Raw genomic sequence first — 44,284 nt, 5'->3', positions numbered from 1 at the left:
GTAGATCCCGGTGGCCACCACGATCTGCAAATCGGTCTGCGCGGCCACCCGCTGGATTCGTGGAATGTAGCGGCCGAGCCCGATGACCGTGGGGTCGACGATGGTGTCCACCCCGAGGGCCTTGAGCTCGTTGAGCTTGGCGACGGCGTCGGCTTCCCGAACGGCCTCGTCCCCCCAGCCCTGCGGGTAGTTGGCGATGATCTCTTGCGACAGCACGAAGACGTGTTCGTGCATGAACACCACGCCCAGGTCGTCGGCCGGAATCGGCCCCCGTACGGTCTCGACGCGTGACGGCGTTGTCACGTCAGATGCAGCCATGTCTGGCACCCTAACGAGGAATGCTTGTGTCCTCGGCGGTTTCGGTGTCACTGTGCACGGATGCGGCCAGCGCCCCCAGCGCGATCAGGGCCGGCAACTGTACCCACGGCGAGTGGCCGATGTAGCCGTCGACCGATCGCCACGGGTAGCGCGACAGCAGCGCGCCCGCCGCGATCAGCCCGCAGGCGCTGGCGCCCAGCGTCACCCGGTCGCGCAGCAGGACGCGATTGCGCAGCAGGTAGCCGAGCACGATGGCCGCCCCGAACACCAGCAGACCGCCCAGCCCGGCGATCAGCCCGCCGGCGGCCAGCACGCCCGCGGCCGGCAGCACCCGCAGCGCCCACGGCCGCACGGGGTCCCTGCGCGCGACCGGGCGCCGGGGTGGCACCAGCGCCAACAGCGCGAGAAGCGGCAGCAGTGACAGGCCGACGGCAAGGCCGATCCGGTAGCCGCGGTTGGACGGGAAGCTCACCGTGACCGTGCCCTGCTCGCCGGCGGGCACCACCCACCCCTGCTGCCAGCCGTTGACCACCACCGGGGTCAGGGTGACCCCGTCGGGCAGGTGGGCGACCCAGCCGGGATTGACGCTTTCGGGAACGACCAGCACCCGGGCGGTGGGGGACCTGGCCAGGGTGAACTCCCGGCGGTCCGGCCCCCACGTGGTGACCTCGGCGGGAGTTGTTGGTGCGGTGGGTATTTGGCCGGCCTGCGGCCCGGACAGCTGGGCGCCGTCGACGACGAAGGCCGACCCGGGGCTGATCAGCAGCTCCTGCCGGCCGGCCGGCAGGTCGATCGGCGTCGGGTCGCACGCGCGAGCGGGGATCGGCTCACCGTCCAGCAACGCCCCGACCGTGCTGGTCACCGAGGTCTGGACGAAGCGGCCCGAGACGGCGACGATGGGCCCTTGGCCGCAGGGGATCTCGATCGTGCGTTTGCGGTTGCGGGCGGCGTCGGCCGCGGCGACGGGTTTGCCGTCGGGGCCCAGCACCGCGACCTCGGCCAGGCCGGGCGGCTTGAGCTGGTCGAAACCCAATGCGGTGCGGTCGATTACGTCATTCCAGTTCAGCAGGCTGATCCGCACCGTGTCGGTGACCCGGGGCCGCAGTGACACCCGCTGGGTCCCCGCGGCGTCCAGCCGGCGGGTCTGCGGGCCGTCGCCGAGGTCGATGGCGACCATAGTGGGGTGGGTGGGCAGCGGCGAGGCACTCGGGGTCAGCGCCAGCCCGGTGACCTCGGTCGGCTTCGGCAGCGTCACGGTCAGGGTGGGGGCGGTGCGGTGCTGGACCACATTCTGCTGCGCAGTCCACGAGGTGCGGGGATCACCGTCGGTCGCCGCGTAGGCCGACCCTTCGACGTCGATGAGGTCGGCGTCGCCCCGGGACCTGGTGGTGCCCGGCTGGGCGATCAGGTCCGCCAGATGCGGCCCCTGCCGGGCCCGCACCCACACTGTGGGGCTGACCGCGATCGGGGCGGGCACGGTCAGCGTCCGGCTCAGGGTGACCGGTTCGTCGGGGGCTTGGGCCATCGACGCCGCGCAGTGCACGCCGTCGGGCGAGTCCGCGCAACCCTGCCTGCCGAGCAGCTCGGAGCCCAGGTCCCACGCCGCGACCGTCGATCCGGCGGGCGGCCCCGGCACGACCAGGGTGTGCCGCAGATCGACGGGGTGGGCGAACCCCGACGCGTCGTACTGGGTGACCGACAGGTCGGTGATGCCGAACTGCACGCCGGAGGAACCGTCGTCGGTGCCGATCGCGGTGATCCGCACCCACGGCGACTCGCCATAGGGCAGGGCCACGGCCAGCGGCTTGCCCGGCTCGTCGAACCGCACCGTGGTGGTGCCGTTCGGGGTGGACACCTGGATACGGCGGACCTGCGCGCCGACGGCGGTCGCGCTCGGCGTGATCGTCAGCGTGGCGTTGGTGACGGGGTGGTCGAAGTCGATCTGCAGCCACTGCCCGACCGCGGCCTGCAGCGAGTTGGACACCCACGCGGTGGCCGGATCGCCGTCGACGGCGGCGGCGGGCCCGCTGGCCGGGGCCACGTTGGGCAGTGCGGTGGCGTCCGACGACGAACTCGACGCCGACAGCCGCCCGCCGGTCCACGCGCCGTGGACGAGTTTGGCTCCGGGAACCGGGTAGTCGGGCACCCGGTTGAACGTGTTGCGTTGATCGCCCTGCGCCCTGGCCGCCGACGAATGGTCGTCGACGCGGCCGTAGTCGGTTTCCCGGTCCACCGGGGTGTCGGTGACGGTGACCAGCGGGACCGGCAGCCCGGCGCGCTGGGCGTCGGCGGTCAGCAGCATCGGCCCCAACGGAGCCTGGCCGAGCAGGCGGCGCCGTTCGTCGATGCGCAGCAACACCTCGGGGCCACCGTCGACCCGGGCCATCCGGCTCGCGTCAGTCAGATAGGGGGCAGCCGGATTGCCTTGGCCGCCAACGCGATAGATCTCGACCGCGGGATAGCGCGGGCGCAAACCGCTGTCACTGATGAAGCCCTCGAGCGTGCCCGGCCCGACCGGGTCGCCGAACTCGGCCACCTTCTGCAGACCCGGCGACCCGTCGATGGCCCGGTGCACCAGCAGGGGCCGGGCCGACCGCGACTTGTCCGGGTCCAGGTCGTTGCGTACCACCACGTAGGAGATGCCCTGGCGGGCGAGGGTGTCGGCCAGTCCCGCCGACGGCCGGCCCGCGGCGAACAAGCGCTGCACCGAGTCCAGCGCGCGGATCGTCACCGGTGGGGTCAGGGGGATGGAATCGCGGACCCCCCAGGGGCTTTCGCCGAGAACCTGAAGTGGCTCGTCGTGACTGTTACCCCACACCTGGGTGGCGAACGGCGCGCCCGGAACCACCAGCACCCGTCCCGGGGTGGGGTCACCGGTGTTGTGCTCGGTCAGCCAGTCCGCGGCCTGGTGCCAGTAGTCCGGGATGGCGTCGAACGCACCGGGTGGGGTCAGCCGCCCGGTCCAGGCCATCGAGGTGGCCACCGTGAGGGCCGCGAGCACCACGATGCCGACGGCCACCCGCTTGTCGTCCTCGGGGTGGGCGAACGCCCGGATCCACACCGGTCGTGGTGCACTGCCGGGCAGCGGAATCCGGCCGAGCAGGTGCGCCAGCCCCAGCACCAGCGGGATGCGGATCACCGGCTCCAGCTTGTGCACATTGCGCAGCGGTGCGCCCGCCGCGTCCAGGAACGCCTGCACCTGGTGCGCCACCGGCGAGCCCAGCCCGCCGGAGTAGCCGACGCCGAGCAGGACCACGCCGATCAGCAGCATGGTGATCAGCCGACCCCGCGCCGGCATCGAGCGCAGTGCCAACCCGGCCAACCCGCCGGCGGCCACCAGCGTGGTGGCCAGGATCATGGCCGGCTGCGTCACCAGCTCGGCGGCCGCGGTGGCGTTCGGCGCCACGAACGGGGTCCAGCTGTCGGTGCCGCGCAGCACCTCGGTGAGCGACGTCCACTGGGTGGTGACTCCGGAGGACTCGATGAAATCCAGGAACGGCGGGCTGATCCGGCCCAGCGCCAGCAGCGCCACCACCCACCACAAGACCGCCAGGGCCGAGGCCAGCGCCCACCAGCCGCTGAAACGCCACCACACCTTGTTCGGCCGGTGGCACAGCCACCAGATCAGCGCGGGCAGGCAGCCGGTGATCGTGGCCACCGCGTTGACCGCGCCCATCAGCGCCAGCGCGATCCCGGCCCGGCCGGCCAGCATCCGCAGGGACCGGCCGTCGCCTGAGCTGCCGCGCAGCGCCAGGGTCACCGGCAGCAGCACCCATGGCGCGAGCATCATCGGCAGGGTTTCCGAGGAGATCGACCCCAGGGTCGTCAGCGCCCGGGGCGACAACGCGAAGGCCACCGCGGCGACGATGCGCGACGGCCTCGTCCCGATGCCTAGCGCCTCGGCGACCCGCAGCAACCCCCAAAATCCGGCGGTCAGCAGCAGCGCCCACCACAACCGCTGGGTGACCCAGCCCGGTACGCCGAGGGTGTCGCCGAGCAGGAAGAACGCCCCGTGCGGGAACAGGTAGCCGTAGGCCTGGTTCTGCGCCTGGCCGAAGGGCAGCTCGCTGTTCCACAGGTTGGCCGCTCGGGCCAGGAAGCGCAGCGGGTTGGCGGTCAGGTCGAGTTTGGTGTCCGGCGAGATCATCCCGGGCGACTGCGCGAAGCACAGCACCAGCGCGACCGCGAACGCTGCGCCGAGCCAGCGCCGCGACACCGGCGCGGTGGACAGGGGCGCCTCCGTGACCGCGGAGGCGGGTGGCGTGCTCAGGCTAGCCGCGGTTGCCGTACTCGACGCGGTTGAGCACCGACGACGCGGGATCACCGGGCGACAGCGGGGGTTTGGTGTCCTGCTGGATCATCAGCGTCACGCCGAATATCGCGGCAGCCCCGAGCAACAGACCGACCACGATGCTGGCGGCGGCAGGAACCACGAACCGGGTCATGGTCGGTTCTCCTTGCTCGGATGCTGGGGCTGGGGCCAGGGTGGAACACCCGCTGCGTGCGCGGTGAATACCCGCTGGCCAACCTAGCACGCGGCGAACCTTGGTTGGCCCTCGGCGACGGCCATGACAGCATGTGCGGATGCCTACCCGCCTGCTCTCGATGCGTGGAATCGCGGCCCTGTCGGCACTACCGTTGCTGCTCGTCGGCTGCTCAGCGCCCGCCGCGCGCACCGGTGCTTCGTCGTCGTCGCCGGTCAGCACGTCATCGTCGGCCAGCCCGATGGCCGGGCCCGCGCCTGCACCCGCGGCGCCGGCACAGCCCGCCTGCGGCGACGGGCCTGCGCTGCTGAGCGCGATGTCGACCCGCGACAAGCTGGCCCAGGTGTTGATGGTGGGCGTCAAGAGCGCCGCCGACGCGCGCGCTGTGGTGGACAGCTACCACGTCGGTGGCATCTTCATCGGCAGCTGGACCGACCTCTCGATGCTGACCGACGGCTCACTGCCCGACATCGCCAACGCCGGGCCGCTGCCGCTGGCGGTCAGTGTCGACGAAGAGGGCGGCCGGGTGGAGCGGTTGTCCTCGCTGATCGGCTCGGCCCCCTCGGCCCGGGTGCTGGCCGCGACCAATACCCCCGACGAGGTGTACCAGCTGGCACTCGACCGTGGCCGCAAGATCCGCGGCCTCGGGATCACCATCGACTTCGCGCCCGTCGTCGACGTCACCGACGATGCCGACGACACCGTGATCGGTGACCGGTCGTTCTCCAACGATCCGGCCAAGGTCACCGAGTACGCCGGCGCCTACGCACGCGGTCTGCGCGATGCCGGGCTGCTGCCGGTGCTCAAGCACTTCCCAGGTCACGGCCACGGGTCGGGCGACTCGCACACCGCCGGGGCGGTCACCACCCCGCCGCTGGCCGACCTGCAGAACGACGACCTGATTCCCTATCGCACGCTGGCCGGGCAAGCCCCGGTCGGGGTGATGATCGGCCACCTCGAGGTGCCCGGGCTGACCGGCTCGACGCCGGCCAGCCTCAGCGCCGCCGCGGTGGACCTGCTGCGCAGCGGCGGGTACGGCGGCCCGGCCTTCGACGGCCCGGTGTTCAGTGACGACCTGTCCAGCATGGCGGCCATCGCCGACCGCTACGGCGTCGCCGAGGCGGTGCTGCGCAGCCTGCAGGCCGGCACCGACGTGGCGCTGTGGGTGACCACCGACGAGGTCCCCGCGGTGCTGGACCGGCTGGAGAAAGCCGTCAACGCCGGTGAGTTGTCGCTGCCGGCTGTCGAGACTTCGGTGCTGCGGATGGCGCGTCTGAAAGGCCAAAGTCCGCGCTGCGGCGGTTAGCCTGAACTATTCGGTGGCACGAGCGACAGCGACCGGGGGATCGACGGCGGCGAAAGGCGACGATATGGCGGGTGGCACCAAGCGGCTGCCCCGTGCCGTGCGGGAGCAGCAGATGCTCGACGCCGCTGTGCAGATGTTCTCGCTCAACGGCTACCACGAAACTTCGATGGACGTCATCGCGGCCGAGGCGCAGATTTCCAAACCGATGCTGTATCTGTACTACGGGTCCAAGGAAGAACTGTTCGGGGCGTGCCTGGCGCGCGAACTCAGCCGGTTCATCGAGGCCGTGCGCGACGATATCGACCTCAAGCAGAGCCCGCACGATCTGCTGCGCAGCGTGATCCTGTCGGTGCTGCGCTACATCGATGCCAACCGGGCGTCGTGGATCGTGCTCTACACCCAGGCGACCAGTTCGCAGGCCTTCGCCCATACCGTTCGCGAGGGCCGCGAGAAGATCATCGACATGGTCGCCCGGCTGTTGGAGGCCGGGACGCGACATCCCGAGCCCGGCACCGACTTTCACATGATGGCCGTCGCGCTGGTGGGCGCTGGCGAGGCGGTGGCGGCCCGGGTCAGTGCGGGTGACGCCGATGTCGACGAGGCTGCCGACATGCTGATCAACCTGTTCTGGCGGGGCCTCAAAGGCGCCCCGGCCGACAAGGAAGCCTCGCCCGCAACTCCCTGATGTGTCGCGATTTCGGCGCGCAAACCGCCGCTGGGCGAACGAAAGCGCGCCGAAATCGCTACAGTCCGCGGATCGTCCCGGTCAGGTGCGGGTAGCCCTTGGCCATGTTGCGCAGCGAGATGTCCCAGCCGTCGGCGACCCGGTCGACGTAGAGGCCGGCGCTGGCAGGCAGCACGACCGGTTTCCCGAACTTCACCGAATAGCGCACGGCATCGGGCACTTGCGCCTCGATGTTGGCCAGCACCGCCGCCGCGCTGAACATGCCGTGGGCGATGACGGTCGGGAAGCCGAACAGCTTGGCGCCGATCGCGCTGGTGTGGATCGGGTTGTGGTCGCCGCCGATCGACGCGTAGCGCCGGATCGTTCCGGGGCTGATGCGCAGAATCGCGTTGGGTGGCGGCAGTTTCGGCCGTTTCGGCGGCTCCGGCTTGGGCCCACCGGACAGGCTGGTGCGCTGCTGGTGCAGGAACGTGGTGACCTGGTGCCAGGCCCGCTCGTTGCCCACGTGCACGTCGGCGACGACGTCGACCAGCAGCCCCTTGCGGTGCTCGCGCAGATTCTCGGCGTGCACCGTGACCCCGACGGTGTCGGTGACCGCGATCGGACGGTAGCGGGTGATCTGGTTGTCGACATGCACCGCGCCCATTGCGGCGAACGGGAAGTCGAAGCTCGTGATCAGTGCCATCACCGTCGGGAACGTCAGCACGAACGGATAGGTCAGCGGCACGGTGTCGCCGAAGCGCAGGCCGGTGACCGCCGCGTAGGCGGCGACGTTCGACGGGTCGATCGCCAGTTCGTCGACGGTCAGCGTGCGGGTGGGCAGCTGATCGCCGCGCGGAATGAAGGGCAACGACCCGGCCGCCGCGCGCAGCAGGTTGCGGAGCCCACTGGGCTGTTGACTCACGACAGTCACGGCTAGGCTCCCAACATCGCCTGGCCGCACACCCGGATCACGTTGCCGGTCACGGCATTCGAGGCGGGGCTGGCGAAGTAGGCGATGGTCTCGGCGACGTCGACCGGCTTGCCGCCCTGATACAGGGAGTTGAGCCGGCGGCCGATCTCCCGGGTGGCCAGCGGGATCGCCGCGGTCATCGCGGTCTCGATGAAGCCGGGCGCGACCGCGTTGATGGTGATGTCCTTGTCGGCCAGGACCGGCGCCAGCGCCTGGGTCAGACCGATCATCCCGGCCTTGGTGGTCGCGTAGTTGGTCTGCCCGCGGTTGCCTGCGATGCCGGCCATCGAGGACAGCCCGATGATCCGCCCGCCCGCACCGATGGCGCCGTTGGCCACCAGGCCTTCGGTCAGGCGTTGCGGCGCAAGCAGATTCACTGCGACGACGGCATCCCAGCGGGCGTCGTCCATGTTGGCCAGCAGCTTGTCCCGGGTGATCCCGGCGTTGTTGACCAGGATGTCGGCGTGGCCGTCGTAGTGCTCGCGCAGGTGCGCGGTGATCGTGTCGACCGCGTCGGCGGCGGTGACGTCCAGGGGCAGGGCGGTGCCGCCCACCTTGGCCGCCGTCTCTCCGAGTGCGTCTCGGGCGGAATCAACGTCGATCGCCACCACCTTGGCGCCGTCTCGGGCGAACACTTCGGCGATGGTGGCGCCGATGCCGCGGGCCGCTCCGGTCACGATGCCGACCTTGCCGGCCAGCGGCTTGTCCCAGTCGGCGGGCGGGGTGGAATCCGCCGCGCCGACGACGAAGACCTGCGCATCGACGTAGGCCGACTTGCCGGACAGGATGAACCGGATCGTCGACTCCAGGCCGGTGGCCGCGGGTTTGGCCGCCGGTGACAGGTAGACCAGGGCGACGGTGGCACCGCGGCGCAGCTCCTTGCCCAGCGAGCGGGTGAATCCCTCGAGGGCGCGCTGGGCGATGCGCTCGTCGGTGCTCGCCGCCTCGTCCGGAGTCGTGCCGATCACGACGACGCGCGCCGACGGACCGAGGTTGCGCAGCAGCGGGGTGAAGAACTCGTAGAGGCCGCGCAGCTGCTGCGGATCGGTGATGCCGGTGGCGTCGAACACCAGGCCGCCGAATGAGTCGGCCCAGCGTCCGCCGAGGTTGTCGGCCACCAGGTCGTAATCCTGCGCCAGCGCCGCCCGGAGGGGCTCGACCACGCGGCCGGCTCCGCCGATCAGCAAGGAGCCGGCCAGCGGGGGCTCGCCGGCCTTGTAGCGCCGCAGTGTCTCCGGCTGCGGGACACCGAGCTGCTTGGCCAACAGCGCGCCCGGCGCGGAGTTGACGATCTGAGAGAAAAGGTCGGAAGCCACGGATGTGCCTTTCGAGTCGATGCGGGGGACCGGGAACGAACTTACTCCAGAGTAAGGAAGGTGCGTAGTATGGGTTGGGTATACCCCCATCAAACCGAACTCACAGCGGAGATTGACGTGGCCTCTACCAGTGCAAACAGTCGCCGGGTCGCCGTGATCGGCGGCAACCGCATTCCGTTCGCGCGATCGGACGGCGCCTATGCCGAGGCGTCCAATCAGGACATGTTCACCGCCGCGCTCGCCGGTCTGGTGGACCGGTTCGGCCTGGCCGGCGAGCGGCTCGGCGCGGTGATCGGAGGCGCGGTGCTCAAGCACAGCCGCGACTTCAACCTGATGCGCGAGAGCGTGCTCGGCAGCCAGCTGTCGCCCTACACCCCGGCCATCGACTTGCAACAGGCCTGCGGCACCGGGCTGCAGGCGGCGATCGCGGCCGCCGACGGGATCGCCGCGGGCCGCTACGAGGTCGCGGCCGCCGGCGGGGTGGACACCACCTCTGACGCGCCGATCGGCCTCGGCGACGAGCTGCGCCGGACCCTGCTGGGTCTGCGGCGGGCCAAGTCGAACGTCGGCCGCCTGAAGCTGGTCGGCAAGCTACCTGCCTCGCTGGGCATCGAGATCCCGACCAACGGCGAACCTCGCACCGGGCTGTCGATGGGCGAGCATGCTGCGATCACCGCCAAGAAAATGGGCATCAAGCGCGTCGACCAGGACGAACTGGCTGCCGCCAGTCACCGCAACATGGCCGCGGCTTACGATCGCGGCTTCTTCGACGACCTGGTCACCCCCTTCCTCGGGCTGTACCGGGACAACAACCTGCGCGCGGACTCCAGCGCCGAGAAGCTCGCCACCCTCAAACCGGTGTTCGGCGTGCGCAACGGCGACGCGACGATGACCGCGGGCAACTCGACCCCGCTGACCGACGGCGCCTCGGTGGCGTTGCTGGCCAGTGAAGAGTGGGCAAGGTCACACTCGCTGGAGCCACTGGCCTACTTCGTCGACTCGGAGACCGCGGCGGTCGACTACGTCAACGGCGCCGACGGCCTGCTGATGGCGCCGACTTATGCGGTGCCGCGGCTGCTGGCCCGCAACGGCCTGACCTTGCAGGACTTCGACTTCTACGAGATTCACGAGGCGTTCGCGTCGGTGGTGCTGGCTCATCTGCAGGCCTGGGAGTCCGAGGAGTACTGCAAGGAACGGCTCGGCCTGGACGCCGCGCTGGGCGCGATCGACCGCAGCAAGCTCAACGTCAACGGCTCCTCGCTGGCCGCTGGGCACCCCTTCGCGGCCACCGGCGGGCGAATCGTGGCGCAGCTGGCCAAGCAGCTCGCCGAGCAGAAAAAGGCCACCGGCCAGCCCGTTCGTGGCCTCATCTCGATCTGCGCGGCCGGCGGCCAGGGCGTCACCGCGATCCTCGAGGCGTGATCGTGGGCGTCGGCGAAAATTTTCTGAAAAAAGTTGTCCGGGGTTTGTAACGAACCCGTGCGGGCAACCTATGTACTGGATAGCTCCGTGTTGCCGTCTGACCCCCCGACCCGACGGCAACACGGGGCATCCTCTTTGTTTGTGTCGAATTGACGCGAACGAAGGAACCGCCGCTGGAGAAGAGGGGATTCCAGCGGCGGTTTTTCTGAGGATCTTTTCTGGGATCTTCTCTGGGGCCTATGTCCCCGAATCCACCAGCCCGGATTGCACCAGCGCGGCGTCGACGAACTGCTGAACCGGCCGGGCCTGGAAAAACCCGGTGTGACCGCCGCGGTACCAGCCGATGTTCGGCCGCCCCCAGTGTTCCCAGAGCCCCAGCACCTGCTCACGCGGGTGCACGATGCGGTCGGCGACGCCGGCGTAGATGAAGCGGCCTTCCGGGGCCACCTTGGGCTGCAGGGACAGCGGGGAGATCATCGCGCCGATCGGCTCGGCCAGCTCGAGGGTGCGGTGCCGGGGATCGTCGGCGCCCAGGCCGGCGTGGCGGCCCAGGATCGACACCAGATTGGCCGGCGGGACGCCCAGGATCGCGCAAGTGAGATCGTCGTCGAGGCTGGCCACCAGCGCTGCGATGTAACCGCCCAGAGAGATGCTGTTGAGCCCGATCCGGGCGTCGGGCTGCTGGCTGCGGATCCAGGCGAGCACCCGGCGGATGTCCCAGACCGCCTGCGCGGTGGCGTGCACGTCGTCCATCACGTCCTCCCCGGGGAAGACGGCGCCCTTGGGCAGTCCCTTCGCACGCGGGCCGTGCATCGGAAGAACCGGCAGCACCACGTTGAGGCCGAAGTTCTGGTGCAGATGCCAGGCCCGGAACAGCGTGAGGTCCAGGTTGGCGCGGCCCATCTCGGTGCCGTGCACGCACACCAGCCATGGGCGCGGCTCGCGGTGGCGCAGCATCAACGCGTATTCGCGGTGGTTGCCGGTGTAGCTGAGCCAACGATCGCGCCCGGGCTCCCCGCGGTGTGGCTGGTAGCCGCTGTCGAACGAGATGCGCTCGTGGGTGCGGCCGCCGCTCTTGTGGGACCGGACCGACACGTCGGTCGGGGTGGGCGGGGCGGTGAAGAAGCCCTCCGGCCGGGCCAGCCAGCCGCGTTTGCCGTACAGGTCGATGGCCTCGACGACTTCGGCGTTGATGCGCTCGTAGACCGCCGCGTCGCTCAAGGGGCGACGCAACCGCAGTCCGACCAGGACGATCTCGTCGCGCAGGGCGTGGGTGGCCAGCGAGAGCGTGGGGCGGGCGACGGGCAACTCGCCGCCGCGACCGTCGAGGTAGGTCCCCCACGAGCGGGCGTAATAGCCCCCGGCCTTGGTGAACGGCCCGACAATATTCGCCAGAGGGCCCGCATTGCCCGACTTTTTGCCGGTCGGCGCGGGACCCCCGGGAATCGGGTCGTTGCTGTCAAGCATCGCCATTCCTAGAATGTAGCCGACGCCCAGCTAACTGCCAGAGCCCAAAGTCCCGACCTGGGTCCCCGCTGAACGGGAACGGCCCCGGGACCAGACGATCCCAGGGCCGTTCGCGGCGAATCTCTAGAAAGCGGCTTCGTCGAGCTCCATGATGTCGTTGTCGATCGACTCGATCACCAGTCGCGTGCTGGTCAGCAGCGGCAGGAAACTCTTGGCGAAGAATGACGCCACGGCGATCTTGCCCTCGTAGAAGGAGCGGTCGGCGCCGGTGGCACCTGCGTCGAGAGCGGCGATGGCGACCGCGGCCTGGCGCTGCAGCAACCAGCCGATCACCAGGTCGCCGACGCTCATCAGGAAGCGAACCGACGCCAGCCCCACCTTGTAGATGCTGGCGGAATCCTCCTGCGCGGCCATCAGGTAGCCGGTCATGGCGGCGGCCATACCCTGGACATCCTCGAGTGCCTTGGCCAGCAGCTCGCGCTCCGACTTCAGCCGGCCGTTGCCCGACTCGTTGGAGATGAACGCCTCGATCTGGCCGGAGACGTGCGCCAGCGCAACACCCTTGTCGCGCACGATCTTCCGGAAGAAGAAGTCCTGCGCCTGGATGGCGGTGGTGCCCTCGTAGAGCGAGTCGATCTTGGCGTCGCGGATGTACTGCTCGACGGGGTAGTCCTGCAGGAAGCCGGAGCCACCAAAGGTCTGCAGGCTCTCGGTCAGCTTCGCGTAGGCCTGCTCGGAGCCGACCCCCTTGACGATCGGCAGCAGCAGGTCGTTGACCTTCACCGACAGTTCGCCGTCGACATCGTGCAGTGCCTTGGCGACCTCGGCATCCTGGTAGGTCGCGGTGAACATGTACAGCGCCCGCAGCCCTTCGGCGTAGGCCTTCTGGGTCATCAGCGAACGCCGGACGTCCGGATGGTGGGTGATGGTGACGCGCGGAGCGGTCTTGTCGGTCATCTGGGTCAGATCGGCGCCCTGCACCCGCTCCTTGGCGTACTCCAGGGCGTTCAGGTAACCAGTCGACAGCGTGGCGATTGCTTTGGTGCCCACCAGCATTCGGGCCATCTCGATGACGTCGAACATCTGCGCGATGCCGTCGTGGACCTCGCCGACGAGCCAGCCCTTGGCCGGCACGCCGTGCTGACCGAAGGTCAGCTCGCAGGTGGTGGAGACCTTCAGGCCCATCTTGTGCTCGACGTTGGTGACGAAGGCACCGTTGCGCTCGCCGAGCTCGCCGGTCTCGGGGTCGAAGTGGAACTTCGGTACGAAGAACAGCGACAGGCCCTTGGTGCCGGGCCCTGCGCCCTCGGGACGGGCGAGCACCAGGTGGAAGATGTTCTCGAACATGTCGTCGGAGTCGGCGGAGGTGATGAACCGCTTCACACCGTCGATGTGCCAGGAGCCGTCGTCCTGCTTGACGGCCTTGGTCCGGCCGGCGCCGACATCGGAGCCGGCGTCCGGCTCGGTGAGCACCATGGTGGAGCCCCAGCCGCGCTCGGCGGCGAGGACAGCCCACTTCTTCTGCTCGTCAGTGGCCAGCTTGTAGAAGATGCTGGAGAAGCCTGCGCCACCGGCGTACATCCAGACCGCCGGGTTGGCGCCGAGCACGTGCTCGGCCAGCGCCCAGACCAGGGCACGGGGAACCGGCGTGCCGCCGAGCTCCTCCTCGATGCCGACCTTGTCCCAGCCCGCTTCGGTCACGGCGTGCACGGACTTCTTGAACGCCTCCGGCAACTTCACGGAGTGGGTCTCGGGATCGAAAACCGGCGGGTTGCGGTCGCCCTCGACGAACGATGCGGCGATCGGACCTTCGGCCAGCCTGCTCATCTCCTGGAGCATCTCGCGCGCCGTGTCGGCGTCGACATCGCTGTAGCTGCCCTGGCCGAGCGCCTTCTCGAGACCGAAGACCTCGAACAGGTTGAATACCTGGTCGCGCACGTTTGACTTGTAGTGGCTCATGACGGCTCCTCCTCAGCGAGAATGTCACCTGAATTTGGGCTTTGTGGTTGAGTACTTCGGGCTAAGTTACCCACCAGTAACACGGCTTACTATACCCACGGGTAATCGGAAATCAACCGACTGTGGGCAACTTGAGTCAACTAACCAACCCACCGGTCGGTTTGGGGCTTTACCGCGGCCGTCAATTCAGTTTCCGGCGGCGCCGCCAGGGCTCTGAGCTGTGCGAATGCGCAGAGGCGTGACTGATGGGCGCAGCGCCGCAGCAGTGCGATCTTCGTCACACCGCTGCGACGTCGCCGCTTTTCAGTCGTCCGACGGGGGTTCGGGCGCGGGCTGCGCCGCGTTCGCGGTGCCGTCCGGTCCGGGCTCGGGAGCAGGCTCCTCGGAGTCGGGCAGTTGCGAGACCAGATGCTCGGCGAGCTCCCCGATCGTCGGATGGTCGAACACCGCTGTCGGGCTGATGTCGAACTTGCCGCCGAACTGCCCGAACAGCCGGTTGCGCAGCTCGACCGCCATCAGGGAGTCCGTGCCGAGATCCAGGAAACGGCTGGATGCGGCGGGGGGTTGCGCCAGGCGCAGGAAGCCCTGCACCTCTTTCTGCAGGAACTCGGTGATGAAACCGGCGCGCGCGGCGACCGGGAGTTCCTGCAGTTGCCGTAGCAGCTCGCTGTCACCGACCACCGTGCCGTCGCCGCTGGGCAGTACCTGATCCAGCAGTGGCGGACGGATACCACCGAGCACCTTCGCGGTTCGCTGCCAGTTGGCCTTGAGCACAGTGGCCTGCGCCGCGCCGTGCCGGATGGCCTCGCCGAGCGCGGCCAGCGCCGCGGACGGCTCCAGCGGCATCATGCCCTGGGCGCTGAGATTCGCGACGGCGGCCTGGGAGCTGGCCATACCGCCCTGACCCCAGGGACCGAAGTTGACGGCGGTCGCGGGCAGCCCCTGGGCCCGTCGGTGTGCGACGAGCCCGTCGAGAAACGCGTTGGCTGCTGCGTAGTTGCTCTGTGCCGGCGAGCCCAGCACCGCCGACGCCGACGAGTACAGGATGAAGAACTCGAGGTCATCATCCTTGGTCAGCCGGTGCAGGTGGTGCGCACCATAGGCCTTGGGCCGCAACGTGGTTCGGAACCGGTCGAGGTCCTGTTGCGGCAGCAGCGCATCGTCGAGCACACCGGCCAGATGTGCCACACCCGCCAGCGGCGGCAGCTCGGCCCGGATCTTGTCCAACAGCTCGACGACCTCGGACTCGACGCCGACGTCGGCGGCGAACACGTGGATCCGGCAGTGGAAGCGCTCGGCGATGGCGTCGATGGCCTGCTGCGCCTCCGCATCCGGCGCCCGACGGCTGGTCAGCACGATGTTGCCGGCGCCGAGCTGTGCCAGATATGACGCGGTATGCAGGCCCAGCGCGCCCAGGCCACCGGTGACCAGATAGCTCCGATCACCGCGCGGTTGAAGCGGTTTGGGCATCTGCACCACGATCTTGCCGATGTGGCGCGCCTGCTGCATCCGCCGGAACGCGGTCCTGGCGTCGGTCAGCGGGTAGATCTCGGCGGGTACCGGCGTCCACTCACCCTTGGCCAGCCCGTCGGACACCTCGACCATCAGCCGCTGGATGTGATCGGGATCGGTCATCATCGTGACGTCGAGCGCGACGATCTCGTAGTCGATGTCGGGACGGAGTTCCGCCATCTGCTCGGCCGTCCAGATATCGCGCTTGGCGATCTCGGCGAACCTACCGTTCTTGGCGGTGGCCCGCACCGTCGCCTCGACGAAGCCCTCACTGGTCAAGGAGTTGAGCACCACGTCAACACCTTCGCCGCCGGTGTCCGCGAGGATCTGGTCGGCGAATTCGGTTGTCCGCGAGTCGTAGACGTATTCCACACCCATGTCCCGCAGGGTGCCGCGCTTGTACTTGCTGGCGGTGGCGAACACGGTCGCGCCGTGCGCGCGGGCCATCTGTACCGCGGCCAGTCCCACGCCACCGCTGGCGGCGTGGATCAGCACCTTGTCGCCGGGCTTGAGCTTCGCCCAGTCGAATGCGAGCCGGACGGTGAGCGCCGCAGCGGGAATGGTCGCTGCGTCCACCGCGCCGATCCCGTCCGGCACCGTCGCCAGCAGCGGCTCGGGCACGTTCAGGCGGCTGGCGAAGGCCCCCTGCATCGAACCGAAGACGCGCTGACCGACCTCGAATCGGGTTACTTCCGAGCCGACTTCGGTGACCACACCGCACAGGTCGCCACCGATCGGACCGGGATCGCCGGGGTACAGGCCGAGCACATTGAGCACATCCCGGAAGTTGAGGCCGGCTGCCTCGATCCGGACCTGCACCTCGTTGGCCTTCGGCGGTGTCACCTCGATCTCGTTCAGACGCAGGTTGTCGATCGCGCCGCGTTCGGTGGGCGCCAAGGCGTAGTCGTCGCTGCGCGGCATCGGCAGCTGGCCGTTGCGGGCCCAGTGCAGCAGCCGGGGTACCAGGAAACGACCTTGCCGCACAGCCATTTCCGGCTCGACAACCGGCGTGCCCAGGGCGCCGGCCACCCAGCTCAATGACTCGTCGGAGCCGTCGGAGTCGATCAGGCGAACCCGCAGGCTCGGCTGCTCGGCGATCAGGGTGCGGCCGAATCCCCACAGTGCGGCCGCGACCGGATCGACCGGCTCGCCGGGCTCGGTGGCCACCGCGCGCTCGGTGACGATCCACAGTCCGTCGGCCAGCGTGTGATTGCGCTCGGCCAGCGCGGTCTGCGCGGCGCCGAGGAAGGCGGCGATCTGTGCTTCCAGTCGAGCGGCCAGCTCGGCTGTCGAGTCTGCGGTCGCTTGTCCGCCACTGCGCCAGAGGATTCCGCTGACCGGCGCACCGCGCTCGGTCGCCTCGGCGAACATCCGCTGCCAGGACGGGGGATCTGCGGCCTCGTCGACCGTCATCGCACCGGGTACCTCGGCTGCGAGCGCGTCGAAGCCGGCGATCAGCCAGGTGCCGTTCGTGGTCTTCTCGGCGTCGTCGGCCGCCGGGGTCGCGATCTCCTGCCAGCCCAGGCTGTACAGCAGCCGGGTGGAGTCGCCACCGAGCCCGCGCATCAATGCCTCACGCGGGGCACGCTTCACGGTGAACTCGGCGATACCACCGAGCACCCGACCGTCGCGGTCCAGGAAGTCGATGTCGAAGACCTGGGTTTCGTTGGTGATGGTGTTCTCGTGCCAGCGAGCCCGGCAGTAGAACCGGCGGGGCATCTTCTCGGCCATCGTCACCTGCCCGTAGCGCAACGGCAGGAACAGGTCGGTCATCCCCTGCTCGGCGGCCAGCGTCGCCGGGAAGGCCGGGAACGCCACACCGGTACACAGGTCCAGCAAGACCGGGTGGATCGGCTCAGTGCCGAGATGCTCACCGAGCTCCTCGCCCACCGCGATGTCACCGATCGCCTCACCCTTACCGACCCACAGCGACTTCAGCGAGGTCGACCAGGTCGGGCCCCACGCCAACTCCATGTCGTTGAAGATGTCGAACAGTTCCTGCGGGCGGGTGCGATTCATCTGCTCGATCGCCTCGTCCGGGGCCACCGTGTCCGACGGCGCCGCATCCGGGTCGACGCCGGAGAGCAGCGTGCCGTCGGAGTTCAGCGACCACTCGGCGTCGCGAACGCCGTAGGGCCGGCTGTGCACCTGGAACTTCCACCCGTCGTCGACGGGATGCAGGGTCAGCTGCACCTCACGGGATGCCTTGTCCGGCAGGATGATCGGCTCGTAGAAGTAGACTTCCTTGACCCGAGCCGGGGCGCCTGCCGAGGCCAACGCCATCGCCGCGTACGTAGCGCCGGGAACCACCACGGTGCCGTAGATGACGTGATGAGCCAGCCATGGCTGCGTCTTCACCGACAGCACGTTGGTGTAGACGGTGTCGCCGGAGGCCAGATCCTTGGCGCTGCCCAGGATTCCGGACGCCGCGGTGCCGTCGGGCCGGATACCCGAGGTCTTCGGCCAGTACCGGCGCCGCTGGAAGGGATAGGTCGGCAGTTCGAGTCGCCGGCCCGAGGTGTGGAACCGGGCCGCGAAGTCCGGTCGGTGCCCGCAGATGTAGGTCGTCGCGAGTGCCTCGGTGATCTGCCGTTGGGCGTTGGCGCCCTTACGCACTGAGACGATCGCTCGGGGCGTGGGGCAGGACTCGGGCCAGATCTGCAGCGCGGCGGCGGTCAGGATCGGCTGCGGGCCGATCTCCATCAGGACCGAGGCGCCCAGGGCGGCCACGGTGCGCACACTCTCGGTGAACTGCACCGGCTGGCGGGAATGCCGCCGCCAATACTGGGCGTTGATCGGCGTCTCGGCGGTCAGCACGGCACCGGTTCGGTTGCAGATCAGCGGCCGGGACGGCACCGCGTAGTCGAATTGCGTGGCGAACGATTCGAATTCGTCGAGAACCGGCTCGAGCAGTTCCGAATGGAAGGCGTGGCTGGTCTCCAGCCAGGTGCACCGGGTGCCATCCTCGCTACAGGTGGCGACGATCTGTTCGAGGTCCTCGGCCGGGCCGGACAAGACCGTGTTGCGGCCGTTGTAGGCGCCCACCGACACTCGCGGGAACGCCGCCGCGGCGCGCTCCACGTATTCGGGGTCGGCGAAGACCGCCACCATCCGGCCGCCGGCCGGCAGGCTGCCGAAGAGCCGTCCGCGTTCGGCGATCAACCGTGCGCCGTCCTCGAGGCTGAACACCCCGGCCACGCACGCCGCCGCGTACTGGCCCACGCTGTGGCCCAGCACGACATCGGGTTCGATGCCCCAGGACTGCCACAGCCGGGCCAGTCCCATCTCGACGGCGAAGATCGCCGGCTGGGCAAACGAGGTGTGCCGCAGTGTTTCGGCGGCCTCCCGGTCGCTGGAGAACAGCACGTCCAGCAGCGGACGCGGCAGCATCGGATCGACCGCCTGCGCGCACCGGCGCACCGCGTCGGCGAACACCGGTTCGGTGTCGAACAATTCCCGCGCCATGCCCGGGTACTGGCTGCCCTGACCGGGGAAGAACCATGCGGTGGTCGGCGGGTCGGCGCACTCGCCGCGCAGGACGCCCGGACGCAACCGATTGGCCACCAGGTCGTCCAGCAGCATCTTGGCTTCCTGGCCGGAGGTCGCCACCACCGCGGCGCGGTGCTCGAAGTGCGAACGTCCGGTTCCCGCGGTGAAGCACACGTCGGCGATCGATGCCTCGGGGTGTACCTCCAGCCAGCTGGAGTAGCGCTCGGCCAGGGCAAGCAGGCCCTGGGCCGACCGTGCCGACAGCGGCAGCAGACTCAGCGGTTCGCGCGCTGCCTCGGACGCCCTGTCGACGGATTCGTCCGGGGTGTCGTCGACGGAGTCGGCGACCGGGGGTTGCGGTGCCTCCTCGATCAGCACATGTGCGTTGGTGCCGGTGAACCCGAAGGAGCTCACACCGGCTCGCCGTGGCCTGCCGTTGGCGTGCCACGGTGTCGGCTCGTCGACCACCCGCACCGGAAGTGAATCCCACGGGATGTGCGGTGACGGCTGGTGGAAGTGCAGGTTCTGCGGGAGCAGTTCGTGCTGTAGCGACAACACGACCTTGACCAGACCGGCGACCCCGGCGGCGGACTCGAGGTGTCCGATGTTCGTCTTGGCCGTGCCCATCAGCAGCGGCCGGCCCGGTTCGCGGCCGGCGCCGTAGACCGCGGCGGCGGCTTGCACCTCGATCGGATCGCCGAGGGGTGTGCCGGTGCCGTGCGCTTCGAGATAGTCGATGTCGGCACCGGTGAGGCCGGCGCGGGTCAGTGCCGCGGTGATGAGCCGTTGCTGCGCACCGCCATTGGGTACCGTCAGACCGCTGGAGGCGCCATCTTGGTTGACCGCGCTGCTGCGGATGACTGCGCAGATCCGGTCGCCGTCGCGTTGGGCGTCGGACAGCCGCTTGAGCACCAGCACACCGCAACCCTCACCGCGCACGTAGCCGTCGGCCGCGGCGTCGAAGGTCTTGCACCGGCCGTCGGGGGCCAGCATCCGGGCACGTGAGGCGGCGACGATGGACGCCGGGCTCAACAGGACGTTGACGCCGCCGGCCAGTGCCATGTCGCAGTCACCGGAGTGCAGGGCTTGGCTGGCTTGGTGGACGGCCACCAGGGACGAGCTGCAGGCGGTGTCGACCGCCATCGCCGGACCTTCCAGGCCCAGCGTGAACGCCACCCGGCCGGCGATCGCATTGAGCGCGTTGCCGGTGATGAAGTGGGCTTCCAGATTCTCGACCGACTCACCCGACAAAAGGTGGGAGTACTCGTTGGCGCCGACGCCGACGAAGACGCCGGTCCGGCTGCCGCGGACGGAGGACGGCGCGTACCCAGCCCTTTCGAGCCCTTCCCACGCAATCTCGAGCATCAGGCGCTGCTGCGGGTCGATCCACACCGCTTCGCGCGGCGAGATGCCGAAGAACTCCGGATCGAATCCGTCGACGCTGTCGAGGTATCCGCCGTTGCGGGTGTAGATCTTGCCCGGCGTCTGCTGATCGGGGTCGTAGAACTGGTCCACGTCGAAGCGGTCCTCGGGGATCTCCCGGATCGCATCGACTCCGCCGGACAGGACGTCCCAGTAGGCGTCGGCATCGGGGGAGCCGGGGAATCGGCAGGCCACCGCGATGATGGCGATCGGTTCGTCGGTCGCCGAGGTCGCCAGCGACGTCGGCTGGGTCGCAACCTGGCTACCGGCGCGCTCGTTGAGGTTGAGCACGTCGGACAGCAGATGGTCGGCGACGTCGGTCAGCCGCGGGAAGTCCATCGCCAGCGTGGCGGGCAGCTCCTTGCCGACCGCCTCCTCCAGCCTGCGTCGCAGTTCGACGGCCATCAGCGAATCCATGCCGAGATCGAAGAACCCGGCCTCTTCGCGAATCTCCGCCGCGTCGATCCGCGTCACCTCCGCGACGGTGTTGCGAAGGTATTCCAGCACGAGTTTCTTGCGCTGCTGCACCGGGGCGGCGGTGAGCTGTTCGACGAGCCGGGTGCTGACCGACGAGCCGGCGGGGCCGCTCGCCGAAACCGACTCGGGCACTTCACGAGCCACCTCGGCCAGCAGTTCGCGCCGGCCGGCCTGCAGGTAGATCGGCAGGGAGCGGGCCCAGTCCATCCGGGCCACCACCGCCTGCGCCGGCCCCTGCGCGCCTGCGGTCACGATCGCATCGGCCATTCCGGCCAGCGCATCGGACGGTGTGAGGGTGCGGATGCCGCGCCGATCGAGCTGTGCCCGCGCCGCCGGATCTGCCATGCCGGCCGACCAGGGACCGAAGTCGACGCTGACCGCGGGCACGCCGTCGGCCCGCAACCGCCAGGTCAACCCGTCGAGGAAGGCGTTGGCCGCGCTGTAGGCGCTCTGGCCGTAACTGCCCCATACCGCGGAGATCGACGAGGTGGACACGAAGAAATCGAGGTTGAGATCCGCGCTTGCCTCGCTCAAATACCAAGCACCCCAGACCTTCCCGGAGAACACACGGTCCACTTCGGTGGGCTCGAGCGCGCTCATCGGGGTGGTGTTGTTCTCGCCCGCGGCGTGCACGATACCCGCCAGCGGGGGAAGCTCGGCCTGCACCGTGGCGAGCAGACGGGCCACATCGTGCGGGTCGGCGACGTCGGCCGCGATCACTCGGATGGTGCAGCCGTGCTGCTCGCGCAGCGCGTCGATCCGGGTGTGCGTGGCGTCACCGGGTGCCCGGCGACCGGTCAACACCAGGTGCCTGGCGCCGTGAGACGCCAGGTATCCGGCGATCTCCAAACCGAGTGAACCCAGTCCGCCGGTCACCAGATACGTTGCTTCTGAGCGTATGTGGAGTTGCGCCGGGTTGGGCTGACCCGTCCGCCGAACCAACCGGGGGACCCACACGTCCGGCCCGCGCAGCGCGATCTGGTCTTCGCCCGGCGAGGCGGCGACGACCTGCTTGATCAGCCGGGACCACGAATCGGCACCGCGATCGGACACGTCGGCCAGACCGCCCCAGATCTGTGGGTATTCCAGCGCGGCCGCGCGGCAGAAGCCCCACAGGCTGGTCTGCTCCGGCCACACCGGGTCGGCATCGGTCACCCGTTGCGCGCCATGGGTCACCACCCAGATGGGAGTGCGGAGCTCGGCTGTGGCTGCGGCGCGGAACAGCCGCTGCGTGCCGCCCAGGACCCGATGTTGCATCCGCAGCAGCGATTTCATCGACGGAGCCACGTCGCTGTCCAGCGCAGCGACGTGCAGGATGCGCAGGTCGGGCTCGTCGCGCACCGCGGCACGCAGCTCGTCGACCAGGCGTTCTTCGTCGGCGTCGGACACCGGCAGCCCGAGGAGGCGATGGCGGTGGCCGTGGGTGGTGAGCGCGTCGACCAGCGGCCGCATCGCCGCCGCATCGTCGCCGATCAGCAGCCAGGCAGCCCCTTCGCCTGCCTCCGCAGTCGACTTGGTCTTCTGCCAGCGGATCTCGTAGCGGATGTCGGCGATGGATTGCGCGCTTCGCTGCTGGTTGTGCTGTGCGGCAAGCTTCTTCAAGACATCGGCGGTCGACTGGTTGCCGTCTGCGCCGCCCAGCAGTGCGGCGAGTTCCTCGATCCGGCCGTCTTCGAGCAGACGGACGGCCTCGGTGCGGGCCGAATCGGAGGCGGTGCTGTGCACCTGAGTGCTGCTGAACCAGTACTGGCGATGCTGGAACGGATAGGTCGGCAGGTCGAGCTTGCGCGCCGACGGCGGCGCGAGCACCCCGAATTGGGGCAGATGGCCGGCGACGTAGGTGTGCGCCAGCGCTTCGGCGATCTGGCGGTGGTCGGCGCCGTTGCGGCGCAGCGACGCGACTGCCTTGGGCGCGGTCGCCGGATCCGGCCAGGCCCGCAGCGCCGCGGCGGTCAGCACCGGCTGCGGACCGACCTCGAGCAGCAGCGCACAGCCCAGCTCGGCCAGCGTTGCCACCCCCTTGGCGAACTGGACCGGCTGGCGGGCGTGCCGTCGCCAGTAGGAGCCGTCCAGCTTGGCGTTGCGGCCAAGCGTGGCTCCGGTCCGGTTGCACACCAGGATCCGTTGCGGCGAACTGAATTCGAACTCGTTGGCGTAAGACTCGAATTCATCGAGCGCCGGGTCGAGCAGCGCCGAGTGGAAGGCGTGGCTGGTGTCCAGCCAGTCGCAGCGGGCACCGGCGTCGGTCAGTTCCGCCACCGCCCGTTCCAGGTCGGCCGCTGGCCCGGAGAGAACGGTGTTGGCGCCGTTGTAGGCGGCCACCGACAGGCTCGGGAATTCGTCGGTGAGCCGTTCCACCCGGTCCGGGTCGGCGAAGATCGCACACATCCGCCCACCGGTGGGCAGGTCGCCGAACAGTCGGCCGCGCTGCGCCAGCAGTCGGGCGCCGTCCTCGAGGCTGAACACGCCGGCCACACAGGCCGCCGAATACTGCCCGACGCTGTGCCCGAGCAGCACATCGGGCTGAAAACCCCAGGACTGCCACAGCCGGGCCAGTCCCATCTCGACGGCGAAGATCGCCGGCTGGGCGTGCCGGGTCTGCTTGAGCGTCTCGGTGCCGTCAGCGTCAAAGATGATGTCCAGCAACGGCTTGTCGAGTACACCCGCAACGGCGTGCGCGCACCGGGTCATGGTGTCGGCGAACACCGGCTCGGTCTCGAACAGCTCCCGGGCCATCGCGGCGTATTGACTGCCCTGCCCGGGGAACAACCACGCGGTCTTCGGTGTGTCGGCGCAGTCGCCGCGGACCAGGCCGGGGGCCGGCAGGTCGTCGGCGAGCGCTCCGAGCAGCTCACGCGCGGATTCGCGAGAGTTCACCACCAGCGCTGCGCGATGCTCGAAGTGGGCGCGACCGGCGCCGGCCGTCAGGCACACGTCGGCCAACGAGGCCTCGGGATGCTCGCCGAGCCAGGTGCGGTAGTGCTCGGCGGTGGCCACCAGGGCAGCCGGGGTCCGCGCCGACAGTGGCAGCACCATGAACCGGCGCTCGTCGGCCGGATCGGTAGGTGCCGCCGCGGCCGGCTCGGGCGCCTCTTCGAGGATGACGTGGGCGTTGGTTCCGGAGAACCCGAACGAGCTGACCCCAGCGATGCGGGGGCGTTCGGAGCGCTCCCAGGAGATCGCCTCGTCGACGACCCGCACGGGAATCCGGTCCCAGGGGATGTGGGGCGACGGGTTGCGGAAGTTCAGGTGTTTGGGCAGCTCCTGGTGCTCCAGGGACAGCACGACCTTGAGGACGCCGGCGACTCCCGCGGCGGCCTCCAGGTGGCCGATGTTGGTCTTGGCCGAGCCGATCAGCAACGGCTGGTCGGCGTCGCGGCCCTTGCCCAGCGCGGCGGCGGCGGCCTGCACCTCGATGGGATCGCCCAGCGATGTCCCGGTGCCGTGTGCCTCGAGGTAACCGACATCGCCGGGGGCCAGTCCGGCACGCTCCAGCGCCTCGGCGATCACGCGCTGCTGCGCGACGCCGTTGGGCACGGTCAGCCCACCGGATGCGCCGTCGGAGTTGACCGCGCTGCCTCGGATCACGGCCCGGATGTGGTCGCCGTCGCGGATCGCGTCGTCCAGGCGCTTGATCGCGATGACCCCACATCCCTCGCCGCGCACGTAGCCGTCGGCCGCGGCGTCGAAGGTCTTGCACCGGCCGTCGGGGGCCAGCATCCGGGAGTGCGAGAACGTGATCATGGTGGCCGGGCTGAGGATGACGTTCACCCCGCCGGCCAGCGCGAAGTCGCATTCCTCCAGCAGCAGCGCCTGGCAGGCCTGATGAATCGCCACCAGCGAGGAACTGCATGCGGTGTCGACGGTGACCGCCGGGCCCTGCAGACCCAGCCGGTAGCTGATCCGGCCCGCCGCGGCCGCGCTGGAGGTACCGATCGCCAGATAGGCCTCGATCTCGGAATAGGTCAGGGCGTCCGAGGCCATTCCGAGGAAGTCGTGGGTGGCCAAACCGACGAACACGCCCGTGCGGCTGTTCGCCAAACTCGTTGGTGCCGTACCGGAATGCTCCACAGCCCGCCACGCCGTCTCCAGCAGCAGGCGATGTTGGGGATCCATCAACTTGGCTTCGCGCGCCGACACCCCGAAGAAGGGCGCGTCGAATCCGGTGACGTCGTCGACGAATCCGGCGCGGCGGGTGACAACCTTGCCGGCGGCATCCGGATCGGAGTCGAAGAACTCCTCGACATCCCAGCGGTCCTGGGGCACCTCGGTGACCGCATCCCGACCGTTGTGCAGCAGCTCCCAGTACTGCTCGGCATCTGCGGCGCCGGGAAAACGGGCCGCGTAGCCGACGATCGCGAATCGGGGCGCCTGCTGCGTCGGATGTTCGGTTAATGCCATCAGGTTGTGCTCTCCGCGTCGGGCCGGTACAAACGTCGATCCACCACGGGAGATCTCGTCACGGTCAGGATCAACGTCCGAACGGCCACGGCCCGGTCATCTCCCGACAGCGACGGCCGGCCCCATCTCCCGACGGCCAGTATTGCATGTGCGTTGCTGAGTCAGGTGTATTCGGCCCCGTTGCCAGTCTGCTTCCAGCCACCCCCGCGCAGCTGCCGATTTCAGGTCCTCCACCGCTCTGACCTGCCCCGTCAGGTCCATCGGCGGCCGTCTCAGTCACAGGGGCTATGTTGGTCTGGCCACCAGAGTCGCCGGTCCCCGGCCGTAGCCGTTTCAGACCCGGGAGGGGAATATTGCAGATCGGGAAGATTTCGATCGGCACAATCGATGATTGGTCGCCGAGCCCCGGTGCGGTGATCTCGTGGCGACCGACAGCGGCGGCGATGGCCACGGCTCGGCAGGCCCCGGTCAGTGCCGTTCCGGTCAGCTATATGCAGGGTCAACACATTCGTGGCGTCTACGAACAGGACGCCGCCGGGCTCGACTATTCGCGGCAGATCATCGCGACCTGTGAAGTGCCCGGTCAGTGCGACATCCCTGCGATGAACCACGCGCTCAACGCGTATCTGCGTCGGCACGACACCTACCGGAGCTGGTTCGAATACTCCGGCACCGGCGACATCGTCCGGCGAACGATCACCGACCCGGCCGATATCGAATTCGAGCCGGTCGAGCACGGCGAAATGGCCGCTGAAGACGCCCGTAAACATATCGTCGACATTCCGACCCCGCTCGAATGGGGCTGCTTCTCTTTCGGAATTGTCCAGAGCGCGGACCACTTTGATTTTTATGCCAGCATCGACCATGTCCACGGCGACGCGGCGCTGATCGGGATCACCATGCTCGAGGCCCACGGCATGTACACGTCGTTGACGATGACCGGGCAGCCGATGGCGCTGCCCGAGGCCGGAAGTTTCGACGATTTCTGCCTGCAGGAGCGCGAATCCACTGCGGATCTCACCGTGGATTCCGCCGAGGTCCGGGCCTGGATCGAATTTGCCGAGAACAACAACGGCACCTTGCCCGAGTTCCCGCTGCCGCTGGGCAATCCGCTGGAGCCGACGGTGGCCGACATGGTCGGCGAGATGCTGATGGACGCCGAGCAAACCGCGAGGTTCGAGGCGGCCTGTACCACCGCCGGCGTGCGCTTCGTCGGTGGGCTGTTCGCCTGCACCGCGATGGTCGAGCATGAGTTGACCGGTGCGGCAACCTATTACGGTCTCACCCCGAGAGACACCCGCAGGACGACGGACAATTTCATGACGCAGGGCTGGTTCACCGGCCTGGTTCCGATCACCGTTCCGATCGCCGCGACGTCGTTCGGCGAAGCCGCCTGGGCAGCGCAGAATTCGTTCGACACCGGCCTGAGCCTGGCGAGGGTCCCGTATTACCGGGTGCTGGAACTGGCGCCGTGGTTGGACAATCCCCGGCCGAACTTCCCGGTCTCGAATTTCCTGCACGGCGGCGCCGCACCGCTCAATGCCGTGCTGGCCGCCGCGGACATGGGCTATTCCAACAACATCGGCATCTACTCCGATGGACGATTCTCCTACCAGCTGACGATCTACATATTCCGGTACGAGGCCGGTACCGCGATGGCGGTGATGTTCCCGGACAACCCGATCGCCCAGAAGTCGGTCGGCCGGTACATGGCGGCGATGAAGTCGGTGTGCGAGCGAATCGCCGACAGTGGACATTGGTGACAGCAGATATTGGTGACGTTGTGGCAGTAGCGGGACCTGACGGCACACAGGTGAGGGCGATGTGCGCCGGCTAGCCGATGTCGTGGTGCGGTGGCCGTGGGCGGTGATCGGGCTTTGGGTCGCGTTGGCGGTGGCGCTGCCGCTGACATTCCCGAGCCTGAACGACATGGCTGAGAAGCATCCGCTGGCCATGTTGCCCGGCGACGCGCCGTCCAGTGTGGCGGCGCGGCAGATGACCGAGGCTTTCCAGGAGCCGGGCGGTGACGACCTGCTGTTGGTGGTGCTGACCGACGAGCGTGGCCTTACCCCCGCGCACGAAGCGACGTATCGCAAGCTGGTCGACGCACTGCGCGACGACCAGCACGACGTGGTCATGCTGCAGGACTTCATCGAAACACCGGCGCTGCGTTCGTTTTTGACCAGCAAGGACAACAAGTCCTGGGTGGTGCCGGTGGGGCTGGCCGGTGCGCTGGGCACTCCGCAGTCCTATGCCGCCTACAACCGGGTGGCCGATCTCGTCAAGCAGAAGACGGCGGGAAGCCAGCTCGACGTGCATCTCACCGGCCCAGCCGCCACCGTCGCCGACCTCACCGTCGCTGGTCAACGTGACCGGCTGCCGATCGAGATCGCGATCGCCGTGCTGGTTCTGGCCGTACTCCTGGTGGTCTACCGCAACCCGATCACGATGCTGCTGCCGCTGACCGGGATCGGGATGTCCCTGGTGATCGCGCAATCGGTGGTGGCAGGGCTGTCCCAGCTCACCGGTCTGGGGGTGTCGAATCAGGCCATCATCCTGTTGAGCGCGATGATCGCCGGTGCCGGAACGGATTACGCGGTGTTCCTGATCAGCCGCTATCACGACTACGTGCGGCGCGGGGAGAGCTCCGAGGACGCTGTCCGGGCAGCCCTGACCTCGGTGGGCAAGGTGATCACCGCATCGGCCGCCACCATCGGGATCACCTTCCTGGGGATCAGCTTCGCGAAGATGGGGGTGTTCTCCACCGTCGGGGTGTCGTCGGCCATCGGGGTGGGGGTGGCCTACCTCGCCGCGATCACGCTGTTGCCGGCCATCGTGGCGCTGGCCGGGCCGCGCGGCTGGATCGCGCCGCGGCGCGAGTTGACTGCGCGCTGGTGGCGCCGGTCGGGGGTCCGCATCGTGCGCCGGCCGCGGCTTCATCTGGTGGCCAGCGTCCTGATCCTGATCCTGCTGGCCAGCTGTGTCAGCTTGGCGCGCTACAACTACGACGATCGCAAAGCGGTCTCGCCCGGCGACCCGAGCTCGGTCGGATACACCGCGCTGGAACGCCATTTCGACCTCAACCAGTCGATTCCCTCCTACGTTCTGGTCCGCTCCCCGCGGGACCTGCGTAACCCGCAGGCTCTTGCCGATCTCGAGCAGATGGCCGAGCGCATCAGTCAATTGCCGAACATCGGGATGGTCAGCGGCATCACCCGGCCGCTGGGGGAGGTGCCGCAAGAGTTCCGCGCCACTTATCAGGCGGGTCTGGTCGGTGACCGGCTCGGCACCGGCTCGGCGATGATCGCCGACAACATGGACGACCTGAATCGTCTGGCCGGCGGGGCCAACACGCTGGCGAACAACCTCGGTGATGTGCGCGGTCAGGTGAACGGGATCGCGACCAGCATCCAGAGCATGGTCGACGCGTTCACGACGATCCGGGGTCAATACGGTGGCGACAAGCTGGTCAAGAACGTGGAGGTCGCGGCCAAACTCGTGAACGCCGTCAACCAGCTCGGAAACTCGATGGGCATCAACGTCCAAGCGGCCAAGGATCTGTTTGCCTGGGTGGGCCCGGTGCTGGTGGCCCTGCACGGTAACGCGGTGTGCGACCTCGATCCCTCCTGCGCCGAAACCCGGGGCCACTTCCAGCAATTGGTCGACGCGCGCAACAACGGAACGCTCGACGAGATCAACTCGCTGGCCGGTCAGCTGCAGTCGATGCAGGACAGACAGTCGCTCAACGCGTCGCTGAACCAGCTCAGCGACGCCTTCGGCCGGCTGACGAAGGTCATGCACACCATGGGGCTGGACTCGCCCGCCGGGGCGTCGGCGGGCACCACCAAACTGCGGCAGGGCGCCGATCGCGCGGCCAGCGGCAGCCGGGAAGTCGCCACCGGGGTGGATCAGGTAGTCGAGCAGATCAAGCTGATGCGCACCGGCCTCGATCAGGCGGCGGCGTTCCTGCTGTCGATGAAGCAGAACGCCGCAACCCCGGCGATGGCGGGGTTCAACATCCCACCCGAAGTGCTGCAGCTGCCCGACTTCCAGATGGCCGCAAAGACGTTCATCTCACCTGACGGGCATTCGGTGCGCTATCTCGTGCTGACCAAACTCGACCCGTTCAGCGCGGCGGCGATGGATCAGGTGAACGCGATCAGCGACGCCGCCCGCGGCGCACAGCCGAACACCAGCCTCGCTGACGCCACGATTTCGATGGGCGGATATCCGGCCGCGCTGCGGGACACCCGCGACTACTACCAGAAGGACATCCGGTTCATCATCGCGGTCACCATGATCGTGGTGCTGCTGACCTTGATGCTGCTGCTGCGCGCGGTGATCGCGCCGCTGTATCTGGTTGGTTCCGTGGTGCTTTCGTACTTCGCGGCGCTGGGCATCGGGGTGCTGACATTCCAGTATCTGCTCGGTCAGCAGTTGCACTGGACGGTGCCGCCCCTGGCGTTCGTGGTGCTCGTCGCGGTCGGGGCGGACTACAACCTGCTGTTCGCGTCCCGGTTGCGCGACGAGTCGCCCGGCGGCACCCGGTCCGGTGTGATCCGGACGTTGTCGTCGACCGGTGGTGTGATCACCGCCGCCGGCCTGATCTTCGCCGCCTCGATGTGGGGCTTGTTGTTCTCCAGCATCGGTACGGTGGTGCAGGGCGGGTTCGTCATCGGCGTCGGAATCCTGCTGGACACCTTCCTGGTCCGCACGGTCACCGTGCCGGCCATGGCTACTCTGGTCGGGAAGGCGAACTGGTGGCCGTCACGATCGACAGTGCAGGGAAGCGGTAAGGCATGAAGAAGCTACTCGCCGCAGTGACCACAGTGATCACTGTGTGTGCCACCGGCGGAGTCGCCGCCGCCGATCAGCCGTCACCGGGCGGATCGCAGGGCGACGGGCCAACCCCGATTGGTACCCCGGGCCGGGGCTACGCGCTGGGCGGTGCCCACGTCCTCGGGATCCCGTATGACGAGTACATCCGCCGCACCGGCGCGCAGTGGTTCCCGGGACTCGACCGGCAGATCGTCGACTACCCTGCCGGGCAGGTCCAGGGTCACACGCTCGAGCGTCTGTTCCCCGGTATCGGCAAGCTGGATGACCAGTTCCCGGGCCTGGGCATCGACGGCCCGAGCGTCGGCGAGTCGGTCGACGAGGGTGAAGGCAACGTCATCCGGGCCATCCAGGCGGGTGGCCCCGGTACCGCGATCGGTCTGTCCGAGGGCGCGATGGTGCTCAACGCCGTCCAGAACCGGCTGGCCACCGACCCGAATGCGCCGCCGCCGGATCAGTTGTCGTTCGCCACCTATGGCGATCCGATCGCGCCGCACGCGTTCGGTGCCAGCTTCCTGGCGCAGAACTTCCCGGTGGGCAGCGTGGTCCCGGCGCTGGACTACCGGATTCCGCCCCCGGTGGAGAGCCAATACGACTCCTACCGCTTCGTCTCCGCCTACGACAGCATCGCCGACTGGCCGGATCGGCAGGACAACTGGATGGCGATGGCGAACGCGATCGTCGGACTGGCCACCGGCCACACGGCGGTGGCCTTCACCAACCCCAGCATGGTGCCGCCGCAGAACATCCGGACGACGGTCAACTCGCGGGGAGCGAAGACCACGACGTATCTGATCCCCGAGCAGCATCTTCCGCTGGTGTTGCCGTTCAAGTACCTCGGAGTGGACGAAGGCACGCTGAACAAGCTGGACGGGATCCTCAAACCGATGGTGGATTCCGGCTATTCGCGCAACGACGATCCGCTGACCGCGCCGATCGAAGTCGATCCGGTGAACGGCTACGATCCGGCGGCCGTGACGGCTCCGGCCACCCAGGCCGCGTTCGGTGGAGGTGCGGATCCGATCTCGCAGCTGATGGCCGGCTTCCAGTACGTCTTGGACCACGGCCCCAGCCCGCGCTGATCGTCAGACGCCGAACAGTCCCGCCGCGAGCAGCACGACACCGACCACGGCCAGCAGCGTGGCGACTTCGCGGCGCCGCCGCGCACGCACCCAGGTGTGCAGTGCGGTCATCGCGGCCCGGGTGCGGTCCGGGGCCACCAGATAGGCCAGCAGCGGAATCTCCACCAGCGCGAAGGCGACCACGTTGAACGCCAGCAGAGCTGCGATCCGGCTCGCGGCGTCGGCCGCACCCGCGGCGATGACCGCCAACGCCGCCAGATAGTCGATCGAGGGCAACGCGATCCCCAGTCCGGCGACGCCGGCCACCCACAGCGACGTCCCGTTCAGCAGGCGGCTCAGCCAGGCCGGCGGGGTCCGCTCGCGGCCCCTGGTGACCGCCAGGAACGCCGCCGCCAGGAGCGCCAGCACCCCGATGACGATCTGCACCCTGGGCAGGGTGAAGTGCGCTGACGCCGGGATCCGGGACTCGAGCGCGAACAGCACCACCGCGCCGACGGTCAGGCCCATCAGAAAACCGCCGCAGAGAAAGGCGGTCAACTGCAGGTGGGGCCGCGGGCGGTTGAGCATCAGCACCGACATGCCGATGCGGAACGGCTCCAGACTGACCGCGGCAGCCATCACCAGCAGGGTGAACCACATCGGCTGATCAGCTACGCATCCAACCGCACGAATCGTCCCTGACGGTGGTGATCGACGCACGCAGACCGGCGGACCTTGCCGCTGGTGGTCGTCGGGATCGAGCCCGGCTCCACCAGCACGATGTCGGCGACCTGCAGACCGTGCGAGCGCGAGATCGCCGCGATCACGTCGTTCCTGACCGCGGTCAGCTCGTCTCGACCGTCACGCTTGAGCTCGACGATCGTCACCAGCGTCTCGGTCTGCTCGTCGGAGACCGCGATGGCCGCCACTCGGCCCCGAGTGATCTTGTGCACCGTCGCTTCGATGTCTTCCGAGTAATGGTTGCGGCCACGGACGATCAGCATGTCCTTGATGCGGCCGACGATGAACAGCTCGCCCTCGGAGACGAAACCCTGGTCGCCGGTGCGCAGCCAGTCGGTGTCCGGGGTGCCGGCGGGCGGATCGACCAGGGTGGCGCCGAAGGCGGAGCCGGTCTGGTCGGGCTTGCGCCAGTATCCGGCCGAGACGTTCTCGCCGTGCGTCCAGATCTCGCCGACCGTGCCGTCCGGGCATGGCCGGCAGGTGTCCGGATCGACGATCCGGACCTGGGGTGACGCCGGCAGCTGGTAGCACAGCAACGGGGTGCCGCCGGTGGTGCGCACGGCGGTGCCCTGCGACAGCTCGTCGGGGTCGAAGTCGACGACCTGCGGCACCCGGGCGGCGCCGCCGCTGGCGACGTAGACCGTCGCCTCGGCGAGTCCGTAGGAAGGCACCACCATCTCGGGGCGGAACCCGGCGGGAGCCAACCGTTCGGTGAACCGCACCAGCGTCTCCGGATGGATCCGCTCGGCACCGTTGATGATGCCGACGACCCCACTGAGATCGAGGCCGGACAGTTCGTCCTCGGTGGTGCGCCGCGCGGTGAGGTCGAAGGCGAAGTTGGGTGCTCCGGACCAGGCCCGTGGCTGGCGGGCCAGCGTGTGCAGCCATCGTGCCGGGCGGGTCAGGAAAGCGATCGGGCTCATCAGGTCGGCCGGATGCCCGCTGAAGATCGGCGCACCGATCCCCAGCATCAGCCCCATGTCGTGATAGAAGGGCAGCCACGAGACCAGGGCGGTGCCCGGCGGGAACGTCCCGCCGTAATTGGACAGGTACTCGGCCATCAGCTGCTCGAAGTTGGCCTGCATGTTGCGGTGCGAGATCATCACTCCGGCCGGCAGCCGGGTCGATCCCGAGGTGTACTGCAGATAGGCGATGTCCGGGCCGTCGGGGACCTCGGTGTCCACCGCCCCGGGTGCGTCGAGGTCGAGCGTGTCCACCGCGATCGTGGCGATCACGGCGGCGCCGTCGTCGACGTACTGCGCGGCGACCTCGAAGACCGTGGAGGTGGTCAGAACGACCGTCGGCGACGTATCGGTCACCACGGCGCTGACCCGCTCGTCATGGGAGCCCGGTACCGGGACCGACAACGGGACTGCGATGAATCCGGCCTGCATGGCGCCCAGAAATGCGACGACGTACTCCAGGCCCTGCGGGGCGATGATCAGCGCCCGGTCACCGGGGGCACCGTGCCTGCTGATCTCCTGCGCGACGTTGAGAGTGCGACGGTAGAGCTGTGCCCAGGTCAGGCTGTCGGCGATACCGTTCCAATCCCGGTCGTAGTCGGTGAACGTGAAGGCGACGTCGTCGGGAGTCAGCCCGGCGCGGTCGCGAAGCGCGGACAGGATCGAGACGTTCGGCACGGGCCCCAGGCTACTCAACAGATATTTGAATCGTGCCGGACCCTACTGTGGCCGCAGCGGCCCTTCACATGGGAAGATGGCGGTGTTATGAGCGACACAGAGCTGAGCCCCGCCTCGCTACGTGAGGCCTTCGGCCATTTCCCGTCCGGCGTCATCGCGATCGCCGCCGAAGTCGAGGGTGTGCGGGTCGGCTTGGCCGCCAGCACCTTCGTGCCGGTGTCCCTGGACCCCCCGCTGGTCTCGTTCTGTGTGCAGAACAATTCGGAGACCTGGCCCAAGCTCAAGGATCTGCCATCGCTGGGCATCAGCCTGCTCGGCGAGTCGCACGATGTGGCGGCGCGCACCTTGGCGGCCAAGACCGGCGACCGGTTCGCCGGCCTGGACACCCATTCGCACGCCAGTGGCGCGGTGTTCGTGCACGGCACCAGTGTGTGGATGCTGAGTTCGATCGAGCAGCTGGTGCCGGCCGGCGACCACACCATCGTGGTGCTGCGGGTCACCGACATCACGGTGCACGATGTGCCCCCGATCGTGTTCCACCGCAGCACATTCCGCAGGCTGGGCGCTTAGCCCAGTCTGGCCCCGCGGCGCGCGGGTCAGGGCTTCTCGGCGAGTTCGTCGCGATAGGCGGCGATACGCTTGTCGATCTCGGCCGCGTCGTCGGGCCGACCCTCTTTGCGGGCCAGTTCGGCGCGGACGGACAGCTCGCGGATCGCGGTGCGAATGTCGTTGACGCTATGGACGCTACCCATGGTTCGAGGCTACCCACGCTCGCGCCAATGACAACCGGCGAGCAGACACAAACTCCCCCGAGCACGCGGTGTGCCGGGGGAGTTTGGTGAGGGTACCGGGCTTGGCTACTTGCGCCGGAACAATTTATTGCCCAGCCACACCACCGGGTCGTACTTCTTGTCGGCCACGCGCTCCTTCATCGGGATCAGCGCGTTGTCGGTGATCTTGATGTGCTCAGGGCACACCTCGGTGCAGCACTTGGTGATGTTGCAGAAGCCCAGGCCGTTCTCCTCCTGGGCCATGTCGCGGCGGTCCAGGGTGTCCAGCGGATGCATTGACAGCTCGGCCTGGCGCATCAGGTAGCGCGGCCCCGCGAAGGACTTCTTGTTCTCCTCGTGGTCACGATTGACGTGGCACACGTTCTGGCACAGGAAGCACTCGATGCACTTGCGGAACTCCTGGCTGCGGTTCACGTCCTCCTGCTGCATGCGGTACTCGCCAGGCTGCAGATCCTTCGGCGGGGTGAACGACGGGATCTCCCGGGCCTTCTCGTAGTTGAACGAGACATCGGTGACCAGGTCGCGCATCACCGGGAAGGTCCGCAGCGGGGTGATCGTCACGACCTCGTCCTGGCCGAACGTCGACATGCGCGTCATGCACATCAGCCGCGGCCGGCCGTTGATCTCGGCCGAGCAGGAACCGCACTTGCCGGCCTTGCAGTTCCACCGCACCGCGAGGTCGCCGGCCTGAGTGGCCTGCAGCCGGTGCACGATGTCGAGCACCACTTCGCCGTCGTTGACCTCGACGGTGTAGTCCTGCAGGTCGCCGCCGTCTTCGTCACCGCGCCAGACCCGTAGTTTGGCCTCGTAAGTAGCCATGCTCAGCCCTTCCGGTCCGGGTGTTCGGCGAGTTGATCGTCGGTGTAGTACTTCTCGAGCTCGGACAGCTCGAACGTCGCGAGCAGATCGGGCCGCATCACCGGCTGCTGCTCCGGGGTCACCGTCACATCGGGCACGATGGCGTCGGAGTCGCCCGGCGCCACCCGGCAGACCAGCAACTTGTTGCGCCACTGCGCGTCCATCTTCGGGTAGTCGTCGCGGGTGTGCCCGCCACGGCTTTCCGTGCGCGCCAGCGCCGCCTTGGCCACACACTCGCTGACCAGCAGCATGTTGCGCATGTCGATGGCCAGGTGCCAGCCCGGGTTGAAGATGCGTCCGCCTTCGACGACGACGTTGGCGTAGCGCGCCTTGAGTTCGTCGATCTTGCGCAGCGCCTCTTCGAGTTCGCCCTCCTTGCGGATGATGCCGGCCAGGTCGTTCATCGACTGCTGCAGCTCGGCGTGCAAGGTGTAGGGGTTCTCGGCGTTGGCCTTCGGCTCGAACGGCGCCAGCGCCAGCTTGGTGGCCTCCTCGAGCGCCGTCTCCGACACCGCGGGCCGCTGGGGCAGTGCGCGCACATAGTCGGCGGCGCCGAGACCGGCGCGCCGGCCGAACACCAGCAGGTCCGACAGCGAGTTGCCGCCGAGCCGGTTGGATCCGTGCATACCGCCCGAGCACTCGCCGGCGGCGAACAGACCGGGGGTGGCGCCGGCGCCGGTGTCGGGATCGACCTCGATACCGCCCATCACGTAGTGACAGGTCGGCCCGACTTCCATCATGTCCTTGGTGATGTCCACCTCGGCCAGCTCGATGAACTGGTGGTACATCGACGGCAGCCTGCGCTTGATCTCCTCGGCGGGCATCCGGCTGGCGATGTCGAGGTAGACGCCACCGTGCGGGGTGCCGCGGCCGGCCTTCACCTCGTCGTTGATGGCGCGGGCCACCTCGTCACGGGGGAGTAGGTCGGGGGTGCGGCGGGCCGAGTCGTTGTCCTTGAGCCACTGGTCGGCTTCTTCTTCGGTCTCGGCGTACTGCCCCTTGAAGACCTCGGGGATGTAGTCGAACATGAAGCGCTTGCCATCGGAGTTCTTCAGCACGCCGCCGTCACCGCGGACGCCCTCGGTGACCAGGATGCCCTTCACCGACAGCGGCCAGACCATGCCGGTGGGGTGGAACTGGATGAACTCCATGTTGATCAGGCCGGAACCGGCGCGCAGCGCGAGCGCATGCCCGTCGCCGGTGTACTCCCAGGAGTTCGACGACACCTTGAACGACTTGCCGATACCGCCGGTGGCCAACACCACAGCGGGCGTCTCGAACAGGATGAACTTGCCGGTCTCGCGCCAGTACCCGAAGGCGCCGGCGATCGCATCGCCGTCCTTGATCAGGTCGGTGATAGCGCACTCGTGGAAGACCTTGATCCGGGCCTCGTAGTCGCCGAGTTCCTTCTTGTCGTCCTGCTGCAGCGAGACGATCTTCTGCTGCAGCGTGCGGATGATCTCCAGGCCGGTGCGGTCACCGACGTGGGCCAGCCGCGGGTAGGTGTGGCCACCGAAGTTGCGCTGGCTGATCTTGCCGTCTTTGGTGCGGTCGAACAGCGCGCCGTAGGTCTCCAGCTCCCACACCCGGTCGGGGGCTTCCTGCGCGTGCAGCTCGGCCATCCGCCAGTTGTTGAGGAACTTGCCACCGCGCATGGTGTCACCGAAGTGCACCTGCCAGCTGTCCTTGGTGTTGACGTTGCGCATGGCCGCGGCGCAACCGCCCTCGGCCATCACGGTGTGCGCCTTGCCGAACAGCGACTTGGTCACCACCGCGACCCGCAGACCCCGTTCCCGGGCCTCGATCACCGCTCGCAGGCCCGCGCCGCCGGCACCGATCACGACTACGTCGTAAGAATGCCGTTCGACTTCCACCGTCATTTGACCTCGCTCAGGCTATGGTTTTTCAAAGTTGTTCTCAGCCAACGAATCTCAGGTCTGAGATGGTGCCGCTGGCGACCAGCATGACGTAGAAGTCGGTGAACATCAGCGTGCCGAGCGTGATCCAGGCGTACAGCTTGTGCCGGGTGTTCAGCTTGCTGACCTGGGTCCAGATCCAGTACCGCACGGGGTGCTTGGAGAAGTGCTTCAACCGGCCGCCGGTGACGTGGCGGCAGGAGTGGCAGGAGATCGTATAGACCCACAGCATCACCACGTTGCCGACCAGGATGATGTTGCCCAACCCGAATCCGAAGCCGCTGGCGGTCTTGTCGGAGTGGAAGGCGACGATCGCGTCGTAGGTGTTGATCACCGAGATGATCGCGGCGATGTAGAAGAAGTACCGGTGGGTGTTCTGAATGATCAGCGGGAACCGCGTCTCGCCAGTGTATTTCGCGTGCGGCTCGGCCACCGCGCAGGCGGTCGGGGACTGCCACACCGAGCGGTAGTAGGCGCCGCGGTAGTAGTAGCAGGTCAGCCGGAACAGCAGCAGGAACGGCAAGGACAGGAACGCGTACGGCAGCAGCGACAGCGGCCCGGTCGCAGGCAGGATCTGCGGCCAGAAGTCGCTGGCCTCACCGCACGCCTTGGACAGGCAGGGCGAGTAGAACGGCGTCAGGTAGTGGTACTGCGGGACGAAGAAGTGGTCCCGCTGGAACGCACGCACCGTCGCATAGATCACGAACGCGGCGAATCCGAGGTCCGTCCAGATCGGCGCCTTGAGCCAATTGTCGGTCCGCAGCGTGCGTTGCGGTATCTGGGCACGGCCGGGTGAGAAGACGCCGGTGGCAGGGCGGTTACCCGCAGGTGCGCTCATCTACTGTGATCCCCTTCGCATGAACTCATCGGAGGGTACCTAGATCACGGCACCCGGTTAAATCGGGGTCAGCGACGGTTGTGGCCGCCCACGCCTTCGTCATCGACATCGCGCCAGAAGGCGGTGTCGTAGGGGGTGTCCGGAATTCCGATCTTCTCCCCGGAGACCACGGCTGTTTGCTGGGTTAGGGCAAGCTCATTCGCGTCGATGTCAAGAAGTTCCACGTCATTGAGGATGCGTTCGGCGTCGTTGACGATTCGGCGCATTGCCGGGGTGTCGCCGTATCGCGACTTCAGCGAGGCCACGCAGCGCCGCAATCCGCCGATCAGATGGTGCAGTTCGGCCAATTCTGTGGTGGTGGACAACCGGACCTCCTTGGGTGCGAAGGTGTTATGGATCACAGTACGACAACCGATGCTAGCCACATTTGGATCTCAACGTGAGACAGGTCACGTCGGGAATGGCGCTGCGACGGCCGCGTTGCACCGCTCACAACATGGAAACGACGAGAGGTGGCGACGGTGCCCGATCACAGTGAGCTTGCTCAGCGCGCGTCGACGTTGTTGGCGTTGCACCAGCCCGGCAACCCGGTGGTGCTACCCACGGTGTGGGATGCCTGGTCGGCGACGCTGGCGGTGGATGCCGGGTTCGCGGCGTTGACCGTCGGCAGCCACCCGATGGCGGACTCCGTGGGCAAGCCCGACGGCGAGGGCATGAGTTTCGACGATGTGGTTGCCCGGGTCGCCCAGATCACCGCTGCCGTGGACGTTCCGGTCTCGGTAGACATCGAGTCGGGCTACGCCCAGCCGGCGCAGCGCCTGATCGACGGGCTGCTCGGTGCCGGGGCCGTCGGCCTCAATATCGAGGACACCGTGCACAGCGAGGGCAAGCGGCTGCGGTCATCCGCCGAGCACGCCGAATTGGTGGGGGCGCTGCGCGCTGCCGCCGACGACGCCGGGGTGCACGTCGTCGTCAACGCCCGCACCGACCTGTTCCTGCGCAACGACGGTGCCGACGCCGATCGGGTGGAGCGGGCCATCGCCCGGTTGACCGAGGCGGCCGCGGCGGGCGCGGACGTGCTGTACCCGGTGGGCCGGCACGATCCGGACACGATGCGGCGCTTGACCGCCGAGCTTCCACTGCCGATCAACGCGATCGCGGTCCCGGAGTCCGACGACCCCGCCTCGTTCGGTCCGCTGGGCGTCGCGCGGATCAGCTTCGGGCCGTTCTGGCAGCGCGCCCTGTCGGTGCGCGCCAACGAGATCCTGGACCGCTGGCGCTGACCTCGGGCTCCGTCGATCCTGTAGTTACCGCGCGTGCTACTCGAGCGTTCGCGCGGTAACCACAGCCTCGGCGAGGTGTCTAGGCCTGCGCCGGCATCGCCGCCGTGTCGACGTCGTCGTTCGGGCGCTGCGGCGTCGGCTTGCGGAAGTGGTTGTCGCCCCGGGGATAGACCACCTGCGGCCACCAGAACCAGCGGCCCAGCATCGTCGCGATCGAGGGCATCAGCAGCGATCGCACGATGAAGGTGTCGATCAGCAGGCCGATCGCGATCGTCGAGCCCATCTGCGCCAGCACGGTCAGCTGGCTGAACATCATGCCCGCCATGGTCGCGGCGAAGACCAGACCGGCCGAGGTGACCACGCCACCGGTTCCGGCCATCGAGCGGATGATGCCCGTCTTGAGGCCGGCGTGGATCTCGTCCTTGAACCGCGACACCAGCAGCAGGTTGTAGTCCGATCCGACCGCCAACAGGATGATGACCGACATCAACATGACCAGCCATTGCACCTGGATGCCGAACAGGTCCTGCCAGATCAGCACCGAGATGCCGAACGACGCGGCGATCGAACTGCCCGCCGTGCCGACGATCACCAGCGCGGCGATCACGCTGCGGGTCAGGATCAGCATGATCATGAAGATCAGCGTCAGCGACGACACCACGGCGATCAGCAGGTCGTAGCGCGCACCGTCGGACATGTCCTTGTAGGTCGCCGCGACCCCGCCGAGGTGGATCTTGGCGTTCGACAGCGAAGACATCTTCAGTGCTTCCTGGGCCGCTTTACGCTCGGAGTCCACTCGGCTGATCCCGTCCACGGTCGCCGGGTCGCCCTCGTGGGTGATGAACATCCGGGTGGACTTGCCGTCGGGGGACAGGAACATCTTGAGGCCGCGCTGGAAATCCGGATTCTGGAACGCCTCCGGTGGCAGGAAGAACAGGTCGTCGTTCTTGGCCTGATCGAAGCTCTCGCCCATCGCCAGTGCGGTGTCGTTGCTGGCCTGCGACTGGTCGAGCAGAGCCTTCTGCGAGTTGTACGAGGCCAGCGCGAGGTCGCGGCTGACCTTCATCGACGCGATCGTCTGCGGCAGCAGTGCGGTGAGCTGAGGCGCCAGATTCGCGAGCTGATCGGTATTACCTTGCACCCCTTCGGTTTTGTCGGTGACCGCATCGATTCCGTCGAGGGAGTCGAACAGCGACCGGGCCGCCGCACACATCGGGATGTCGAAACAGTGCGGCTCCCAGTAGAAGTAGTTCCGCAGTGGCCGGAACTGGTCGTCGAAGTTCGCGATGTTGTCGCGCAGCTGCTTGGTGGTTTCCAGCAGGTCCGCCGATCTTGCCGCCGAGTCCTGGGTGAGCTGGGTCTGCTTGAGCGAGAGCTGGTATTGCTTCTCCAGGATGTCGATCGACACGTTCATGGCATCGACCGTCTTGAGCTGGTTGGCCAGTTGGTCGCGCTGAAACGGCAGGTTCATGTTGGTGGTCTGCCCGGCCACGCTCGTCTGGAACGGGATCGAGCTGTGCTGGATCGGGATGCCTAGCGGCCGGGTGATGCTCTGCACCATCGCGATGCCCTCGGTGTGCATGACATTGCTGGCGATCTTGTTGAGCACCAGCATGTCCGCGGGATTGCGCATGTCATGGTCGGCCTCGACCATGAGGATGTCGGGGTTCATCCTGGCCTGGGTGAAATGCCGGTCCGCGGCGGCGAAGCCCAAGTTCACCGGGGCGTCCTTGGGTAGGTAGTACTGGTCGTTGTAGGCCGGCTTGTATCCGGGGATGGCCACGATCCCGACCAGCACGACGAACAGGCTGGCCACGAAAATCGGTGCGGGCCAACGGACGACGGCGGTGCCCACGCGTCGCCAGAACCGGCTCTGCGGTGGTCGCTTGGATTCGTAGAGCCCCACCCGGCTGCCCAGATACAGCACGGCCGGACCGAGCGTGACCGCGATCGCCACGATCACCAGCATCCCGATCGCGACCGGCGCACCCATGGTGGTGAAGTAGGGCAGTCGGGCGAAGGACAGGCAGTAGGTCGCGCCGGCGATCGTCAGGCCGGATCCCACGATCACGGGGGCGACCGACTTGAATGTGGCGTAGTAGGAGTCATCTCGGTCCAGACCTATCCCGCGGTCTTCGCGATAGCGACCGAAGATGAAGATGCCGTAGTCGGTGGCGGCCGCGATCGCCAGCATCGTCAGGATGTTGCCGGCGAACGTGGTGAGCCCGAAGGCGCCGTGCACGGCCAGGATCGACACCACGCCACGCGCGGTCAGCAGCCCCAAGAACGTCAGGAAGAGCTGGATCAAGGTGGTGCGGATCGATCGGTAGACGACGAGCAGCATGCCGGCGATCGCGGCGAGCGTGATCAGGGTGATCATGGCCAGGCTGGCGTTACCGATCACGTGCAGGTCGTCGGTGAGCGCGGCGGGGCCTGCGACGTAGGCCTGCACGCCCGGCGGGGCCGGCGTCTCCTTGATGACCTTGCGGACGGCGTCCACGCCTTCGTTCGCCAGCGTCTGGCCTTGCTCGCCGGCGAGGTTGATCATCACGTAAGACGCCTTGCCGTCGGCGCTTTGAGCGCCCGCAGCGGTCAGCGTGTCACCCCAGAAGTCCTGGATGTGCTGGATGTGCTCGGGATCTTGCTCCAGCTTGTGGATGATCTCGTCGTAATACTGGTGGGCGTCCGGGCCCAGCGGCTTCTGGCCCTCGATCACCACCATGATGGTGCTGTTGGAGTTGAACTCTTGGAAGTTGGCGCCCATCAACTTCATCGCCTTCATCGAGGGCGCGTCTTCGGGCGCCATCGGCGCCGAGTGCATCTCGCCGACGACCTCGAGTTGCGGAGCCACCACGTTCACCGCGACGGCGACCGCGATCCAGAACAGGACGATCGGCCAGGCGAGGATGCGGATCAGGTGCGGCAGCGCCGGGCGTTTGGGCTTGCTGGTGGATTCGGGTTCGGTGATGGTGTGGGTCATGCGGACTTCACCAGGCAGTACGTCTGGGCATTGATGCCATCGGCTGATTGCTCCTCACGGACGGCGCCGTTCACGGTGACGCGGCAGCCGATCTGATCGCCGTCGGTCTGCGCCATCAGACTGGCACTGACCGCGGGCAATGTCGTCGACAGGGTGATCGACCACGGCAGCGGGGCGGTGACGACGTGCACCTTCGCCTCTGGGTCGAAGTAGCTGATCTGGGCGGTGGTCCCCGGTGCCCCATACACGTCGTAAACCAGGACTTTCGGGTTGAATTGGACGATCTCGATGCCGGCGCCGGCGCCGGCGTTGAGATCTTGGGACGCGAACATCCGGTGCAGACGGGACACGACCAGACCGGAAACCGACAGCACCACAATCAGAATCAACGGGATCCAGATGCGTTTGAGCACCCGGCCCACCGGAATAGCTTTCACCCGAGTACCTTCCGTCAGTGAACCGGCCGCGGCGCGGCCGGCTCCGTGGCGCAGTCGGCGTTCGCGGCGAGCTGGGCGATGAGCGGAAACGCCACCCGCGCCGAAAGCCACAACTGCATCTGCTCCTCGTCGGTCAGAGTTGCGATCAACGCCGCCAGCCGCTCCCGGCGCATACGCTTGCGCTTGTCGAGCAATGCCTGACCCGCCGAGGTGATGCCGATCAGGCAGGCCCGGCCGTCGTCGGGGTCGGGCAGCCGGGCCACCAGCCCGGCGCGTTCGAGTCGCTGGACCAACTGAGTCATCGACGGCTGGCTGACGGCTTCTTTGGCGGCCAGTGTGGTCAACCGGATGGGTCCTTCGCGGCACACCCGGTTCAACGTGAACGCTGCGGATGCGCTCAGGTCGGCGCGGTCGCTGAGAAATCTGATCGTCAGGTCCATTGCCTGGTCGAGGGCATCGCCGACGCACTCGCTGACATCGTGATCGGTCAGCTGATTTGCCACCCGGTATCTATATCACGCGTGCTATGTAGCGGCAATCACGATGGGATCGGCGCTGCCCCACAGCCGCTTCCAAGGTTTGCTGGCAGATGGCGCGAATCTGGTCCTGGTCGCGCAGAAACGTTGCGGTGCAGTAAGTCCAGTCGAAGCCCGGGGGTGCGTCATGGGGCCAACGTCAACGACGGCGACCGCTGGTTATATTCCGGCAGTTATCTATCGCGGCGTCGCCCGCTTACCAGACGTCGCCGTCGCGCCAATCGCAGACCAGCTCCGCGGTCACGTCGACGTCGACGTCGACCGGCAGGACGAAGACCGAGCCGTCGTCGTCCGGGGTGCGGGTCAGTCCGCCGGGCGCCAGCACCGAGGTGGGCCCCTGCCAGTTGAGCCAGCCCCGGGGACGGTAGATCTTCTCGCCGATCGGGCTGGAGCTCAGTGCCCCGATCCGGTAGGCGCCGCGGATCACCTGCTCGACTGCGTCCATCACGGCATGCGCCAGCCCCTGGCCGCGCCAGTCTTCGTGGACGGCGACGGCCTCGACGTAGCCGCACCGCAACGCGGTGCCACGGTAGAGCAGTCGTCGCTGCACGACGGCGGCGTGCGCGATCAGGGCGCCGCGGTGGGCAATGATGGCGTGCATCCCGCCCAGGGCGTGTTCCCAGTCGGACTCGGTGAACTCGGTCCACGTGGCGAACGCCTCGGTGACCAGCTGTTGGGCGTTGGCCCGGGTCTCGGTGTCCAGATCGCTGGTGTGGACCAGCCGGGCGGTGTGGACCTGCGCGTGCACCCCCTCAGCTCTACCAGCCCGCGGGACTCCCCGCTGCGATACGGGGCCGGGTCCAGTGCAGCCGGACCCGCTGGCCCGGCCGGACCTGGGCGACGGAGTCGGTGTCGGCGTCGGTGACCACGCCGATGACGGGATAACCGCCGGTGACCGGGTGATCGGGACCCAAGATCACCGGCTGGCCGTTGGGCGGCACTTGAATCGCGCCGCGGGTGGCACCTTCGCTGGGCAGCTGGCGATCCGGCCAGCGGTAGGACAGTGGGGTGCCGGCCAGTCGCATCCCGACCCGGTCGCTGCGGTCGGTGGCCACCCACTCGGTGTGCACTAGGTGTTCTTCACGGGTAGGTTGTGAACGCGTAGGCGCTCGATTGGTGTCATTCCGCCGATGCCGGTGTGGGGTCGGTGGTGATTG

26 protein-coding genes and 2 pseudogenes are annotated in these 44,284 nt (G+C 68.0%); 8 read left to right on the top strand and 20 right to left on the bottom strand.

The window, feature by feature from the left end:
* From MSZK_RS16115 to MSZK_RS16105, 3 genes and pseudogenes are all read right to left on the bottom strand, one after another.
* A pseudogene (locus MSZK_RS16115) lies at window positions 1-318 on the bottom strand (phosphotriesterase-related protein); the annotation flags it as partial.
* Window positions 319-328: 10 nt separating this feature from the next.
* A complete protein-coding gene (locus MSZK_RS16110; protein ID WP_099249470.1) occupies window positions 329-4,534 on the bottom strand; it encodes an alpha-(1->3)-arabinofuranosyltransferase in 4,206 nt (1,401 codons plus the stop codon).
* A 55-nt stretch (window positions 4,535-4,589) separates the two neighbouring features.
* Window positions 4,590-4,763 carry a DUF2613 domain-containing protein gene (locus tag MSZK_RS16105; protein ID WP_071948071.1) on the bottom strand — a complete coding sequence of 58 codons (174 nt, stop codon included), beginning with the start codon at window positions 4,761-4,763 and terminating at the stop codon, window positions 4,590-4,592.
* 139 nt (window positions 4,764-4,902) lie between these two features.
* Here MSZK_RS16105 and MSZK_RS16100 point away from each other — a divergent pair, with 139 nt between their 5' ends.
* Together MSZK_RS16100 and MSZK_RS16095 are read left to right on the top strand one after the other, a co-directional pair.
* Window positions 4,903-6,108, top strand: coding sequence for a glycoside hydrolase family 3 N-terminal domain-containing protein (locus MSZK_RS16100; protein WP_099249468.1), 1,206 nt, complete (start codon window positions 4,903-4,905; stop codon window positions 6,106-6,108).
* Between the two features lie 64 nt (window positions 6,109-6,172).
* On the top strand, window positions 6,173-6,793 hold the full coding sequence (locus MSZK_RS16095; RefSeq protein WP_099249466.1) for a TetR/AcrR family transcriptional regulator: 621 nt from the start codon (window positions 6,173-6,175) through the stop codon (window positions 6,791-6,793).
* Window positions 6,794-6,851: 58 nt separating this feature from the next.
* Here the strand turns inward: MSZK_RS16095 and MSZK_RS16090 are convergent, their stop codons facing one another.
* Both MSZK_RS16090 and MSZK_RS16085 read right to left on the bottom strand, forming a co-directional pair.
* On the bottom strand, window positions 6,852-7,697 hold the full coding sequence (locus tag MSZK_RS16090; RefSeq protein WP_099249482.1) for a MaoC/PaaZ C-terminal domain-containing protein: 846 nt from the start codon (window positions 7,695-7,697) through the stop codon (window positions 6,852-6,854).
* Between the two features lie 11 nt (window positions 7,698-7,708).
* Window positions 7,709-9,061, bottom strand: a complete 1,353-nt coding sequence (locus tag MSZK_RS16085) for a 3-oxoacyl-ACP reductase (RefSeq protein ID WP_099249464.1) — start codon at window positions 9,059-9,061, stop codon at window positions 7,709-7,711.
* A gap of 117 nt (window positions 9,062-9,178) precedes the next feature.
* Here MSZK_RS16085 and MSZK_RS16080 point away from each other — a divergent pair, with 117 nt between their 5' ends.
* A complete protein-coding gene (locus tag MSZK_RS16080) occupies window positions 9,179-10,483 on the top strand; it encodes an acetyl-CoA C-acetyltransferase (protein WP_099249462.1) in 1,305 nt (434 codons plus the stop codon).
* 237 nt (window positions 10,484-10,720) lie between these two features.
* On the opposite strand, the gene MSZK_RS16075 is transcribed toward MSZK_RS16080, so the two are convergent.
* From MSZK_RS16075 to MSZK_RS16065, 3 genes are all read right to left on the bottom strand, one after another.
* Window positions 10,721-11,950, bottom strand: a complete 1,230-nt coding sequence (locus MSZK_RS16075) for a S9 family peptidase (protein ID WP_099249480.1) — start codon at window positions 11,948-11,950, stop codon at window positions 10,721-10,723.
* Between the two features lie 123 nt (window positions 11,951-12,073).
* Complete coding sequence (locus MSZK_RS16070) at window positions 12,074-13,909, bottom strand: acyl-CoA dehydrogenase (protein WP_099249460.1); 1,836 nt, start codon at window positions 13,907-13,909, stop codon at window positions 12,074-12,076.
* A gap of 303 nt (window positions 13,910-14,212) precedes the next feature.
* Window positions 14,213-25,210 (bottom strand): type I polyketide synthase, encoded by a 10,998-nt coding sequence (locus tag MSZK_RS16065; protein WP_099249458.1) that lies wholly within the window; start codon window positions 25,208-25,210, stop codon window positions 14,213-14,215.
* Window positions 25,211-25,563: 353 nt separating this feature from the next.
* On the opposite strand from MSZK_RS16065, the gene MSZK_RS16060 reads away from it, so the two are divergent.
* The 3 genes from MSZK_RS16060 (at window position 25,564) to pe (ending at window position 31,128) form a co-directional block, all read left to right on the top strand.
* Window positions 25,564-26,973, top strand: coding sequence for a condensation domain-containing protein (locus tag MSZK_RS16060; RefSeq protein WP_099249456.1), 1,410 nt, complete (start codon window positions 25,564-25,566; stop codon window positions 26,971-26,973).
* A 61-nt stretch (window positions 26,974-27,034) separates the two neighbouring features.
* Window positions 27,035-30,013 (top strand): RND family transporter, encoded by a 2,979-nt coding sequence (locus MSZK_RS16055; protein WP_099249454.1) that lies wholly within the window; start codon window positions 27,035-27,037, stop codon window positions 30,011-30,013.
* Window positions 30,010-31,128 (top strand): acyltransferase PE, encoded by a 1,119-nt coding sequence (pe, locus tag MSZK_RS16050; RefSeq protein WP_099249452.1) that lies wholly within the window; start codon window positions 30,010-30,012, stop codon window positions 31,126-31,128. The genes MSZK_RS16055 and pe overlap by 4 nt, the downstream gene beginning before the upstream one ends.
* A 3-nt stretch (window positions 31,129-31,131) precedes the next feature.
* Here the strand turns inward: pe and MSZK_RS16045 are convergent, their stop codons facing one another.
* Complete coding sequence (locus MSZK_RS16045; RefSeq protein ID WP_099249450.1) at window positions 31,132-31,767, bottom strand: GAP family protein; 636 nt, start codon at window positions 31,765-31,767, stop codon at window positions 31,132-31,134.
* 11 nt (window positions 31,768-31,778) lie between these two features.
* Window positions 31,779-33,488, bottom strand: a complete 1,710-nt coding sequence (locus MSZK_RS16040) for an AMP-binding protein (protein ID WP_099249446.1) — start codon at window positions 33,486-33,488, stop codon at window positions 31,779-31,781.
* A gap of 87 nt (window positions 33,489-33,575) precedes the next feature.
* Between MSZK_RS16040 and MSZK_RS16035 the strand changes: the two genes are divergently transcribed.
* On the top strand, window positions 33,576-34,058 hold the full coding sequence (locus MSZK_RS16035; protein WP_099249444.1) for a flavin reductase family protein: 483 nt from the start codon (window positions 33,576-33,578) through the stop codon (window positions 34,056-34,058).
* Between the two features lie 26 nt (window positions 34,059-34,084).
* Here the strand turns inward: MSZK_RS16035 and MSZK_RS16030 are convergent, their stop codons facing one another.
* The 5 genes from MSZK_RS16030 to MSZK_RS16010 form a co-directional block, all read right to left on the bottom strand.
* A complete protein-coding gene (locus MSZK_RS16030; RefSeq protein WP_099249442.1) occupies window positions 34,085-34,240 on the bottom strand; it encodes a hypothetical protein in 156 nt (51 codons plus the stop codon).
* Between the two features lie 105 nt (window positions 34,241-34,345).
* Window positions 34,346-35,098, bottom strand: a complete 753-nt coding sequence (locus MSZK_RS16025) for a succinate dehydrogenase/fumarate reductase iron-sulfur subunit (protein WP_099249439.1) — start codon at window positions 35,096-35,098, stop codon at window positions 34,346-34,348.
* Window positions 35,099-35,100: 2 nt separating this feature from the next.
* Window positions 35,101-37,017, bottom strand: a complete 1,917-nt coding sequence (locus MSZK_RS16020; protein WP_099249437.1) for a fumarate reductase/succinate dehydrogenase flavoprotein subunit — start codon at window positions 37,015-37,017, stop codon at window positions 35,101-35,103.
* Between the two features lie 37 nt (window positions 37,018-37,054).
* Entirely contained in the window at window positions 37,055-37,891 is an 837-nt protein-coding gene (locus tag MSZK_RS16015) for a hypothetical protein (protein WP_099249434.1), read from the bottom strand.
* Window positions 37,892-37,959: 68 nt separating this feature from the next.
* Window positions 37,960-38,256 carry a hypothetical protein gene (locus MSZK_RS16010; RefSeq protein ID WP_099249478.1) on the bottom strand — a complete coding sequence of 99 codons (297 nt, stop codon included), beginning with the start codon at window positions 38,254-38,256 and terminating at the stop codon, window positions 37,960-37,962.
* Window positions 38,257-38,412: 156 nt separating this feature from the next.
* Here MSZK_RS16010 and MSZK_RS16005 point away from each other — a divergent pair, with 156 nt between their 5' ends.
* Window positions 38,413-39,174, top strand: coding sequence for an isocitrate lyase/phosphoenolpyruvate mutase family protein (locus tag MSZK_RS16005; protein ID WP_099249476.1), 762 nt, complete (start codon window positions 38,413-38,415; stop codon window positions 39,172-39,174).
* A 79-nt stretch (window positions 39,175-39,253) separates the two neighbouring features.
* On the opposite strand, the gene MSZK_RS16000 is transcribed toward MSZK_RS16005, so the two are convergent.
* The 5 genes and pseudogenes from MSZK_RS16000 to MSZK_RS15980 all read right to left on the bottom strand — a co-directional run.
* Window positions 39,254-42,154: an RND family transporter gene (locus MSZK_RS16000; RefSeq protein WP_099249431.1), complete on the bottom strand. Its 2,901-nt coding sequence runs from the start codon at window positions 42,152-42,154 to the stop codon at window positions 39,254-39,256.
* Window positions 42,151-42,591: an MmpS family transport accessory protein gene (locus MSZK_RS15995; protein WP_199203361.1), complete on the bottom strand. Its 441-nt coding sequence runs from the start codon at window positions 42,589-42,591 to the stop codon at window positions 42,151-42,153. Before MSZK_RS15995 ends, MSZK_RS16000 begins: the two co-directional genes overlap by 4 nt.
* A gap of 14 nt (window positions 42,592-42,605) precedes the next feature.
* Window positions 42,606-43,094 (bottom strand): MarR family winged helix-turn-helix transcriptional regulator, encoded by a 489-nt coding sequence (locus MSZK_RS15990; protein WP_233211345.1) that lies wholly within the window; start codon window positions 43,092-43,094, stop codon window positions 42,606-42,608.
* 229 nt (window positions 43,095-43,323) lie between these two features.
* Window positions 43,324-43,875 carry a GNAT family N-acetyltransferase gene (locus MSZK_RS15985; RefSeq protein ID WP_099249428.1) on the bottom strand — a complete coding sequence of 184 codons (552 nt, stop codon included), beginning with the start codon at window positions 43,873-43,875 and terminating at the stop codon, window positions 43,324-43,326.
* 10 nt (window positions 43,876-43,885) lie between these two features.
* A pseudogene (locus MSZK_RS15980) lies at window positions 43,886-44,200 on the bottom strand (allophanate hydrolase subunit 2 family protein); the annotation flags it as partial.
* Between the last annotated feature and the right edge of the window lie 84 nt (window positions 44,201-44,284).

This window comes from Mycobacterium sp. shizuoka-1 (assembly GCF_002723835.1).
Lineage (GTDB): Bacteria > Actinomycetota > Actinomycetes > Mycobacteriales > Mycobacteriaceae > Mycobacterium.
Note: the sequence above shows the minus strand (reverse complement) of the source record. Positions and strands in the feature narration are given on the sequence as shown.

Bases quoted from the DNA above. Each gene is read 5' to 3' on its own strand.
- MSZK_RS16105 (WP_071948071.1), bottom strand. From the start codon at position 4,763: ATGACCCGGTTCGTGGTTCCTGCCGCCGCCAGCATCGTGGTCGGTCTG.
- MSZK_RS16100 (WP_099249468.1), top strand. From the start codon at position 4,903: ATGCCTACCCGCCTGCTCTCGATGCGTGGAATCGCGGCCCTGTCGGCA.
- MSZK_RS16095 (WP_099249466.1), top strand. From the start codon at position 6,173: ATGGCGGGTGGCACCAAGCGGCTGCCCCGTGCCGTGCGGGAGCAGCAG.
- MSZK_RS16075 (WP_099249480.1), bottom strand. From the start codon at position 11,950: ATGCTTGACAGCAACGACCCGATTCCCGGGGGTCCCGCGCCGACCGGC.
- MSZK_RS16070 (WP_099249460.1), bottom strand. From the start codon at position 13,909: ATGAGCCACTACAAGTCAAACGTGCGCGACCAGGTATTCAACCTGTTC.
- MSZK_RS16065 (WP_099249458.1), bottom strand. From the start codon at position 25,210: ATGGCATTAACCGAACATCCGACGCAGCAGGCGCCCCGATTCGCGATC.
- pe (WP_099249452.1), top strand. From the start codon at position 30,010: ATGAAGAAGCTACTCGCCGCAGTGACCACAGTGATCACTGTGTGTGCC.
- MSZK_RS16045 (WP_099249450.1), bottom strand. From the start codon at position 31,767: ATGTGGTTCACCCTGCTGGTGATGGCTGCCGCGGTCAGTCTGGAGCCG.
- MSZK_RS16035 (WP_099249444.1), top strand. From the start codon at position 33,576: ATGAGCGACACAGAGCTGAGCCCCGCCTCGCTACGTGAGGCCTTCGGC.
- MSZK_RS16030 (WP_099249442.1), bottom strand. From the start codon at position 34,240: ATGGGTAGCGTCCATAGCGTCAACGACATTCGCACCGCGATCCGCGAG.
- MSZK_RS16025 (WP_099249439.1), bottom strand. From the start codon at position 35,098: ATGGCTACTTACGAGGCCAAACTACGGGTCTGGCGCGGTGACGAAGAC.
- MSZK_RS16020 (WP_099249437.1), bottom strand. From the start codon at position 37,017: ATGACGGTGGAAGTCGAACGGCATTCTTACGACGTAGTCGTGATCGGT.
- MSZK_RS16015 (WP_099249434.1), bottom strand. From the start codon at position 37,891: ATGAGCGCACCTGCGGGTAACCGCCCTGCCACCGGCGTCTTCTCACCC.
- MSZK_RS16000 (WP_099249431.1), bottom strand. From the start codon at position 42,154: ATGACCCACACCATCACCGAACCCGAATCCACCAGCAAGCCCAAACGC.